At 31.4% G+C, this 57671-nt stretch carries 47 protein-coding genes (1 of these 47 running past the window's edge); 29 read left to right on the top strand and 18 right to left on the bottom strand.

Translation table 11 applies throughout. The features are described from left to right. From C4S77_RS08590 to hemL, 5 genes are all read left to right on the top strand, one after another. Positions 1-998 carry the final stretch of a peptide MFS transporter gene (locus C4S77_RS08590; RefSeq protein ID WP_105247198.1) on the top strand. Its footprint begins 1132 nt before the window's first position, so only the last 998 of its 2130 coding nucleotides appear in the window; its start codon lies off the left edge, out of view; the stop codon is at positions 996-998. Positions 999-1329: 331 nt separating this feature from the next. Further along, positions 1330-1752, top strand: a complete 423-nt coding sequence (locus C4S77_RS08585) for a hypothetical protein (protein WP_105247197.1) — start codon at positions 1330-1332, stop codon at positions 1750-1752. 20 nt (positions 1753-1772) lie between these two features. Next, positions 1773-2681: a 1-aminocyclopropane-1-carboxylate deaminase/D-cysteine desulfhydrase gene (locus C4S77_RS08580; protein ID WP_105247196.1), complete on the top strand. Its 909-nt coding sequence runs from the start codon at positions 1773-1775 to the stop codon at positions 2679-2681. Next, positions 2678-3766: a glucosaminidase domain-containing protein gene (locus tag C4S77_RS08575; RefSeq protein WP_105247195.1), complete on the top strand. Its 1089-nt coding sequence runs from the start codon at positions 2678-2680 to the stop codon at positions 3764-3766. The genes C4S77_RS08580 and C4S77_RS08575 overlap by 4 nt, the downstream gene beginning before the upstream one ends. 1 nt (position 3767) lies before the next feature. Continuing rightward, a complete protein-coding gene (hemL, locus tag C4S77_RS08570) occupies positions 3768-5060 on the top strand; it encodes a glutamate-1-semialdehyde 2,1-aminomutase (protein ID WP_105247194.1) in 1293 nt (430 codons plus the stop codon). 370 nt (positions 5061-5430) lie between these two features. On the opposite strand, the gene C4S77_RS08565 is transcribed toward hemL, so the two are convergent. Further along, positions 5431-5748 carry a DUF4286 family protein gene (locus C4S77_RS08565; protein WP_105247193.1) on the bottom strand — a complete coding sequence of 106 codons (318 nt, stop codon included), beginning with the start codon at positions 5746-5748 and terminating at the stop codon, positions 5431-5433. A 10-nt stretch (positions 5749-5758) separates the two neighbouring features. Then, positions 5759-7195, bottom strand: a complete 1437-nt coding sequence (locus tag C4S77_RS08560; protein ID WP_105247192.1) for a nicotinate-nucleotide adenylyltransferase — start codon at positions 7193-7195, stop codon at positions 5759-5761. A gap of 35 nt (positions 7196-7230) precedes the next feature. Here C4S77_RS08560 and C4S77_RS08555 point away from each other — a divergent pair, with 35 nt between their 5' ends. Next, the gene (locus tag C4S77_RS08555; protein WP_105247191.1) at positions 7231-8004 is read left to right on the top strand and encodes an MBL fold metallo-hydrolase; all 774 of its coding nucleotides are present in this window, start codon (positions 7231-7233) and stop codon (positions 8002-8004) included. Between the two features lie 110 nt (positions 8005-8114). Continuing rightward, a complete protein-coding gene (pta, locus tag C4S77_RS08550) occupies positions 8115-10211 on the top strand; it encodes a phosphate acetyltransferase (RefSeq protein WP_105247190.1) in 2097 nt (698 codons plus the stop codon). A gap of 168 nt (positions 10212-10379) precedes the next feature. Here the strand turns inward: pta and C4S77_RS08545 are convergent, their stop codons facing one another. After that, complete coding sequence (locus C4S77_RS08545) at positions 10380-10865, bottom strand: DUF456 domain-containing protein (RefSeq protein ID WP_105247189.1); 486 nt, start codon at positions 10863-10865, stop codon at positions 10380-10382. Between the two features lie 106 nt (positions 10866-10971). On the opposite strand from C4S77_RS08545, the gene C4S77_RS08540 reads away from it, so the two are divergent. Further along, positions 10972-12222 carry a mechanosensitive ion channel family protein gene (locus C4S77_RS08540; protein ID WP_105247188.1) on the top strand — a complete coding sequence of 417 codons (1251 nt, stop codon included), beginning with the start codon at positions 10972-10974 and terminating at the stop codon, positions 12220-12222. A 14-nt stretch (positions 12223-12236) separates the two neighbouring features. Here the strand turns inward: C4S77_RS08540 and C4S77_RS08535 are convergent, their stop codons facing one another. Continuing rightward, positions 12237-12800 (bottom strand): TetR/AcrR family transcriptional regulator, encoded by a 564-nt coding sequence (locus C4S77_RS08535; protein WP_105247187.1) that lies wholly within the window; start codon positions 12798-12800, stop codon positions 12237-12239. A 180-nt stretch (positions 12801-12980) separates the two neighbouring features. Next, on the bottom strand, positions 12981-15431 hold the full coding sequence (locus C4S77_RS08530) for a TonB-dependent receptor (RefSeq protein ID WP_105247186.1): 2451 nt from the start codon (positions 15429-15431) through the stop codon (positions 12981-12983). Between the two features lie 518 nt (positions 15432-15949). Between C4S77_RS08530 and C4S77_RS08525 the strand changes: the two genes are divergently transcribed. Next, positions 15950-17953, top strand: a complete 2004-nt coding sequence (locus tag C4S77_RS08525) for a ComEC/Rec2 family competence protein (RefSeq protein ID WP_105247185.1) — start codon at positions 15950-15952, stop codon at positions 17951-17953. On the opposite strand, the gene C4S77_RS08520 is transcribed toward C4S77_RS08525, so the two are convergent. The 12 genes from C4S77_RS08520 to metN form a co-directional block, all read right to left on the bottom strand. Then, positions 17940-18440 (bottom strand): thioredoxin family protein, encoded by a 501-nt coding sequence (locus C4S77_RS08520; RefSeq protein ID WP_105247184.1) that lies wholly within the window; start codon positions 18438-18440, stop codon positions 17940-17942. The two genes, C4S77_RS08525 and C4S77_RS08520, sit on opposite strands and share 14 nt — an antisense overlap. 93 nt (positions 18441-18533) lie before the next feature. Beyond that, positions 18534-20675, bottom strand: a complete 2142-nt coding sequence (locus C4S77_RS08515; RefSeq protein ID WP_105247183.1) for a TonB-dependent receptor — start codon at positions 20673-20675, stop codon at positions 18534-18536. A 178-nt stretch (positions 20676-20853) separates the two neighbouring features. Further along, a complete protein-coding gene (locus C4S77_RS08510) occupies positions 20854-21558 on the bottom strand; it encodes a C40 family peptidase (protein ID WP_105247182.1) in 705 nt (234 codons plus the stop codon). A gap of 245 nt (positions 21559-21803) precedes the next feature. Then, positions 21804-22178, bottom strand: a complete 375-nt coding sequence (locus tag C4S77_RS08505) for a DUF3276 family protein (RefSeq protein ID WP_105193596.1) — start codon at positions 22176-22178, stop codon at positions 21804-21806. Positions 22179-22293: 115 nt separating this feature from the next. Next, positions 22294-24051, bottom strand: coding sequence for an ABC transporter ATP-binding protein (locus tag C4S77_RS08500; RefSeq protein WP_105193597.1), 1758 nt, complete (start codon positions 24049-24051; stop codon positions 22294-22296). Positions 24052-24213: 162 nt separating this feature from the next. Further along, complete coding sequence (locus tag C4S77_RS08495) at positions 24214-25218, bottom strand: aspartate-semialdehyde dehydrogenase (protein WP_105247181.1); 1005 nt, start codon at positions 25216-25218, stop codon at positions 24214-24216. Positions 25219-25253: 35 nt separating this feature from the next. Further along, complete coding sequence (locus C4S77_RS08490) at positions 25254-25688, bottom strand: hypothetical protein (RefSeq protein ID WP_105247180.1); 435 nt, start codon at positions 25686-25688, stop codon at positions 25254-25256. A gap of 95 nt (positions 25689-25783) precedes the next feature. Beyond that, positions 25784-27031: a type IX secretion system plug protein gene (locus tag C4S77_RS08485; RefSeq protein ID WP_105247179.1), complete on the bottom strand. Its 1248-nt coding sequence runs from the start codon at positions 27029-27031 to the stop codon at positions 25784-25786. 39 nt (positions 27032-27070) lie between these two features. Next, positions 27071-27736: a monofunctional biosynthetic peptidoglycan transglycosylase gene (gene mtgA / locus C4S77_RS08480; RefSeq protein WP_105247178.1), complete on the bottom strand. Its 666-nt coding sequence runs from the start codon at positions 27734-27736 to the stop codon at positions 27071-27073. 26 nt (positions 27737-27762) lie between these two features. Further along, positions 27763-28566, bottom strand: a complete 804-nt coding sequence (gene metQ, locus C4S77_RS08475; RefSeq protein ID WP_105247177.1) for a MetQ/NlpA family lipoprotein — start codon at positions 28564-28566, stop codon at positions 27763-27765. Between the two features lie 59 nt (positions 28567-28625). Beyond that, positions 28626-29279 (bottom strand): methionine ABC transporter permease MetI, encoded by a 654-nt coding sequence (gene metI, locus C4S77_RS08470; RefSeq protein WP_105247176.1) that lies wholly within the window; start codon positions 29277-29279, stop codon positions 28626-28628. Then, positions 29272-30303, bottom strand: coding sequence for a methionine ABC transporter ATP-binding protein MetN (gene metN, locus C4S77_RS08465; protein ID WP_105247175.1), 1032 nt, complete (start codon positions 30301-30303; stop codon positions 29272-29274). The genes metI and metN overlap by 8 nt, the downstream gene beginning before the upstream one ends. Before the next feature lie 478 nt (positions 30304-30781). On the opposite strand from metN, the gene C4S77_RS08460 reads away from it, so the two are divergent. From C4S77_RS08460 to C4S77_RS08440, 5 genes are all read left to right on the top strand, one after another. Beyond that, positions 30782-33853 carry a T9SS type A sorting domain-containing protein gene (locus tag C4S77_RS08460; RefSeq protein ID WP_105247174.1) on the top strand — a complete coding sequence of 1024 codons (3072 nt, stop codon included), beginning with the start codon at positions 30782-30784 and terminating at the stop codon, positions 33851-33853. Positions 33854-33872: 19 nt separating this feature from the next. Continuing rightward, complete coding sequence (locus C4S77_RS13490; protein ID WP_105247173.1) at positions 33873-43727, top strand: SpvB/TcaC N-terminal domain-containing protein; 9855 nt, start codon at positions 33873-33875, stop codon at positions 43725-43727. 24 nt (positions 43728-43751) lie between these two features. Further along, entirely contained in the window at positions 43752-44228 is a 477-nt protein-coding gene (locus C4S77_RS08450; RefSeq protein ID WP_146106080.1) for a hypothetical protein, read from the top strand. Between the two features lie 221 nt (positions 44229-44449). Further along, positions 44450-45595, top strand: coding sequence for an RHS repeat domain-containing protein (locus tag C4S77_RS08445; RefSeq protein ID WP_260209666.1), 1146 nt, complete (start codon positions 44450-44452; stop codon positions 45593-45595). 5 nt (positions 45596-45600) lie between these two features. Then, positions 45601-45891, top strand: a complete 291-nt coding sequence (locus C4S77_RS08440; RefSeq protein ID WP_146106079.1) for a hypothetical protein — start codon at positions 45601-45603, stop codon at positions 45889-45891. Positions 45892-45903: 12 nt separating this feature from the next. Here the strand turns inward: C4S77_RS08440 and C4S77_RS08435 are convergent, their stop codons facing one another. Then, entirely contained in the window at positions 45904-46428 is a 525-nt protein-coding gene (locus C4S77_RS08435; protein ID WP_105247169.1) for an O-acetyl-ADP-ribose deacetylase, read from the bottom strand. A gap of 358 nt (positions 46429-46786) precedes the next feature. Between C4S77_RS08435 and C4S77_RS13485 the strand changes: the two genes are divergently transcribed. The 15 genes from C4S77_RS13485 to C4S77_RS08365 all read left to right on the top strand — a co-directional run bounded on the left by C4S77_RS13485 (position 46787) and on the right by C4S77_RS08365 (position 57094). Beyond that, positions 46787-47032, top strand: a complete 246-nt coding sequence (locus C4S77_RS13485; RefSeq protein WP_221405112.1) for a hypothetical protein — start codon at positions 46787-46789, stop codon at positions 47030-47032. Further along, on the top strand, positions 46930-47736 hold the full coding sequence (locus tag C4S77_RS13480) for an RHS repeat-associated core domain-containing protein (protein WP_221405111.1): 807 nt from the start codon (positions 46930-46932) through the stop codon (positions 47734-47736). Before C4S77_RS13485 ends, C4S77_RS13480 begins: the two co-directional genes overlap by 103 nt. Before the next feature lie 6 nt (positions 47737-47742). Continuing rightward, on the top strand, positions 47743-48222 hold the full coding sequence (locus C4S77_RS08425) for a hypothetical protein (RefSeq protein ID WP_146106078.1): 480 nt from the start codon (positions 47743-47745) through the stop codon (positions 48220-48222). A gap of 343 nt (positions 48223-48565) precedes the next feature. After that, the gene (locus C4S77_RS08420; protein WP_105247167.1) at positions 48566-49681 is read left to right on the top strand and encodes an RHS repeat-associated core domain-containing protein; all 1116 of its coding nucleotides are present in this window, start codon (positions 48566-48568) and stop codon (positions 49679-49681) included. A 7-nt stretch (positions 49682-49688) separates the two neighbouring features. Then, positions 49689-50129 carry a hypothetical protein gene (locus tag C4S77_RS08415; RefSeq protein WP_146106077.1) on the top strand — a complete coding sequence of 147 codons (441 nt, stop codon included), beginning with the start codon at positions 49689-49691 and terminating at the stop codon, positions 50127-50129. A 615-nt stretch (positions 50130-50744) separates the two neighbouring features. Continuing rightward, on the top strand, positions 50745-51809 hold the full coding sequence (locus tag C4S77_RS08410; RefSeq protein ID WP_105247165.1) for an RHS repeat domain-containing protein: 1065 nt from the start codon (positions 50745-50747) through the stop codon (positions 51807-51809). Further along, entirely contained in the window at positions 51806-52066 is a 261-nt protein-coding gene (locus tag C4S77_RS08405) for a hypothetical protein (protein ID WP_105247164.1), read from the top strand. Before C4S77_RS08410 ends, C4S77_RS08405 begins: the two co-directional genes overlap by 4 nt. Positions 52067-52341: 275 nt before the next feature. Beyond that, positions 52342-52551 carry a hypothetical protein gene (locus tag C4S77_RS08400; protein WP_105247163.1) on the top strand — a complete coding sequence of 70 codons (210 nt, stop codon included), beginning with the start codon at positions 52342-52344 and terminating at the stop codon, positions 52549-52551. Between the two features lie 143 nt (positions 52552-52694). Next, complete coding sequence (locus tag C4S77_RS08395) at positions 52695-53294, top strand: hypothetical protein (RefSeq protein ID WP_105247162.1); 600 nt, start codon at positions 52695-52697, stop codon at positions 53292-53294. Further along, the gene (locus C4S77_RS08390; RefSeq protein ID WP_105247161.1) at positions 53295-53537 is read left to right on the top strand and encodes a TNT domain-containing protein; all 243 of its coding nucleotides are present in this window, start codon (positions 53295-53297) and stop codon (positions 53535-53537) included. A gap of 14 nt (positions 53538-53551) precedes the next feature. Next, positions 53552-53809, top strand: a complete 258-nt coding sequence (locus C4S77_RS08385) for a hypothetical protein (protein WP_105247199.1) — start codon at positions 53552-53554, stop codon at positions 53807-53809. 242 nt (positions 53810-54051) lie between these two features. Next, the gene (locus tag C4S77_RS13380; protein WP_317614918.1) at positions 54052-55158 is read left to right on the top strand and encodes an RHS repeat domain-containing protein; all 1107 of its coding nucleotides are present in this window, start codon (positions 54052-54054) and stop codon (positions 55156-55158) included. A gap of 12 nt (positions 55159-55170) precedes the next feature. Then, positions 55171-55602, top strand: a complete 432-nt coding sequence (locus C4S77_RS08375; RefSeq protein ID WP_146106076.1) for a hypothetical protein — start codon at positions 55171-55173, stop codon at positions 55600-55602. 234 nt (positions 55603-55836) lie between these two features. Next, positions 55837-56697, top strand: coding sequence for an RHS repeat-associated core domain-containing protein (locus C4S77_RS13220; RefSeq protein ID WP_221405110.1), 861 nt, complete (start codon positions 55837-55839; stop codon positions 56695-56697). After that, complete coding sequence (locus C4S77_RS08365; RefSeq protein ID WP_105245922.1) at positions 56687-57094, top strand: hypothetical protein; 408 nt, start codon at positions 56687-56689, stop codon at positions 57092-57094. The genes C4S77_RS13220 and C4S77_RS08365 overlap by 11 nt, the downstream gene beginning before the upstream one ends. Positions 57095-57671 lie beyond the last annotated feature (577 nt).

The raw sequence follows: 57671 nt of genomic DNA, 5'->3' as shown, positions 1-57671 counted from the left end.
TAGTTTCATGGGTTTTGATTTTATTATTTAAACAAACAAGACATAAAATTTTATCCTCTAACATTGTGCTGGCCAGTAGTTTTCTTATTATTTGGGGAATTGTAATATGGATGTTGAATAATGATATTAGTTCTCATGCTTATGAAATAGAATACAAAGTTCTTAAAATACCAAAGATAGATAAAAAAACAAAAAAACAAGAAGTAGATAAAGAAGGAAATCTACTTTTTCAATACATTCCGATAACAGAGTCTTATGTTAATAAACCTTTAGATAAGATAGAATCATTAAAGACAACTATTGCTAGTAAAAATAATTTAAAAATAGGTGATGAAATAGCCATACACGGAGAAATAGGAGTAATGGTCCCTCTAAGTAATGAACAAGAAAAAAAAATAAGAGAAGATTATATTTCATCCAAAAAAGATTCGGGTATTATACATGCTAAAGTTTCTGAGCTTAGAGATAGTAAAATAGAAATAACTACTTCGTGGTTTAGTATTTTAAACTCATTTTTTATAATAGCATTTGCATCATTATTTACCAAATGGTGGGACAGTAAGTATAATCCAAGTGCAGCAGTAAAATACGGATTAGGTCTTATAATTATGGCTATTGGATTTGGAGTGTTAGCCTTTGGTTCTCAAACTATACCCCAAGGAGCTACAGCTGGCATGGTTCGGGTAAGTATAGTTTGGTTAATTTTAGCTTATTTATTTCATACATTAGGAGAATTATGTTTATCCCCAGTAGGACTATCATATGTAAGTAAACTAGTTCCTGGTAGAATGATAGCATTTATGTTTGGGATGTGGTATTTAGCCATAGCTATAGGTAATAAATTAGCAGCTTCTATGGGAGGAATGATTGAAGAAATAGCAAAAAAATCAAATATGACCAATTTTTTTCTCATTTTTACAATTATACCAATAATTGCAGGGATTATTGTCATATTATTAAATCCGTTATTAAAGAAATTGATGCATGGTGTTAAGTGATTTTTTTATATGAAGTATGATCTTTTATAACAACTATATAAATTATACTTAATTTCACTATAAGCCTTATTCATTTTAACAAAAAAAGACTTTAGTTATATTTATGTCTTTTTTTGTAATGTTGTAATTTTGGTTATTTTTAGGTGAGGGGTAATAAATAAGTTAATAAATACTTAAATAAAATAGACTAGTGAAGTAATGTAAGTATGTTCTATTTATTAACTATGCAAAAAATAGTGTTTATAAAAGTATAAATTTTTAGATGAGAGATGGAATCTATTTAAAAAGATTCGAAAATTACTAAAAAAATAGTTCATTAATAGATATAGTTATGGAAAATAAAAAAAATGATTTTAAAAAACATTACTACGCAAGAAAATATTTGTATGTTATTTTCGGAATAATGAATTCAGCTTTTTTATCATATCGGCGTCATTCTTCGAGTGATATCATTTCAATAATGTTTTTATTTGGCAATGTAATGATATTGATTAGTTATAATATGCCTTGTGTAACTATAGGAAATGATTATATTAAAATTATTATTGTTAGATTTATAAAAGTATTGTACATACAATTTAATGAAATAATTAATTACAATTATGATCAAAAGAAAATAGAAATATATTATAAATGTTCGTACTCTGGGGAAGAAAAAAAGGGAATTATCTATACCAATATCTTTGGTGAAAATGAAAAAGAGTCTCTTTTACAGGAATTAAATAAAATATGTAATAAAAAAACAAAAGAATAATATTTAAATTTATTTTATAATTGTCGCAAGTATTTATACAACCATTTCAATTTCCGGATTTAAAAACAGAACAACCTCTTTATATAAAAAGAGAAGATTTAGTACATCCAATTATTTCAGGCAATAAATTTTGGAAATTAAAATATAATTTACAAAAGGCTAAAGAACTTCAAAAAACAACTTTAGTAACATTTGGAGGAGCAATGTCTAATCATATTGTTGCAACAGCAGCAGCAGGAAAAGAAAATAACTTTAAAACCATTGGAATTATTAGAGGAGAAGAAATTCAAAATAAATGGAAAGATAATTTATCCTTACAGGAAGCCTATAGTTTAGGGATGAATTTTTATTTTGTTCCCAGAAAAGAGTACCGCCTGAAAGAACGTTCGAAATATATACAAGAAATATTAAAAACCATACATAACTATTATTTAGTACCAGAAGGAGGAACTAATTTATTAGCTGTGAAAGGAGTTTCGGAATTGTTAACTGAAGAAACGAAAAAATTTGATATAATTACTACCGCTGTAGGTACCGGAGGTACAATATCTGGTTTATCTGTAGGTGCATTACCTCACCAACATATTATTGGTTTTCCGGCTTTAAAAAATGCACAATTTTTAGTTAAAGAAATATTAAAACTTACTGAGAAAGAAAATTTTAACTTAAATTTGGCTTATCATTTTGGAGGTTATGCCAAAATAACCCTTGAACTTATTGAGTTTATTAATGATTTTTATCTTTTAAATCACATTCCTTTAGATCCTGTTTATACCGGCAAAATGATGTTTGGGTTAAGAGAAATGTTAAGGAAAGGTGAAATACCATCTCAAAAGAAGGTTTTAGCCATACACACTGGAGGGCTGCAAGGGATTAAAGAAATGAATAAACTATTGACAAAAAAGAATATTAAAAATATTATTATATGAAAAAAATAGTATTATTTCTAATAGTAATAATTTCTACAAATATAATATACGCACAAGAATCAATAAAAAAAGATGAGTTATATATTCAAACTTATGCCAGATTTGCAGTAGAGGAAATGGAATTATATAAAATTCCTGCTAGTATAACATTGGCACAAGGAATTTTAGAAACGGGTAATGGACAAAGTGATTTAGCCCAGTTTGCAAATAATCATTTCGGAATAAAATGTAAAGATGAATGGATAGGGGAAAGGATGTACCATGATGATGATTTAAAAGGAGAATGCTTTAGAAAATATTCTTCAGTTAGAGAATCTTATAGAGATCATTCATTATTTTTAGCTAATCGTTCATATTACAAGAAATTATTTTATCTAGATGAAAAGGATTATAGAGCTTGGGCTTTCGGTTTAAAACAGGCAGGGTATGCAACCAACTCAAAATATGCCTATATATTAATTAATTTAATTGAAAGATATCATTTAGATCAGTTTGATCAAATATCTTTGAATGAAGTAGATGCTAAACTAGCAGAAATGTTTCCTAATTTCATTAAAAATAGCACGTTTGTTAAATCGGAGCCTCAATCAATCAATTCGTTATCTAAAAATAACAAAGAAAACACAAATTTAGACTCTGAAATTTATATTGCATATAAAGGAGAACCGAAACAAGAAAGTTCATATAAACGTAATAAATCATTAATCGTTAAAGCCAACAATTTTGAATTTCCCAGTACAAGAGTTAAAATTCATCCTAATGGTAATTTAAAGTTTATTGTAATAAAAGAAGGAGACAATTTAGAGGACATATCAAAAGCGTATAATATTTCATTAAAAAATCTTAAATTATATAACGATTTAGCATTTCAAGAAGAATTGAAAATTAATCAAAAAATATTTTTAGAACCCAAAAAAAATGCAGGAACTATCAAAAAATATACCGTTAAAGAAGGAGATAAAATGTATGATGTTGCCCAAAATAACGGAGTTTCACTCATAGAGTTATATAAAAGAAATTTAATGCATCCTGGACAGGAGCCTAAAAAAGGAGATATTATCTTATTAAAAGGAAAAAGAAGTTAACATGCTATATCAGAGAAGTAGTGCTTTATTTAGAGAAGCACAAAAATATATACCGGGAGGAGTAAATTCTCCCGTTCGTGCTTTTAAATCTGTAGGGGGTGTTCCTATTTTCATGAAATCAGCAAAAGGTGCTTACCTACTAGATGTAGACAATAATAAATATATAGATTATATTAATTCATGGGGACCTATGATTTTAGGTCATACTCATCCTATAGTATTAAATGCTGTTACTGAGCAGTTAAAAAATGGATTTTCATTTGGAACCCCTACAGAATTAGAAACAGAAATAGCAAAATTAATTATAGAATCTGTTTCGGGTATAGATAAAATACGAATGGTAAATTCTGGAACAGAGGCTTGTATGTCTGCTATTCGTTTAGCACGAGGGTTTACTGCTAAAAATAAAATTATAAAGTTTGAAGGTTGTTATCATGGACATTCAGATGCTTTTCTAATAAAAGCAGGGAGTGGAGCTGCTACTTTTGGGAATCCTAATAGTCCAGGAGTAACTCAAGGAACAGCACAAGATACCTTATTAGCCGTATATAATGATATAGAATCTGTAAAAGCAGTTTTTGAAAATAATAAAGGAGAAATTGCAGCAGTTATTATTGAACCTATAGCTGGGAATATGGGGTGTATACCCCCTAAAAAAGGTTTTTTAGAAAATTTAAGAAAATTATGTGATGAAAATAAATCATTATTAATTTTTGATGAAGTAATGACAGGCTTTCGTGCAAAATTAGGAGGAGCGCAGGAATTTTTTAATATAACCGCTGATATTATTACATATGGTAAAGTTATTGGAGGAGGAATGCCGGTAGGAGCCTTTGCTGCAAGAAAAGAAATTATGAGTTTTTTGTCTCCTGAGGGTCCTGTATATCAGGCTGGTACATTGTCAGGGAATCCTATAGCGATGAGAGCTGGTCTTACTACACTATCTTTATTGAAAAATGATTTGCAAATTTTTGATAGAATAAATACAACTACTCAATTATTAGCTACAGAATTAAAAAATATATTTAAAGAAGCAGGAATTAAGGTTTGTATTAATCAATGTTCTTCTATGATGACTGTGTTTTTTGGAAGATTAGAAGTTAATAACTTTGAAGAAGCTTCAATGGCAGACCATAATATGTTTAATAAATACTTTCATTACTTATTGAAAAACGGGATTTATTTACCTCCTTCAGGTTATGAAACCTGGTTTATTTCGGATTGTATTAAACAAGCAGAAATTGATAAAACATTAGAAATAAGTAGGAAATTTATCTCATATCTTTACAAATAAACATATCAAATAAAAATTATTCAATATTTGTTATAATATATGAAATTTTTTTTATTTTGATTCCTCACTTTGTTTATTATTTTTTTGTATTTTATTAAAAAATATAAATGAACAATAAGTGTTTAATGGGTTTATTTAGAAAGATTGAGAGGATGCAACTTGTTTCTGAAAAATGTTATTCATAAACTTTGCGACATATAAATAATTATAATTTATGTAGAAAAAATTAGGATGAAATATTTGTAAAATTTAGTAAAGAAGAAAATATTGATTTGAAATATTTAATTATTCATTTTACAATAAAAAATAAAGTAATTATTGAAGAAAGAGGCAAATGTTTGATTTGAAAAATAAACATTAATAAAATAGGTTAGAAATCAAAAGTTTCGATAACTTCTAATTCTGTTTTAAAAGATAAAACCTGAGTTCCAAATTTATTGGAAATTAATTGAACAAGTTTTTTAAAATAAAGTTTATAATATTCTTCCATATTTTTTTTACTATTAGTAAAATATTGAAGAGAATATGTACATCCGGTCTCATCTGAATGAGAAATAACTTTAGAAAAGATAACTTTAGAAAATCTTCTAGATGCGTATACTTCTGGAATTAAAATATCTTTTACCCAAGCCTGCCAGTTTTTTTCTATAAAATATTCTACATGAAAGCTTTCGGAATATATAATCATAGATAAAAAATTATTGATTAGTTGTTAATAGTGTACCCATAGAATAGCCAAACATACCTCTTTCTTTAATCATATCTGCAACTTCTTTTGGTATTTGATCTTCCCATCCAGATTTTCCCATAGCAATTTGAGCTAGAATCTTCTTACCATAAATTTTAAGATAGGAATCATTATAATCTTTAATATCTACAATTCTCTCATTTTTTTTGAAATATTTATATAAATCTTTTAAGCTTTCATTTACTTTTAAATTCTCAGAATTGAGAAGTTTTTCAGTTTCAGGATCAATATATGGATAAAGATAAATTTTCATTTGTTGTTTAAATAATTTACCAAAAGCTTCCATAATTCCACCGCTCAAGTTAGTATAATAATTTTCTTCAAAAATATCCAATAAATTATTTACTCCCATAGAAATACCTATTTTCTCAGTAGAAAATCTACTAAAATAATCTACTAATCGAAAATATTCTGAAAAATTTGAAATTAAAACCGTATATCCTAATTTTCCTAAAACATCTGCTCTATCTAAAAAATCTTGTTCATTTATTTCTCCAGCAGCACGTAAATTAGATAAGGTAATTTCAAATAGAACCTTTGTATTATGATTATTTACATTTTTTTCTTTCTTAAACATTTTAAGTCCTTGATTACACATATCAATATTTACATTAGTTACCGGACGAAAACTTCCTCTTAAAGCAAAAATATTTTTTTTATACAACTCATCAGCAGGAAGAACATTTTTTCCATTAGGCTCAAAAACAACAGCATCTGACATACCATTTTTCACTAATTGCAAACTCATCAAACGATTATCTACATGAGTATACCCCGGACCGCTAAAATTAATCATATCAATTTCTAACTGATCAGTACTTAGTTCATCATAAAGGGAATTAATAATTTTTTTTGGGTCATCGCTATAAAAAAAAGCTCCATAGATTAAATTTACACCTAATATGCCTAAAGTTTCCTGCTGTAATTTAGCGTCATTTTCATGAAAACGTATATGTAGTATTATCTCATTATAACTTTCTGATTCGTGTAGTTGAAAACGAATACCAACCCATCCATGCCCTTTAAAAGTTTTATTGAAATTAATGGTAGTTACGGTGTTGGCATAAGAAAAGAATTTTCTACCCGGGCAATTTGTTCTGTCAATACGATCCTCAATTAAATTAATTTCATGATCAAGCATTTTAATCAATCTTGTCTGAGAAACATATCTATTATCAGGTTCTTTTCCGTAAATAGAATCGCTAAACTCCTTATCATAAGCAGATATTGCTTTAGCTATAGTTTTAGAAGCTGCTCCGGCCCTAAAAAAGTATCGTACAGTTTCCTGACCTGCACCAATCTCAGAAAAAGTTCCATAAATATTCTTATTTAAATTGATTTGAAGTGCTTTTTGTCTGGGAGTTAATACTTGGTTAGGCGAAAGCATATTTTTAAACTTTTGTTCGTAAATTTACAAAAATTATGGTACTACAAAAAAGTAATATAACATTCTTAGGAACAGGAACATCCCAAGGAATTCCGGTTATTGGTTCTAATCATCCCGTTTGTAAATCCACAAATCCTAAAGATAAAAGATTGCGAACTTCTGCAATAGTTAAACACGGGGGATTAGATTTATTAATTGATTGTGGACCTGATTTTAGACAACAAATGTTACGAGAAAATAGATCCAATGTTGATGCTGTGTTATTAACTCATGAACATACAGATCATGTAGGGGGATTAGATGATTTAAGACCTATAAATTTTATAAAAGGAGAAGATATTCCTATATACGGATTATCAAGAGTGTTAGAAGATGTTAAGAGACGTTACTCTTATGCTTTTGCAGAAAATAAATATCCTGGTGTTCCTTCCTTTCAACTATATCCGGTAGAAAATAATTTTGAAATTAATCATATATCTATAAAACCTATTCATATTATACATGGAAAATTACCTATCTTAGGCTATCGTATAGGAGGATTAACATATATAACGGATGCTTCTTTTATTAGAGAAAAAGAAATAGAAAAAATAAAAAATTCTGATATTTTAGTGATTAATGCTCTTCGTTTAAATCCACATCATTCACATTTCAATCTAGCTCAGGCACTGAATATAATTGAAAGATCTAGTCCTAAAAAAGCTTATTTAACTCATATAAGTTTTCATTTAGGATTTCACGATGAAGTACAGAAAATATTGCCGGAAAATGTTTTTCTTGCTTATGATGGATTACAATTAGATTTTTGATTGTGTTGAATATAAGTTAAAAAATATTAAACAAATTATAAAATTAATTTTTGCATCAATATATTTCGATGCTTTTTGTAAGTTTGTAAAGATGCATAAAAAAATGGTAAATGAATAGATCAGTATACATTGCAACTACAAGTCCCGATAGTGGAAAATCTTTAGTTAGTTTAGGAATATTACAAATGGTAATGAGGCAAACTCCGAATGTAGGTTACTATAGGCCCATTATTGATGATGTGGAGGAAGATATTAAAGATAATCATATTGAAACTATGATTTCATATTTCAATTTAAATCAAAATTATGATGATGCCTATGCTTTTACAAAAAGTGAAATAATTGATTTGCAAAATAATAATAAACTGGATGATGCATATGATATTATTATTCAAAAATATAAAGCTCTCGAGGATCGATATGATTTTGTACTAATAGATGGAACTGATTTGTCAGCAGAAAGTACATCTCTGGAATATGATTTAAATGTGGTTATAGCAAAATCATTAAATATACCTGTAATTTTAGTTGTTAAAGATTCATTTAAAAATTCACATGATTTAAGTAAAAATGTAAGTCTTGAAGTAAATAATTTTCTAAAAAGAGATAATAAAATAATAGCGGTAATTATAAATAAAAATATTAATCCGATAGAGGAAGTAATTGAAAAATCTAAAAAAAGAATAAATGACGATTCCGTGTTAATTTCAGTTATTCCAAAAGATATTTCCTTAAGCTTTCCTACTCTTAAAGAATTGTCTGATACTTTAGGGGCTAAATTATTATACGGGAAAGACAATTTGGATCGTCCTATTAAAAAATTTATAATAGGAGCTATGCAGTTGTCTCATTTTATGAATTACGTTGAAGAAGATTGTGTTGCAGTTGTTCCTGCTGATAGATCTGATCTAATAGCAGGAGTTGTACTTTCTAATTTTTCAAGTGGTTATCCTAGAGTTTCCGGATTAATTTTAACAGCTGTTCGCAACTTAGATGCAAATATTATGAAGTTAGTAGAAGGTGCTAATATAAATCTTCCTATTATGGCTGTAGAATCTGGTACTTTTGAGACCGCTTCTACTACCGCAAATATTAAATCTACTATTTATCCTGAAAATATAACTAAAATTAAAAGAAGTATTGATTTATTTGAGCAATATGTAGATATTCCGGAATTAGAAAAAAAAATATCATCTTTTAAAATTGGGGGTATTACTCCTAAAATGTTTCAGTATAACTTGTTAAGAACGGCTAAAAAAGCACAAAAACATATAGTATTGCCGGAAGGTGGAGATGAAAGGATCTTAAGAGCTGCGTCTATGCTTGCAGATGATGAAATTGTTAAACTTACTGTTTTAGGCAAACCCGAAGAAATTAAACAAAAAGTCATTCAATTAGGAATCAATTGGAATGAAAATTTTATATCTGTTTTGGATAATACTGAAAATGATTTGTTAGAAGATTATGCTAATACTCTTTATGAATTAAGGAAAGATAAAGGAATGGAATTAGCTCAGGCTAAAGATTTAATGTTGGATGCTTCCTATTTTGGAACAATGATGGTTTACAAAGGATATGCAGATGGAATGGTTTCTGGAGCCCAAAATACTACAGCTCATACAATAAGACCAGCTTTGCAATTTGTTAAAACAAAACCGGGGATAAAAACAGTTTCTTCTGTTTTCTTTATGTTATTACGCGATCGGGTTTTAGTATATGGAGATTGTGCGGTAGTTCCTAATCCAACATCAGATCAATTAGCAGACATAGCTATTTCTTCAGCACAAACTGCTAAAGCATTTGGGTTAGAGCCAAAAATAGCCATGCTTTCTTATTCATCAGGAAATTCTGGTTCAGGAGAAGAAGTGGATAAAGTAAGAAAAGCTACAAATTTAGTTAAATCTTTACGTCCGGACTTATTGGTGGAAGGACCCATACAATATGATGCTGCTGTTGTGCCCAGTGTAGGAAGCAGTAAAATGCCCGGTTCATTAGTTGCCGGACAAGCAAATGTGCTTATTTTTCCGGATCTTAATACAGGTAATAATACATATAAAGCAGTACAAAGAGAATCAGGAGGACTTGCATTAGGACCGGTTTTACAGGGTTTAAAAAAGCCTATAAATGATTTAAGCAGAGGAGCCAAGATTGAAGATATTTATAATACCGTGGTTATAACTGCAATTCAGGCAGAAAATGACCAATAAAGAAATATTTTCTTTGTTTAAAGTTTGAATATTTTATAACTTTTTTCTAATATAAAATGTAAATATCATTGAAGATATTTACATTTTTTTGTAATATTAAAAATTATGATGAAAATTAGATTTCTAAAATAGAATAATAAATAAATATACTCTGTTTTTCCATAAAGGCTAATAAAATATATAATGAATAAAAATAATAGTTATTAATATTCCACATACTAAAATATTAGTTCCGATGCCCAAGAAAAAACCTATAAATGCCCCTAAAGATGCTTTAAAAGCTTTTTTATAATTTACAGCGTCATTAATTAATTCTCCCAAAAGAGCTCCTAAAAATGGACCTAATATAAATCCAAAGGGTATGAAAAAACCTAAAATTATTCCTAAAGTTGCCCCAATTGCTCCATATTTTGATCCACCAAATTTTTTAGTACTTATAATCGGTATCAAATATTCAGTAATTATAGCTAATAAAGTTAAAATAGCACCAAAGACAATCCACCACCAACTTAAATTATTACCTAAAGGACAGAGTTTATAAATTAATAGTGCCGCAAAAGCTATAGAAGGGCCTGGAATAAATGGCATAACTGAGCCTACAATACTAATAATTATAAGTAGAGAGATAATAACTATCCAAATAGTATATGTCATAAAAGTATATAGATTAACAATCAATAAAGGTAAATATTATTTTTAAATATTTTTCATATAAAATCTTCTATATTTAATACCTTTACCCGTTTAATATTGTTGATATATGGATGGGGCAACTAATCTAAAATTAGAAAATCAAAATACTATAATTGATAATTTACATAATTATATAGCTAATCATTTTCCTGAAAGTACTATATTATTCTCACAGATTTTTATTAAAGTATTGATAGTTCTTAGTATTTTTTTATTGTTGGATTGGTTTCAGAGGAAAGTGCTTCTTAAAATTGTACAAAGAATAATACCTAAAACTAAAAATATATGGATGAATACATTTATGAAGAAAAATGTATTTACAAGTTTTTTTCATTTGCTTCCATTAGGTATTTGTTATTGTTTAGTTCCGGTTATATTTTACCATCATCCTCAAAGTTTTCATATTCTTGATCTGGTATTTAGTATTTTCTTAATTATATTTCTTTCAAAATTTATTATTTGTGTTATAGATTCTTTTACAGAAATAAAAAATCGAGATAAGAGCTATCGTACAGTTGCCGTAAAAACTTTTTCAGAGTTAATTAAAATACTAATTATATTATTTTCAGGATTTATTATTATATCAATTTTATTTAATTTAACCAGTTCTAAAATTTTTACTTTTTTAGGTGCAATTATGGCTGTTATTTTACTGGTATTTAGAGATCCTATTTTGGGTTTAGTTACAGGTATTAATATAGCCGGATCTAAACAAATAAAAGTAGGTGATTGGATATCTATTCCTAAATATGGCACAGAGGGAAGTGTAAAGGAAATTAATTTAGTAACAGCTAAAATTCAAAACTTAGATAAAACCATTTCAACAGTACCTACATATGATCTTATATCAACAGAAGTTAAGAATCATGAACCTATGAAAGTTTCGCATACCCGAAGAATTAAAAGATCGGTTTTATTTGATTTCGATTCAATTAAATTTGTTGACGGAAGTTTAATTAATAAATTAATGAAAATCAGTTTATTAAAAGATTATTTATTGCAAATAAAAGGAAAAAGTAATTTATCTGATTTGAAAAATTCTGAAGGGCATGAAAGTAGACACGGAATAACTAATTTAGGAATATTTAGGCATTATATGAAGATATATTTATTAAAAAATCCTAGGATTTCTACGAAAGACACAATTTTAGTTAGGCACTTAGAACCAACGGTTTATGGATTGCCTTTAGAAATATATTGTTTTGCTAATACCTCAGTTTGGTTAGAATATGAAGAAATTCAAGCTAATATATTTGAGCATTTGATAGCATTGTCTTCAGAATTTGAATTAAAAATAATTTTAACTACAGCTTCTTAATTTTATAGTGTGTTTTATATCTCTTTGAGCCCTTTTTTTGTAGCAATTGACCTAGTAACCAATTCAAAAAAATACTTTTGACAGTTTGCTTTTAAAAATTCATCTTCATTTATATTATATAAAATCATAACTATGTAATCAATAACTAAGTCTATTTGAACTTTTGAGCGGTATAAACCATCTTTAATTCCTGATGCTATATTGTTTTTAATAATATCTTTTATAAAAATATTTTGTGTTTTTAAAAGTTCAGTATAAATATTAGGATAAAATTTTTGAAGTTGAAAAGAAACTTTGTCTTTTTTATTAAAATAAAGGGAATTTTCAAAAATATATGAGAGTTGTGCTATTGGGTTTGAAATATGAGTGATTTTATTTTTAAATTTTTCAATAAATTCATTCATTTGTTCATTAAAAGATTGTTTTATAAGATCTTCTTTGCTGGTAAAATGTTCATATAAAGTTTTTTTAGACATTCCTAACTCGTAACAAATCATGTCCATAGTAATAACTTTTACTCCAATTTGGCTGAATAATTCTAATGATTTAGAAATTATACGTTCTTTTGCAACATCCATGGTCAAAATATTTAATTATAAACGGAGAATATTCTTTACTAAAATAGAAAAAAATCACATAAAATTATGTGTAGAAATATAATAATTTATATTTTTCGTTTTACGATTTAGTAAATTAAATGAGTCTTTTAAATAAAAATAAGGGTAGAAATTATTCTACCCTTATTTTATAATTATATCTTAAAAGTCATAACTAACACCAAAGTTCCAAGTTCTTCCATTACCAAAGTATACTTGATTATTGGTATCTATGCCTTTGAAATTTTTTCCACTAGCATCAGAATCACCATTTCTAAGATTAGTGTTGGAATATGTCATAAATACATCATTTAATGCATTATTTACATTAGCTCTAAAGCGTAATGAAGCGTTTTCAAAATGAAGGGTATATGAGGCTCCTAAATCTAAAGTAAAATAATTGGGAAGCTCAATTAAACTAAATTTTTTATTCGCAGCTATGCGAGTTACATCAAAATTAGAATAAAGTTTTTCATATCGGTTTAAATCAGCATCAAAAGAAAATCCTGCAAAGGGTTTATATACTATTCCTACTCCATAACTAAATTGGGGAGCATTTGCTGTTTTAATTCCGTCTAATAAAATATCTTTTTCATCCAAAATATTAGATAAATTATTTGCATCATAAATTGTTGAATGAGCATTCCCATTATATTCCCACTTTCCTAAAGATAAATGTCCTTTAAAATTCAATACACGGAAGGGTTTGGCAAGGAAATCAACTTCGATACCTTGATGTAATTCATCAATACCGGTACGGTTTTCTAATCTATTAGTTTGTTGATTTGAAATTGTTTCTGTACGGTTATTCCAACTTGTTCTGTAAAGGTTAATGTTTAAATCAAAAAAATTATAGTGAAGTTGATATCCTACTTCTACTCCTACTATTTCCTCATTATCAGCCAAAGTATTTACATCATTTTTGTAGTTTAGGAATAAATTATCCTGAAAAGGTTGCCTGGAATAGTAACCTGCATTTCCAAAAATATTATGATGGTTATTGATTTTAAAGCTTATACCTCCTTTAATATTGTATCCTGTATTGTTTAATGTTTTCGATTTTTGATTTCCCGGAGTATAATTAAATCGGTCTTTTCTTGAGTTATACTGTTCTGAAATAGATCCTTGAATAAAGGTAGATATGAATTTATTTACATATTCAACTTGTCCAAAAGCTCCCAAGTATTGTATGGTTTCATCATAATCATAACTAATTCTTTGGTTTTTATTTGCTTTTCGGAATAGGGCACTCCAAGGGTTAATGCTATAGGTCTTCATAGCAATATTGGATCCATTTACATTATTAGAATTATTATCTACTATACCGGATAATCCTAAAAAGTTATGCGCCTGTTGAAAATGGGTTCCTGTATAGGTTCTTCCATCAATTCCTAAATTAAACTGGAAATTATCATTTATTTTATGATTAAAGTTAGATACCAATCCATACCATTCATGGTTGTTTATAGAAGTTCTTATAATATAATTATTTTTTCCGGAACCCAAACCATCAGTATTATTAATCATATTGTAATCTTCTACTACATTCCAGTTAATAGTACCATTTTCTTGGTTTCTACTTCCGGGAATAGCATTGAGGTTTTGAGGTGAAGATTGATTCTGATTTTCAATATATTTAGATCCAAATCCTCCTGTACCACCGCCTCTACCCCAAGAGGCATATAATACGGTAGATAGGCTACTTTTTTCACTCATTTGCCAATCCCAGTTAAGATTAGCGACTGGTTTTTGATAATAATTGGATCTTAATGATAGTTTTTTTCCGTTTAGTATTCCTTCATTTACATTATATTTATAACCATATCTTTGGTAATCTGCAATTTTGGTATAATAATTTTGATCATGTTTTTGAGGTGCTCCATATATCATAAAGTTAATATTATGTTTCTCATTGGGTTTATATCCGATAGATAAAAAATATGTTTGGCCTTCACCTTTTGTTCCCCGATTATATCCATCTCCCCTCCAGGTAGAGGTTAAAAATGATACTCCCCATTTACCATTCAATCCACTGTTATATTCATATGTTGCCTTCCAATATCCGTCATTTCCAGTTAAAAAACGAGCACTAGAACCTGCTTTTTTTTCTGTAGCTTTTGTTACTATATTTATGGTTCCTCCTACGGAAGATATTGCTAGTTTAGAAGATCCTAAACCTCTTTGTACTTGAACTACATTAGCAATATCCGTCAATCCAGCCCAATTTGACCAATATATATTTCCATCTTCCATCCCATTTACAGGTTGTCCATTAATTAATACAGCAGTATTAGACTGGTCAAATCCTCTAGTAATCATTTTAGAATCTCCAAATGCAGTGGCGTCATTCACATAAATAGAAGGAGTATTTTTCATAATGGCAGGAAATTCAAGATTTCCGCTTTTTTCCTGAATTTCCTTTTTTCTAATAACAGAAACAGCTACAGGAGTTTGTCTGTCTTTGGCTACATCAATAACCCCTTTACCTATGATTATAACATCATTGATTTCTTTAATTTTTGTTGAATCTGTTTCTAGATTTTGTGCATTTGAAAATACAGTTAAATAAATTGCAAATAGGGCAGAGACCCATGTCATTTTTTTGAAGCTCATACAAAATCAGTTTAAATTAGTTTAGTTGTTGCTTGCAAAAATAAACGTATTATTTAATTTGTTAAAATTTAATTAAAAAATTAATCAAATTTTCATACTAATAATTGAATACCATATAAGTATGCAGCATTTGGATTAGGAAAAGTTCTGTTTTTATGATTATATTTGTTCAAGCATAGAGGAATATTAATTTAATTAATATTTTATCTTCGACATTAAAAAAAGGAGAATCGACAATTATGTAAATCATAAAGCAATGAAGAAAATATTGGAGTTAATATTTCGGGAAATTTAAAAAAATCTTACATTGCAAGGGAAATAATGTACTAGATAATTTGGTTTATCATTTTCTTAAAAATCCAAAAAAGAAAAGATTAACTATGAAATTATAAAGAGAAATTATAATTAAAAGAAAGTCGGTTATATTTTTTTTATTATTTGATCTTAAAAATTAATTAAAAAATAATATCCTGATTCTTAATTTGTTTAAGAATCTATATGATATATAAAAAAATTAAATGCATATTGGTAAACATCCATATTCATTTTATTTATTATTTCTTATCTTAGGAATATTTTTATATCCCTATAGTTTTTTTTCATGGAAAATATGGTTTACGATTTTAATTCTGGTATTTCTTCTTTCAATATTTATATTTAATTCTATCCGTTTTAAAATTTTATTCTCTGTTTTATCGTTATTTTGTTGGTTTCTTCTAGGGCTTATTATCGTGGGAATAAATACTAATCAATCCGATAATCATTATAGTCATTTTATAGAAAAAAATAAGAAGCAATATATTTCGGTTGTCATAGATGAACAAAATAATTCAAATGAAAAAAACAGAAAATATACAGCAGAAGTTCATTCAATTTCGTATAAAGGGAAGTTAATTCATACTTCAGGGAAAGTGCTATTGTTATTTAATAAGATAAAAACTGATTCTATTTTAAAAATAGGAGACGAGTATGGAGTGATAGTTAAAATTCAAGATCCTTCAAAAAATTTAAATCCATATCAATTTAATTATAAAAATTATCTACAAAGAAATTATATTTCTAATCTGGGAATAACCTACCAAATAATTTATCAAAAAAAGCATTCTTCTTTATGGTATAAAATTAAAAATATAAATCAACTTCTATGTCTTAAAATTGATTCGTCCTATTTAAATTCAGATTCAAAAGAGTTTTTAAAAGCTTATTTGTTGGGCAATAGGTCGGATATGAAAAAAGATAATATTCAGGCATATTCTAAAGCGGGAATCATGCATTTAATTGCAATTTCAGGCATGCATATTGCTCTAATTTTTGGAATAATTTTCAATGTTTTAACCATATGTTTTTCTAAGAAAAAGAGGGTAATAATTATTATCTTTTCTTTAGCATGTGTATGGTTATTTGGCTGTTTTGTTGGTCTGTCTTCTTCTGTTTCCAGGGCTTGTTTAATGATTACTATTTATTATGTTTCAGATTTATTGAAAAGAAATCCTGGGGTTTATCATAGTTTATCATTATCTGCTATTATTATTTTACTTTATAATCCATATGAAATTTATTCTATAGGTTTTCAATTAAGTTATGTGGCTGTATTTTTTATGTGTTGGCTAAATCCTATTTGCTTAAAACATTTAAAAACTCAAAGTAATACAATAAATAAGTGGGTTATAGAACCTTTATCAATAACAATTGTAGCGCAAATAGGAACCCTTCCTTTGGTTTTATATTATTTTCATCAATTTTCTTTATTATCTATTCCTGCAAATATTTTAATCATACCTTATACTTATGTTATAACTTACTCTTCGATAATAGAATTAGGTGTAGTTTATCTTCCTTATAATTTACAATTTTATTTTAATTGTTTTTATAATTTTTGTACTCAATTATTAATAAAAGGAAGCTATTGGATATCTTCTTCAGATTTTGCTTCATTCAAAGGTGTTTATTTTAATGAAATAGAAATAGGATTTTTATTTCTTGCTTTGGTTTTTACAAAATTTTTCCTACAAAAACCTAAGATTAAAAATATCATTCCTATTTTGATATTTTTATTTTTATTTCAGGTCAATAGATTATGGGAGGAATATAAAATTTCCAAAAAAGAAAACTTTATTGTATTTCATCAAAATAAATATCCATTAATAGGGTTTAGAAAAGGGAAATTTTTATGGGTATTAAAAGATAAGAATGAAGATCTAATAAAAATTAAGCCGGATATAATACAGCCTTATGCAGATGGAGAAGGAATAAAACAATTGAAATATCAAGATATAGATTACAAAAAAATTTATATATGGAAAAATAAGAAAATACAAATTTTAAATAATACTCATAAAGATATATGTGATTCTATTACCTATTTAGTAAGTCCGATTAGTTTAAATACCTATAAAGACATAAGTTCAATAAAAAAAATTATTAAAACAGGTATGAATTTTTATGAATTAGATAATGAAAAACAAATGTCAAATTTAAATGTTTGGAATACACAATATCAGGGAGCTTTTATTGTTCCTTGACCTGATATTTTTCTAATTTAATTTTTAAATCTTGAATAATTTTTAAAAATTCTTCCGCTTGAAAATAGCCATTTATAATGGTTATGGTTTGCCCTTTATTATCAACAAAAGCTATAGAAGGATATATTAAATTTCCTCCCAATATAACATAAGCAAGTGATTGTAAACCACTTCTACCATAATTTACCCACTTATATTCTTTTCCTTTAAAACTGATATTCAGTTTAGATTCAGCATTAAGCTTTACAGGAATAAAATTTTCGTTAATAAATTGTGCGACTTTTTCGTTATGAAAAGTATTTTTATCCATAAGTTTACAAGGTCCACACCAATCTGTAAATACATCAACGAGTAAAAACCTTGAATCTCCATTTAACTGTAGGCTGTCTGCTTTTTGAATACTATTCCACGTTATTAAATCTTTTTCTTGTCCCCATGCTGATAGGGAACTTAAAAATAATAGTATAAATGCTAAACCAAACCTCATATTAAAAATTTAATTAAGCAAAAATATATATTATAATAAGGAAAATCAATTATTTTTTAAGTTATTTTTAAATAATTAAAAAAATTAAGAGTATTATAATTTTATACTAATCCCGATTAAAAAATTAAATCCAGCTTGTGGATAATAATAGGGTATATTATCAGAATAGTAACCATTATTTTCGTATAGGTTATTAAAAATATTATTCAATAATAATTTTAAACTTAAATTTTTTATTTTTAATATTTTAGGGGAATATTCTAGGCTGATATCAGATGTATAATATCCTTTTAATTTTCCATTTGTAGGTTCTTCATTGTTTAGGTATTGGCTGCTTATATATTGATGAGACCATTTTGCAGTTAATTTTTTTAAAGGTATCCATTGAATTGATATGTTCCCTATATAATTTGGAGAAAATGCTATATCAGTATTTCCTAAATTATGAATAACAGATTGAATTTCTTTTTTAAAATTTATATTTTTATTTGTACTTATGGTTGAATTAGCTAAGAAAGTTATTTGACTAGAAAATTTATATTCTGCAGATATTTCTATTCCCATTCTATAACTTTTACCACTATTTTCTCTTATAAAACTACCCACATCATTAATTTTCCCACTTAAAACTAATTGATTTAAATAATACATTCCGTATCCATTAATTGAATAACTGAAATTTGAAAAATTCTGTTGTACTCCTAATTCTATATTATGTAAAAGTTCAGATTTTATATTTTCATTGCTTAATACATCATTTCTATTCGGCTCTTTTTGAGCCATTCCGTAAGTTAGGTATACATTTCCAGTTTTAAATGTATAAGTAACACCTATTTTTGGATTAATAAAATTATAGTTTTTGCTAAAATATAAAGGTCCACCATTTTTATATATACTTTCTCCTCCGGGAACATCATGTCCTGAATAATGTATATTTCTGTATTGAACATCTCCAAAAAGATTACAATAATCAGAAATTTTATAAAGAGCTTTTATATTTCCGCTAATTTCATTTTTTAAAGCCTTATTCCTATAATACTCATGATCTGGTGTGCTTTCAGGAAAATATTCTGCCCATATTACTTTTCCGAAATGTTTTCCATCATAGGTGTTGAATCCTAATCCTATTTCGAGATTCCATTTATCAAATTTACCTATTAAATGATTCGTTATACCATAAAAATTATTTTTTAACCATTGTCTTCTAACTAAATCAGTAGTTGTTATAGTATCTTGGCTTAAAATTATATTTTTTAGTTTATAATTTTTCAATTTAGAATTCTGTTTATATTCCTCATAATATCCTTTTCCTTTAACATAAAATAGTGTTGATTTAAGTTTCCAATTACCATTTATTTTATGCTCTCCATATAAATGATAATTATCTTGCCAATAATTATCTGTTTCATTATTATAATATCGAATAATATTTCCATCAGAATCATAAATGGCACCACAAGAATTAAAAGTTCTTCTTTTTTTCATATTTTCATAATCAATACCATTCCATGCTTGATATGTTTGTTGCTTTCCTCCAAAAACCATAAAACTAATTTTTGTTTGTTGTTTTTCATACATTCCATTTACATAATAGGAAAATAAATCAGAAAAAGCTCTATCTAAGTATCCTTCAGATTTAATAAATGAAATACGAGCATCCATTTTTAATAAATTATTATAAAATTTTCCTGATCCTAAGGCAAAGGTATGTTTATGCGTATTAAATGAACCTACGGATTGATCTGTTTGAAAATATGCACTATCTTCAGGATAGTGTGTTTTTATGTTAATGCTTGCACCGAAAGAACCTGTTCCTTCAGTAGAAGTACCAACGCCTCGTTGTATGGTTATATTAGATATAGATGAGGCTAGATCGGGCATATTAATCCAAAAGGGACCTTGTGATTCAGCATTATTTAATGGTACATCATTTAATGTTACATTGATGCGGGTTTGGTCACTTCCTCGAATTCTTATATTGGTATATCCTATTCCGGAACCAGCATCGGATGAAGAAATTGCAGAAAGACTATTTTTAAGAAGATAAGGAATATCTTGACCCAAATTTTTATTTTCAAGTTGTTTTTGTGTAAATTTTTCCTTACTTATAGGTGCTTTTGCAGAGATAATGATTTCCTGAATATTTTTTTCTAATGAATCTTTTTTTTGTTGTGCTTTACTGTATGCTCCGGAAAGTATAATAATACTTAAAAGTATAAAATCTCTTTTTTTCATATTTTAAAATATTAAAAAAGAGGTTTGTATAATATAAAAGAAAAAAGATTTCAATTTATGAAACCTCTGTGTCTAAGATTTCCCTTGGCAACATTACTTGCCCAGGTTCTTAGGGTATAATCTCAGCTATTTTTACAGCACCCCCTTTTTATTTTTTACAAATCTACTAAATAAAAATTTAAAAAGTGACTTTAACTAATTTTATATCGTCCTGGAGTGGATTAGGTTCTTCTTGTTTTTCCTCCGCATTAAGAATTCGCATGGCTCTTTTAAAACGTTTTTTCCAATATTCTGTTTCTAAAGAAGTTATCGTTACTCCTTGAGATGAAGATGCATGAATAAAGAAAATCTCACCCGTAGGGCTTACACTTTCAACAATGCCAACATGAGAGACTCTGCTTTTTGGAGTATGTGAAAAAAATATTAGATCTCCTTTTTTTAATTCTTCTTTAGCCACTCTTACTCCTACTTCTGATTGAAGGGCTGAGGTTCTAGGTAAAGAGATATTAGAAGCATTAAATACTTGTTGTACGAAAGAAGAACAATCAATACCTCTTCGTGTAGTTCCTCCATATAAATATGGGGTTCCTAAATAAGTTTTAGCTTCGGTAATTAATTTATAAGCTTCTTTAGAAAATGCTTTTTCTGCATAAAAATTGATATTTTCCGAAACGGAATTATCATTTAATAAAGAATTATCTGTAACTAATTTTTTTGTTTCGGTTTTTGTTGTATTTGGTCCTTTAGAGTTATTTGCTAGCAATAATTTACTGGTAGATGGATACTTATAATTATTATTACTGGCTATATAGTTTGATACACAAGAAGTTGTAGTTAAGGAAGTGATCAGTATAAGAAAAAATAATTTTAAAAAAGCTTTCATAAATAAACGTAATATTGTGATTGTTTTACTTTATTACGCGCCAAAATTACTTTCTCTAATACTCTTGGGTATCATATTTTAACTTTTTTCACATATATTTAACATATAAATTTGTAGTGTTAATTAAAAGTTAATTTTTAATGTGTTAGTTTTTTATTTTTTTAATAATAATTTAAATAAAAAAGCAGGTATTTTTTCAATTAAATGATACCTGCTTTTTTTATTTTTAAGGTAAGGTAATAATTTTATATATCTTCAAAATCTACATTTGTAAAATTTGATACCTTTATCGAATCTTTATTTTCTTCTGTTAAAAGATGGAAATCATCTCTATGTCTTTCAGAAATAACTTTTTCACCGGTTTCTTTAATAATAAAGGAAGTTGTTTCTTCTAGAATAGTTTTGAAATTTTTAAAATCTTCTTTGTATAGATAAATTTTAAATTTTTTGAATCCTAAGGCGCCTTCTTCGGAAACATTTTTTTTACTTTCAGTAATAGTTAAATAATAATCTCCGGCCTTTGTTTCTCTTACATCAAAAAAATAAGTTCTTTTTCCAGCCCGTAATATTTTAGAGAATATCTCGTTTTCTTTTTTCTCTAAATTTTCAGAATCATTCATCATAATTTATATTTTAGTTTTTGTTTACTATAAATATTAAAAAATATAACATATATACTTAAAACCAAACAAAAGTATGAAAATAGTTATATAGATACAATTGTTTTTTTATGATTTATAATCGCTTTTGTGTAATTTGTTTTTTATATAGTTCAGAATAATATCCATTTTTGTTAATTAAATCATCGTGAGAACCTTCTTCTTTAATAGCTCCATTTTCTAAAATAATAATTTTATCAGAATTTTTTGTTGAAGAAACTCTGTGTGTAATAATAATGGTAGTTTTTAACTCAATATTTGATTGTATATTAGATAATATTTTTTCTTCTGTTTCTGTATCAACAGCAGATAAACTATCATCAAACATGAAAATAACAGGATCTTTAATAAGAGCTCTAGAAATAGAAATTCTCTGTTTTTGTCCTCCGGATAACGTAACTCCTCTTTCACCTACTTCTGTTTGATATTGGTTTTTAAACTCCATAATGCTGGAATGTATTTCTGCTTGTTTTGCATATTTTTCTATTAAATTTAAAGAAGGATTTTCTATTCCGTATGCTATATTGTTAAAAATAGTGTCTGAAAACAAAAAACTTTCTTGAGGAACATAACCTATTTTATTTCTAAGCAATTCAAGGTTATGTTGCTTTAACGGTTTATTATCTATATATATGGTTCCGCTGTCAGGTTCAATTAAACGTTCAATTAAAAGAGTAATAGTCGATTTTCCGGCTCCTGTTTTTCCCATGAATATAGTAGTTTCACCGGAAAAAATTTCAAACGAAACATTATCTAACGCTTTAATTCCGGTATTAGGATAGGTATAACTTACATTTTCAAAACGAATATTTCCATGTATGGGATAAATGTCAGAGCAATTGTTTGTAATTTCTTCCTGAACTTCTAAAAATGCATTTATTCTTTCCATAGATGCTTCAGCTCTACGGGTTATTGATGTTACCCAACCTAAAGCAGTAAAAGGCCATATCAGTATATTTAGGTAAAGAAAAAAATCTGTTATAGTACCAACATCAATTTTTCCATTAATATATCTTTGTCCCCCCACGTATAAGATAAAAATATTGCTTATTCCTATAATAAGCATCATTAAGGGAGAAAATAAAGCCTCAGTACTGGCTAAAGAAATAGATTTTTGTCTATAATCGTTTGATTTATTAATATATTTTGAAGTAATATATTCTTCTTGTGTAAATGATTTAATTACACGTATTCCTGAAAATGTATCTTGTACGAAAGATGATATGTTAGATTGCTCTGCCTGAACAATTTTAGTTTTTTTATTAATAATTGAGCTTTGTTTATATATAAAATAAGATAGGAACGGAAGGGGAAGAAGAGCATATGCGGTCATAACAGGATCAGAAATTAGCATATAGAATAAAACTATAATTAGCATTATAGCTAGATTTATACTATACATTATTCCTGGACCTAAATATTGTCTAACATTAACTACATCTTCACTAATACGGTTTATTAAGTCTCCTACTTTGGATTTTTTTAGAAAAGTAAATGATAATTTTTGATAATGCTTGTATATATTATTTTTTAATTCAAATTCTATCCTTCTGGAAGCCACAATTATAGTTTGTCTCATATAAAACTTTAATACTCCTGAAATAACAGGAGCTAAAACAATAATTCCTCCATACAAAAGAAGTTGCTTAAGTAATTCATGTTTTTGTAATGAAGAATGTTGCTGTAAGGTTTCGGCAATAATATTGATGGCTTTTCCAACAAATTTTACAGGATAGATAGTAAAAAAATTAGAAAGGATTATAAATATACCCCCTAAAAACAGAAGTTTTTTATGTTTTTTTAAATAAGGATTTAGGGTTTTTAAAGCACTCATGGCTGCAAAGTTATAAAGTTTGTTTAATTAGATTAAAATTTTACAGAAGTAAATGCTTTTTTATATAAAATAAAAATAAGAAGATAGATGAATCGTTAGTTTTTAAAAGAAAATTATTGAGGCATAGAAAGATTTTTTCTTAACCTCAATATTTAATTATTATTATTTATTTTTTAATAAATATTCAGCAATTTGAATGGCATTTAAAGCAGCGCCTTTTCTGATTTGGTCACTGACACTCCAGAAAGTAATGCCTTTAGGGTTAGTCAAATCTTTTCTGATTCTTCCTACAAATACCTCATTTTTCCCTGATAAAAATAAAGGCATAGGATATTTTTTATCAGCAGGATTATCTTCAACAATAATTCCATTAAAATTTTCAAAAGCCTGTCTAATTTGAGCCACACTAAGTTCATCTTCAGTTTCAACCCAAATATTTTCAGAATGTGCTCTCATTACAGGCACTCTTACACAAGAAGCAGAAACTTTAATGTCTGAATGCATAATCTTTCGAGTTTCATTAAACATTTTCATTTCCTCTTTAGTATATCCATTTTCAGTAAAAGAATCAATATGAGGTATAAGGTTTAAAGCTAATTGATAGGCAAATTTTTCTGCTTGAATCTCATTTTTTTCAAGAGCTACATCTTTAATTTGTTGTAATAGTTCTTTCATTGCAGAAGCACCTGCACCCGATGCAGACTGATATGTGGAAACATGCACTCTTTTTATGTGAGATAAATTTTCTATAGGTTTTAAAGAAACAACCATTTGTATTGTGGTACAATTGGGATTTGCAATGATGTTTCTTGGGGCATTTAAAGCATCTTTTGCATTCACTTCTGGTACCACTAGAGGAACATCGTCTTCCATACGAAAAGCTGATGAATTATCTATCATAATAGCTCCATGTTTAGTAATAGTATTCGCAAACTCTATAGAAGTGCTACCTCCAGCTGAAACCAAAGCAATATCTACCCCTTTAAAATCATCATTATGTTGAAGTTCCTTGACAGTATATTTTTTCCCTTTAAAATTATATGTATTACCGGCACTTCTTTTGGATCCGAAAAGAACTAAGTCAGTTAAAGGGAAATTTCTCTGGTCTAATATTTTGAGAAGCTCCTGCCCAACGGCTCCGCTTACTCCAACAATTGCGATTTTCATGGATTTATAATTTAAAAAATGTTTTCTTATAATAATTATGATAGAATAAAGCTATTCCAAAAAGCCTTTGGAATCATGCCAATGACCAATGCTAAAGAAATGGCAGCCATTAGCGTTGTACTAAAGGTTATTTTAGAGGATTTTTTTATTTTAATATTGACGATTGTAAGTAATATAGCAGCAATAATCATAGAAACCGGGTGCTCAACGTATGTTTGTCTTAATTGAGGAATGCCCATCATATCTTTCATGCTTATATTTTGAAAAATAGGAGAGCTAAAATATAGAATTACACCTAACACTATCTGTGTATGGGTGATAATAAGAGAAAATAATGATATTTTTTTGATTTGTTTGGATGTACTTCTTTCTTGTAGATAGTATATAAAAGTAACTACAGTAAGTAAAAGTATGAAAACTAAGGTTGCCATGCCTACATAATGATGAATATTTTTTAAAATCAAATACATTATATATTATCTTTGGGTTAATTAGCAAAATTAACAAACTTATCGAAATAAATCTATACTATTTTGGTTTTATTAGAATTATGAATATATAAGCACTATTGTCTTGCAGCTCTTATTTCTCCATAACCTATTAGTGCGTCATAGGTTCCTCCAAAAGGTTTATAATATAATAAACCTTGATATAAATTTTCTGTTTGCCAAAAGGAACCCGGAATTTCAGAAAGACTTATTTTTCCGTTTTTTTGATCTACAGTGGCAATAGTATAGTTATAATAACCTTGTTTCAGATAAATACTTTTTTCGTATCCTCTAAGTGCTTCATTATAAGACATTTTATTGGTGTCTGATAATTCATAATTATTAAATAAGCCAACAACATAAAGATCTTTACCTTCTAAAGGATTTGCTAAACTAACAAAAAAGTTAATATGGCAATAGTCACCTTCATTACGCGCATCTCTTTCTAAGTTCAGGTCGAATCTTCTGAAATAGTAAGCTCCGTTTATGTCTGGATTGTAGGTATAATCTAAAGGGTAAGAAATAATTGGATAAAGCAAAGCGGAATAAACATTATTTTCCTCAATGATTTTTTCAGTTCCATATCCGGGAACAGAGATATTTTTAGTATCAAAAGAAAAAAACTCATTTCCTCCTTCAAAAGCATTGGTTAATTGCCCAAAAGTAAAAGAATTTCTATTTATAAATTGTGGGGAAATATTACATTGAGAATTATTCCAATTATTATTTTGTATAATGCATAAAGAAATTTGTTGGGAAAGAATAGAATTATTATCATTAGGTAACAATGCCTGTACTGTGACTCTTTGACTTATGTTAGGATTTTTAGAACTGGAGTACCTTTCATAAGAAATACCTATTTCAGCAATATTTTCATAAAATGAAATTTTTCTAGTAAAAATAGGTTTTCTAGCATTATTATAAATTGTAAGTAAATAATTTCCTGAAATTTTTAACTGTAAGTCTTTGTTTGGGAATTCAAGTGTATAATGAGTATAATTTTGACTTGTATTAAAAGAGTTTTTATATTCATATATCTGAGGCATTGAATATCCTATAATATACTCAGAATCAAAAAGATTATCATCCTCCCAGTTACGATCATAATGCTTTACACTGTAGTATATTCTTTCATATCCTTTATTTAATAGGTCAAATGAAAGTATAAACTGACTGCCCATTTTAAAAAAAGGAGTTTCGTCATTAGTTTCCGGGTTAAATAGTTGAATGCTATAAACATCAGGGCTATATACATGTTCAACAGCTTTTTGAGCTAAAGAATAAGGGGATAAAAAAATAAGTAGTATAAATAATTTTTGATACATATAATTTAAATTGAAAATTATGAGAAAGAAAAAACTAATTTAAGGATAAATTAAGGTTCCACCTAAATTTCTCATTTGTTTTAATATCCATATTTTTCTTTTTTGGATATATCTTCCATTAATATTTTTTCCATATTTTCTTGGATTAGGAAGTAATGCGGCAAGAGTTGCAGATTCTGCTTTGGTTAAATTAGACGCAGATTTGCCAAAATAGTGTTGAGAAGCAGCTTCTATACCATAAATTCCATCTCCAAATTCAATAACATTTAAATATACTTCCATGATTCTTTTTTTCCCCCAAACCCATTCTATCAAACAGGTGAAATATGCTTCTAAACCTTTTCTAATATAGTTTTTACCATCCCATAAAAAGACATTTTTAGCTGTTTGCTGAGATATAGTACTAGCCCCCCGTACACGACCTCCTTCCTGTTGATCCTCTAAGACTTTTTGTATTTGTTTAAAATCAAAACCATGATGTTTTATGAAATTTTGATCTTCACTGGAAACTACAGCTAACTGTATAGAATTTGAAATCGAATTTATAGGAATCCATTTTTTTTCTATTTTGCTACCATTGATAAAATATCTTTTTAGCATAAGTTCTGTAAAAGGTACAGGTATCCATTTATAAGTAAAAGTAAGTACAATAGAAAGTAAGAATAAGCCAATTATAATCCTTTTAACCCATTTGAATATTTTCATATTTATACAATCTTGTATTGTTATTTTTACCAGCCTTTAATAGCCCCACCCTTAAATTCTTTATTAGCTGTTTTTATCACCTCTTCTGATTGATAAGCCTGAATAAATTTTTTTACATTTTCTGCATTTTTATTGTCTTCCCTAGTCACGATTATATTTACGTAAGGAGAATCTTTATCTTCTACCATAATTGCATCTTGTAAGGAAAGTCCGGCTTTAGCAGCAAAAGTATTGTTTATAATAGCAACAGATACTTGATTATCATCTAAAACCTTAGGAAGTTGAGGCGCTTCTAGTTCTAAAATATGTAAATTTTTAGGATTTTTAACAATATCAGTTACCTTAGGTACTAAGCTTTTATTATCTTTTAATTGTATTAAATTATATTTTTGTAATAATAGTAAAGCTCTTCCCCCGTTTGTTGCATCATTAGGTATAACAATAGTGCTTCCAGCAGCTAAATCAGTTATAGATTTTATTTTTTTAGAATATCCTGCCAAAGGATAAATAAAGGTATTGGCAACAGCAACAAGTTTATAATTTCTTTGTTTTATCAAATTTTCAAGAAAAGGCTTATGTTGGATAGCATTTGCATCGATATCTCCATCGTTTAAAGCTGTATTAGGGATCACATAATCATTAAATTGAACCAATTCTACCTCTAATCCATATTTTTCTTTAGCTATTTTTTTAGCAGTTTCTGCTACAGTATATTCTGGACCTGTTTCAATTCCAACTTTTATATAATTTGGATTATCTTTTTGTTTGGATTGGCAACAAATTAAAGATAATATGTAAGGAATGCTTAAAAGTAATAATAATCGGTTCATCAAGATTGTATGAATTTTTAAATTTTTAAACTGTAAAATTAAACTATTTAATGTTAATATTATTTATGATTAAATATTTTGGATAAATAATCTCCGGTAATTTGGATAATAAAAACTATAATTACAAGCAATAAGAGTACAATATTCATTACCATGATATCATAACCCACATATCCATACTGATAACCGATTTGACCTAAACCTCCGGCCCCAACAGCCCCGCCCATAGCCGAGTATCCTACTAAAGTAATTAAAGTAATAGAAGCACAATTAATAATAGAAGGTAAGGCTTCGGGTAAAAGTACTTTTTTTATGATTTGAAGATTTGTAGCCCCCATAGATCGGGAAGCCTCAATAAGTCCATTAGGAATTTCTAATAAACTGTTTTCTACCATTCTGGCAATAAATGGAGCAGCCCCTATGCTTAGGGGGACAAGAGCAGCAGTTACGCCAATAGAAGAACCCACAATTACTCGGGTAAAAGGGATCATCCATACAATTAAAATAATAAAAGGAATAGCCCGAAATACATTTACTACAACAGATAAAACAGAGTGCAATATAATGTTTTCTTTAATTTGCCCTTTACGGGTAATGAATAATAAGATTCCTACAGGCATACCTAATAAGAAACCTAAAATTCCTGAAATAAATGTCATCATGATCGTTTCACAAGTTCCTTTAACTAAAAGTTCAAACATAGATTCAGACATATCCCAAAACAATTACATTCATATTCTTATTCATTAAATATTCAATAGCCTGATTTTCGTTTTCCGGAGATCCGATAAACTCAGCAAGCATTATTCCAAATTTTACTCCCCCTACATAATCCATTTGGGCGCTGATAATATTATTATTTATATGGAATTTACGAACAATCTCTGAAAGTATAGGTTCATCTACTGTATTTCCGGTTATATGTAATTTAACAAGAGGATGTTTTCCAGATTCTCTGAAAGGTTTCAATCGGTTTTGATAATCTATAGGAATATCAATTCGAAATGTGGAATCTATGAACCGTTGTGTTAATTCAGATTTTGGATGAGAAAAAATTTCTGCTACATTTCCCTTTTCAATAAGTTTTCCACTATTCATCACAGCAATATTATCGCAAATGTTTTTAACCACATCCATTTCATGAGTAATTAGTAAAATTGTGATATTAAGTTCCTTATTAATATTTTTTAATAAAGAAAGGATAGATTGTGTAGTTGCCGGGTCTAGAGCACTGGTTGCCTCATCAGATAATAACACTTTAGGGTTGTTTGCTAGAGTACGGGCAATAGCTATTCTTTGTTTTTGTCCTCCTGAAAGATTTGCAGGGTATTCATTTTTTTTATCTTTTAGCCCTACCCAATCTAAAAGTTCGTCTACTCTTTTTTCCCTATCTTTTTTGTCAATGTGATTTAATTCTAATGGAAGAGAAATATTTTCTCCTGCAGTTCGAGATGATAATAAATTAAAATGCTGAAAAATCATTCCAATATTTTTTCTGGCAAGAGCAAGTTGCTTCTGAGAAAGCCTCATTAAATTTTCACCATTTACATAAACTTCACCCGAAGTAGGCCTTTCCAAAAGATTAACACAACGTATAAGTGTACTTTTTCCAGCTCCGGATTCACCAATAACTCCAACTATTTTACCTTTCGGGACAGATAAAGTTACATCACATAAAGCATGGGTTACATTTCCTTTCTGATTAAATGTTTTAGTAATTTTTTTTAATTCAACCATTCATTTTAATTTACTAAAATTAATATAAGCTAGATCAGAGAGCAAAAAAAATTCGGATTTATACAATGGTTAGATTCTACCTAAGTACCATATATTGAGTTAAGATTTAAAATTTTTAAACTGTATAATTTTTTTCTTTCCTACTCTTCATCAAGATTAATATTACTTTTCATAAAAAATTATTCATTTTAAGTAAGTATATATAAAAATAATTCAAAAATATTTTCAAATATAAGGTATTTTAATAATATAAATATTTTGTTTTTTTAGATGGGTATTTTATGTTAACATTGTGAGTAATTATTTAACATATAATTATAAATTTTTAAATAATAATTTATAATGGAAATAAAAACACTTAATATATATTTATAAAAAGTAAAATATATAATAATATATACTATAATAATATAATTTGTTTGGAATATAAAATATAAATTTTTAGCTTTGCTATTCATTAAAAAAACTAATTATAACTATGAAAAAGATCTACACCTTGGTGTCTTTATGTAGCTGTTTATTATATTCCCAAGAAAAAATAATAGGTCCAGGCGGAGTGCCCGGAGCGGTTTTATGGATGCAGCCGGTAGCCCATCCCCGTACCGAAGATTGGTATGGATCATATAAATGGAAAGATTATTCCGGAGACTCACTACAAGTAAGATATTACGATTCGCGAGGAGCTGCTTATGGATTAGAGTACATAGTAAATGCTGATTACTTTATTCGCAATTATAACTTTAATCCGGCACTAAGTTTTAACTGGAGTGATTTTAGAGAGGCAAGTAAAGAAATACTCATTAAAGGATCAAATTTAACCACAGCGACGATAATAGGAGCGTTTTCATTAAGGGCCGACCCAATGGACCAACCCAAGAATATGTTTACATTCAACGGAGTCCCGGGGAATAGCTTTATATTAAGTACAGATAAGGTAATCAACAGCAAAGAAAGCCAAAGAGGCATATTAGATTATGGGTCCGAAGAAGGCTATGACTTTATGTACCATAGCGGGAAGAGTCCCGAATCCGATATGAACCAATTTAGAGAAAGAGCCCTTCGTTCCTTTGTCTATTACCGGACCGGTAAACCCCATACCTCTTTGTGGGGAGTAAGAAACCATTCAGTAATATCCTTAGGGCAAAGGTTTTATCCCGACAATGTAAATAACACTTCCACATTTGACCTACCCGGGGGCGACGGAGACTATGCAGAAGCCTATATACCGGAATTATTTATATACGGACGTATATTAACCCCTTTAGAAAGGATAAAAACAGAAAGTTACCTGGCCGTAAAATATGGATTTACCTTGGAACGCTCCTATTTAGATAGTGAAAGTCACCTAATATGGGATATTGACCAAGATAAAAGATACAGCAAAAGGATCACCGGCATGATACGTGATGATAAAAGCGGATTATTCCAAAAAGGCGGGACCACCTCCTATGAAGAAAATCCTAACTTTTCCTATAGTGTAGCAGGCGATTCCTATGAACGCCAAGGCACATCAGTTAATGCAAGCCGTTATGGTCTTCCCAACAGGAATAAATTGTTGGTAATAGAGAGGCTTTCAGCCAATCAAAGCATGAAAGACAAAGATTATGCCTTATGGGGTGATGATAATAAAGGAATAGAGACCCAAACAGATGAACGTTATTTAGGACTTAAGCTTATGAAGCGCAGCTGGTTGCTGAATACCAATATGGGGGGGAGGCAACCAGTTCCGGAGCAGATGAAATGGAGAATAGAGAACCTGGATTACGAACAAAAAGGATATAAAATAAGTGTAACGAAACCCGGAGGAAGTGCGGGCACAGGGACATTAGTCAGTGAAAGTCCGTTGCCGGGTTATGAAGGGCAGATTTATTTTGAAGTAGGACAAGGGAGTGGGCCGCTGCTTGTTAAATTCGGGACCCCGAGTATTCCTGAAATAAATAATGCTAATGATTATGGAATATATATAAATGAAAGAGGAGAGGTATATCCTATTATAAAAGGTTATCCGCAGTGGGGAAATCGCTGGATGCTTAAAGCCTTCGCCGGAACACAAATGCGCATTACCAAGACCAAAGAATCAATTATAATCAGTGCCAACGGTTGGGCACAACCCCAAAGTGGACAGGCAATACCCCATATTTTTATCGATAAAGAAGATATAGATAAAGATTTTTATGTAAGCATCGGCGCCTATAATTATAATCAAGACATCCGTATAAATAACCTTCGCGCCGAGGGCTTTATAGATACGGGCAACAGAATAGAGCTCTCCTATGGCAAAGGAAGGGCCGAAGAATTTGCGAATTATTCCCAACCCACAGGGTCCCTTAGCTATATGTTAATAGACCGTTCCGGGACAGGCAAATTTAACCCGGAAAATACAGAAATATACCCTGTAGACGAAAATGATAAGGATCGAACAAAAATTATATTCAACAATATCTTTTTCGATACAGATAATAATGGCAAAGATGCTTTTACCTTTGCTTACAGAGAAAGCAATCTGATAGCTAAAATAGAAAAAGAAAACCCGAGTTGTGACGGCTTAGGAGTCACACAAAAAGACGGAAAAATAACCCTAAAAATAGAAAGAGGCGACGAAGGCTTTCAGTATCAGCTTTATAATATAGAGACCACACAAATAGAAAAAGAAGGCACCTTCTTTGGCAAAGAAAAATATGAGATTACAGGCATCCCATCAGGGAATTACACATTGAAGCTAAAAGAAATAGGAGGTTTTAACCTGGTACCTACAACAGAGAATATAGAATCCAAGGGGAACAGTCAGTTTTATGTAAACTCCTCAACTTCCTATGGTTTTTTAGAAACCCATTATAAATCCGAAGCTCAAAATTACCAAATGGGCTTTACCCCACCGGTACCCGGTTTGCCGGATATATATGTAAGAAACGGAATTGAAATTACTCAGGGAAAAATATATAAGATCACCGATAACATAAAAAAAACTACCCCAATAGCAGGGATTCAGCTTAGTGCCGGAGATTTCATTCAGGTACAGAATACAGCCCCCGGGGTAGTAGAATATAAAGTAAACGGAACAACCATCGCTACCGATAAATTTTCCGACAATGTTATGCAATTTTACACCTTTAAACTCAATGACCCGGTAGAAGGGATTTATAACATAAAACACCATAAGCCACACCCATGGCATTTACAAGGAGTACAAAGGCAGGATTTATCAGAATCTACCATAGAAACCCCCATAACATTAGAAACCAATTGCAAGGCAACCATAGCCCCTATTATACCTAACCCACAAGTAGAAGAAGATAAAGCCAATAATTTAGTATTATATTATAAAGACTTTACCAATAAATCATCCATTACAGCTAAAATACAACTAAAAGAATCCTCAACGTTGACTTTAGCAGTATTTGATTTTTCAGGAAACCTGATGTATAGTAAAGATATTTCAGAAAGCAGAACCGAGCATCAGATAGAATTAGATACCCTACCAAAAGGAGTTTATATCGTAAAAGTATTTACTTCAGAAGGAGAATTTACCAAGAAAATAAGCATAAACTAACTAGAAATTCAGTCATACCATGATGAAATTAAGCCAGAAACGAGCAAAAGGAATCGCCTATTTCCTACTTATAACAATGGTTTTTCAGAGCTTTGCCCCTTATCTGTCCAAAGCACGGGGAGTAAAAAGAAAAACTGTGCGCATTCCCATAATACAAAAAGGAAAAAAAGCCCGTTCCGCAGAATTTTCCGGACAGGAAGCAGAGCTAAAAAATTTAGAAACATCCGCCACACAAGAATCAGCAAAAAAAACACTTTCAAATAGAAAGATACAATCCCCGGCAACACTCTATTATTACAAATCCGGGCAGGATGAAGGAGAAATAGGCAAAGTAGCCCACAAAAACTTTGATAATCCCGAAGACAATATGTTCCAGGTCTACCTGGAAAAAGCCCCCGAGAAAAATCAAAGAGTATACTTAACCTATGAACTTTACGGAGTATCGGACCAAAGCGGGGTTTCCCGGAGCATTAACGATTTACCCTCCCAAGGAGGTTATCTCGTACAATCCAATGCCCGATGGACGCTCCAGAAAGAAGAGCTGCGATATGATGAAATTAAAAAAGGAGAAAACTATATATTATTTACAGTTCCCGAAAAAGCAGAATACGGATATAAAATAAAGAACCTAGCCATAGAAATAGATCCCACCCCAATCGCCTCACGAGAAGTAGTAGCCGAATCTTATGCCTATGCAGGGAACGACACCTATGTAAAAGGCTTTACAACACAAAAATCCCTTCACCAAATAGAAATTAACGGGAATCAAGTTTGCGTAAATAACGGAAGGTTTGAAATCATACTACCCGGAGTAGTTTCGGAAGTAGAAATAAGCACGGGACAAAATAAAAATAAAATATTAACCCGTATCATTTCAGGCAAACCGGATTACCACCATACCCTGTCAGCAGCCCCTTTAGAAACCCAGAAAACCTTTAAAAAACAGAATAGCCAAAACCACCTTTCCTTATCAGGCGCAGAAATAGAAGTACAAGGAGAGAAATTGCTCACAGATAAAAATATAATAATCCGAGGATTAAGGTCAGTAGATTTACCCCCTTTAGACATGGGATTACAAAATGTAACCTCAGGCTCCGAAGGATACAAATTTTTACCACACGGAGAGCATTTTAAAGAAGGAGCAACCGTAAAGATAGCCTATGACCGGACCAAGATACCCAACGGCTATACCGAAAAAGATATACAAACCTACTATTTTGACATAAATAGCCGCCACTGGGTAGCATTAGAACGAGATAGTGTAGACACCCAAAAACAAATAATAATATCCCATACTACCCATTTTACAGATATGATAAATGGAGTGGTACAGGCGCCGGAGTCGCCCGAGACCCAAGGATTTACCCCAACCACGATGAGTGACATTAAGGTAGCCGACCCTTTGGCAAAAGTAAACGTACTTTCTCCCCCCCAATCGAACAACAAAGGAACAGCCGGCCTGTCATACAACTTTGAGATGCCACCGGCACGAAACGGAATGGTCCCATCATTAGGCATACAATACAATAGTGATGCCTCCGACGGTTGGTTGGGAGAAGGTTGGGATTTAAACATACCCGGAATCACCTTAGATACCCGTTGGGGAGTTCCCCGATATGATAAAACCCGGGAAACCGAAACTTACCTTTTAGAGGGAGTTCAGTTATTAACCCGGGGAGCCGACGGAAAGCCCCTATTAGCACACCGTGGAGAAAAAGAAGTCCGAGTGCAGGACCGTCTTTTTTACCAACGAAAAGAAGGCAGTTTCACCCGCATAATAAGAAAAGGGAACACCCCGGGGAGTTATACCTGGGAAGTGACAGACCGCAAAGGGACCCGTTATATCTATGGAGGGAATAACGGGGTACTTAAAGGGAACTTCACCAATGCCAATGGAGAACAACAAGAAGTAATAGCCGAATGGAAACTTTCACGAGTAGAAGAACTTCATGGCGATTACATAGAGTATATATACGAACAGGTGGATGAACCCGTAAGAGGCGGAATCACCTCAAAGGCCTTATACCTGAAAGAAGTCCATGCCGGAAACCGAGGAGAATCGCCCCATACCGTAGTAAAATTCGACAAAACCCAACAAAAACAAAAACAAAAAAGTAATGCCCGATATGGTTTTCTAGCTTCCCAAAACCAACTTTTAACCCGTGTAGAAGTAAATTTTGAAGGAAAAAAACTAAGAGAATATGACCTACAATATAAATCAGGAGCTTTTTATACAGACCTTTTAGACCAGGTAACCCATAAAGACGATAAAGGGGAAGAATTTACTTCCAACCGTTTTGATTATTATGACGATGTAAAATCACAAGAAGGATATGTCCCATTTAAAGAAGAGGAAGAATCTTGGGCAAGTCAAGGAGTAAGACTAAACCAAAGTAACACCACTTCCTATGGAGGTTCATTTTATACAGGATTAGGATACTTTAACGGAGATACAGTTTTCAACAGTGGTACTGCGGGAGGAAGTTATAGCTATTCAACCAGCGTTACAGAAGGAAAGTCCACATTTATAGATATAAACGGAGACGGGTTGCCGGATAAAGTATACCAGGAAAAAGGAATGCTTTATTATGAGCCATGTCTATTACCCCCTTTCAAAGGAGATAATTTTGGTAAACCTATAGCCATAAAAGGAGTAAACCAATTTTCTAAAACCAAGTCTAACACTTCCAACGGAGGCGGTTCAGCTAGGGCGGGATATGGAATAGCTTCGGCAACAGTAGGAAAAAGCACCGGGAGTACCAATACAACAACTACTGTTTATTTTACAGACGTAAACCATGATGGACTTATAGATATAGTATCCCATGGGAAAGTATATTTTAACCATATAACCTGGGATAAAGAAGGAAATCCGGTTCCTAGTTTTACCCTGCAAAGTTCACTTACCCCAAGCCCTATTATGGGAGGAGGCTTTGTAGACAGTTCAGATACCCAGGTAGATCCTAAAGAACAAGAAGATCTCATTTACAACTCTCCGCTTTACGATATAGTAAAAGTATGGGAAGCCCCCTTTGACGGGAAAATAAAAATAGAAGGAGACGTGCAGCTTCTATCACCACAAGGAGATTATGATCTCGAAGAATACGAAAAATCGGATGGAGTAAGAGTAGCCATACAATTTAAAGGGACCGAAAGATGGAATAAAAGTATAAACAAAGGAGATTTTTCATCTTACCCAACCCATGTAACCCTGCCGGAGACTATAAACCAAGGAGATAAAATTTATTTTAGAGTACAGTCCGGAAATCAAGAAATGTCTAATGGCAGTTTTGACCAGGTAAATTGGGATCCTGTAATAACCTATATAGAATCAGAAAATATCAAAACCGCACTCGATATTGAGAATCCGGATGGTCAGAAAGTATACATTTTCCCATCAAAAGAAGCCAACATAGCCTCTCAAAGTACAGTAACTCGCGTACCGGAATTTAAAAAAGTAATAATATCAGGAGTTTTAGAAAAGCCGATTACCTCAGATAATGTAACAGTTAAAGTGATTCAGGCGAATGATGATCGCTCACAAGAAATACAGATTTACGAAAAAACCTTTGCTTGGAATGAAACCTACGCAGGGAATTTAGAAATAAAAGTCCCAGAAGGCTCAACCTTCACCAACTTTTATTTTTCTCTTACTTCGCCTACTAATGTGAATTGGAAAGAAGTAAACTGGAAACCCCAAATAAAAGTAGATGAAGATGATGATTTTTTACCGGCGACTGTTAATTACAGTATTTACCGACAAATACAACAAGGTAGCTATTATCCGGTAAATTTTGATCAAGAAGCAGATGATGTAAAACAATCCATAAGACTTACCATTACTTCGGATATAATCCCTGAAAATCCATCAGAAGTTGACGAATTTAGTGGAGATATACATATTTCCGTCAAGAAAAAAACCGGCTTATTAACAAAATATGCAATAACCCTATACAAAGGAATAATCACCACTCCAACGGCTGATGTAATAGAATTGTACTCCTCTCTTTCCGCCACAGAAAATATATGGATAGAAGGATATACACAAGATAAAGGAATCATCAAAAACCTGAAAGCCTTACAATTTACAATTCAGCCGGAAGAAGGTCTTCCAGTCCAAATCAGAGGAAACGTATTTACCCCGGAGCAAGAAAGAGGATTCGGTCCCATGTATAGAGGCTGGGGACAATTTATATACAATGCCAATGCCGGACGGTATTCCCAACCTATGAAAGAAAAAGAATTGGTCCTTCCGGAAAATGAAAATACGCAGTTGGATCCAAGGACCATGATATTTATCCCTATAGGATTAGATACAGAAACCAAAAGTTATTGGGCCGGAGCAGACAGATACGTGTATAACAAAGGCACCATAATGAGTGCTTCCCGTTTAGGAGAAAAAGAAGTACGGCTGACTAACCCTTTAGAAGGAATGAGCAGTAAACCATCTAAAGAAGGAGGATGTTTACAAGGATCAACAGCAGTGGGAGTAAATCTTACCAGCAAATCTAAAAATACCACTAAACAGGTGGGAGCATCTGTAGGAGTTTCGCTTAATTATAGTGATTCCGAAGGTTCAGATGAAACCCAAATATCATTTTCCGATATGAACGGGGACGGTTATCCGGATATCATCACCCCCCATAAAATCCAATACACCAATACCCGGGGAGGATTTGACGGAGAAATAGCCGATGCCGGTAAAGGCTATAAAGGGAACCACTACAGTACCAGTACCAGTAAAGCTTATGCTTTTGGTGCCAACCCCATTACAGCCGTTTCCATATTAACCAAAAAAGGTGATGGGGAAAAAAAGAACTCAGCAAATGCAAAAGCATCAGAAGTAGGGATCAGTTCAGTAGATTTATCATTTAGCGCACCTAAAATCAGTGAAAAAGTAGAACATACCCTTATGGATATCAATGGAGACGGACTTCCTGACAAAATATATAAAAATGGAAAAGTACGCCTAAACTTAGGCTATGGCTTTACATCAGAGATAGATTGGGATATAGACGAAATACAGAAAGGTAAATCCGAAATCATAAGTGGAGGAGTAGAACTAGGCTTAGAAGCATTTAGAAAAGCAAAAAGTCAAGATGTAGCTTCCTCAAGTTTTTCCGGAGGAATTAATGTAAATACAGTCACCAATACTTCAAAATTCAGCTTTATAGATGTAAACAATGACGGGTTGGTAGATAAAGTACGAATGAGTGATGGGCAAGCCTGGGTTTCCCTAAATAAAGGAGCCTCCTTTGCCCCGGAAATAGAATGGAAGCAAATGAGCCGTATTTCCAAGTCTTCCTCAGTAAGTATATCTACGAATGTTTCCTATAACATAAATATTACGATTCCGTTGCCATTTTCAATTCCATTGAAATTAACGCTGAACCCGGGAGTCAGCTCTACCACTTCCACCGCAGTAACGTCTTTTGAAATAAAAGATGTAGATGCAGATGGGTATCCCGATATGGTTTGGACAAGCAATACAGGAAGTATAAAAGTAAAAAGGTCGGCTATAGGAAAAACCAATAAACTCAAAACGGTATCCAATTCCCTAGGCGGAAAATTCACCCTGGATTATACTCATACCGTGGCCACCTATGACCATCCCGGAGGGAAATGGGTATTATCCTCAGTAGAGACCGAAGACGGCATAAAAGATGACGGTTCCAATACCCGAGTAGAATATGTATATACCCAAGGGAAACAAGACAGGCACGAGCGAGAATTCTTAGGATTCGGCAAAGTAGAGATCCACAGCATCGATACCGAAAAAAACAATGAAATCTACCGAAGCACAATACAAGAATATGACGTAAGCGATTACTACCATGCCGGCAATCTGCTCAAGAGCACCTTGCAGGACGGATCCGGGAATAAATACACAGAAACATTACATAAATATTACGAATATGAAGTAAAACAAAAAGGAGTAGCCGATTATGAAATAACTAGCACCCCCTTATGTTCCGATAACCAATCGTCCTATACCCCGCTTAAGTATATCCAAAATATAGTATACGAAGGAGGAGATAGGGGAATGATAATAAATGAATCTTTCTATGAATATGGTATAAAAGGGCTTTCATCTAATTTAGGAGAAGTTATTCGTTACAAATATAGTGACAAAGGAAATTTAGGAGAAAACGGAACCGGCGAGAGTAATTACATTACCGAAATTTATTATGGTGGGAATCCAGCCAAGCATATATATGGATTAGCGAGAAGCATTGGTATTGTTGATGATAATGAAATAGATATATATAGGTTTACAGACATATCATATGATTATAATTATGCCAATCATATAACCCAAATAATAAAAATTGATCAAAAAAGATTGCCTATAATAACTAAATATACTTATGATATTTACGGGAATATTACGCAAAAAACCTTACCGGGAAACATCAAAAACGAACAGATGTGGTATAAGTACCGATATGATTCAAAATACCATATGTATTTAGAACGCATAGACGATGCCTACGGGTATACCAGTCTGTTAGAAAATTATGACTACCGATACGGCATACCGTTAAGCACGAAAGACATCAACGGGTACTTTATGGAAACTACCTTGGATAATTTAGGAAGAATCCTAACGATAACCGGACCTAACGAATTGGAGCTCAATGTGCCCTATACCATTAAATATGAATATCAGCCTACGGCAGAATTAGATGAGAACGGCGAAATAAAACGTCCGGCCTATGCCGTAACCCGACATTACGATCCGCAACATCCGGGAGACGATATAGAAACGGTAAGCTTTGTAGACGGCTTCGGTGAAGCCCTACAAGTGAAAAAAGAAGGAATAATTACCGAAACCGATGCACAAGGAAGCCATCCGAAGACCAAAGAAGTCTGGATAGTAAGCGGTAGAAACAAATATGACCCGTTTGGAAGAGTAATTGAAAGTTACTATCCCGTAACCGAAGACCCGTCCAACAAACTCATATTCAACCGCACCTTTGATACCGTAGCCCCAACCCGCACGCGTTATGATGTCTTAGACCGAATGAAGGAAACCACCCTTCCGGATGAAACCCAGAGTACCGCAGCCTATACCCTGAACCCTTCGGATCATACCCGGGTAACCACTACCACCGATGCCTTAGGAGGAAAACAGTCCACCTATACCAACGGATCCGGATCAACAGTAAAAACCGAACAATTATCCGGTCCATCAGGAACTATAACCACCCGTTTCACCTATGACGGCATCCAACAGTTGACCGAGGTAATCGATACCGAAGGACAGAAGACCACTTCTAAATATGATATGTTGGGAAATAGGATACAAATTACCCATCCTTCTGCCGGAACCGTAACCTTAGACTATGATGACCTAGGAAATGTAATTAGCCGCCAGACCTCAAACTTAGCCCCAACCAATGAATTTATATACTATAAATACGAATATACACGGCTAAAGAAAATTACCTATCCGGAACATCCCGAAAACAATGTAACCTATTACTACGGGAATAAGAATGCCAAAGAAAACCGTGTCGGCAGGCTTATGCTGCAAGAAGATGCCACCGGAGCCCAAGAATTTAAATACGGAACCCTGGGAGAAGTAACCGAAGTACGCCGCACCGTGGTCATTCCGAACCAGGCCATAGCCACCTATGTAACCAAGATGCGCTATGACAGCTGGAACCGAATAGAACAGATCATCTATCCGGATGAAGAAAAAGTAAGCTATAGCTACAATACTGCCGGGCTATTGACCGGAGTAAAAGGCAGCAAGTCCTACAGTTACAACTATGTAAACCAGATAGGTTATGATAAATTCGAGCAAAGGAACTACCTGAAATACTGCAACGGTACCGAAACCACCTATACCTATGATCCACAACGCCGCAGGCTGACGGACTTACAAGTATGGACTCCTGCAGGCAACCGAACCCAGATAATGGATAACCGTTATACCTACGATGCCGTAAGCAATGTATTAAGTGTAGCCAACCAGGCCCCACTACCGGGAAATTCATCCAATAATCCGGGAGGACAAATGAAGCATGAGTATACCTATGACAGCCTATACCGCTTATCCTCAGCCGGAGGTACCTATACCGGAGCAGACGGGAAAACCGCCGGATACCAACTCACCATGGAGTATGATAACCTTCATAACATAGTAAGCAAAAAACAAGACCTGACCCAAAAGAACATTATGTTTGACGGAGGGTTGAGTGCAGGGTATGAGCTGAAATATAAGTATGATTCCCAAAAAAAGAATCAAATCACCTCACTGGCAGATCAGAATTACCGTAACGAAGAAGAAAAAATCCAAGAAAAGCGAGAACAAAAACAAGACTGGCAGTACGACCCTAACGGGAACCTTATTTACGTAAATACCAGCCAGAAAAAGAAAGACGGCACCATAACCGATAAAACCGGAGAAAGGAAACTGCTTTGGGATGAAGAAAACCGCCTACGTGCCCTTGATGACAACGGATATGTAAGCAACTATTGGTATGATGCAGCAGGAGAAAGAGTGATAAAAACCAGCGGAGAGAGTGAACAGATGTATGTAAACGCACTATTTGCCGGAGGGAACACCCAAACCGGACGATTCACCGCCTATATCAATCCGTATTTAGTAGTGAGCCCTAACGGGAAATACACCAAACATTACTACATAGGAAGCCAACGAATAGTAAGTAAACTCGGCGATATAGAAAGCTTCGGGGCCGATCCTCGCAGAATAGAATATGCCGGCGATGACCTACGAGGAGTAAAAATAAACTGGAAAGAAAAATACGAACGTAGCCTGCAGGATATAAAAGACAACTATGCGTATTTTGAAGTGCCTTACCATGGAAAAGACCATAATGATTATGTAAACGGAGCAGGCTTCTGCTGTGAAGGCAAAGATAAAAAACTCCAAGCCTATGGAGGGGGAATCGGCAAAGGGAATGAAGAATATGAAAAGATGCAGTATTATTATCATGCAGATCATTTGGGAAGTAGCAGTTATATTACTAACTTAGACGCACAAATAGTACAGCATGTAGAATATGTACCATTTGGGGAGGTGTTTATTGAGGAAAGGAACCAGAGTTGGAATACCCCTTATTTGTTTAATGGCAAGGAACTGGATGAAGAAACGGGGTTATACTATTACGGAGCTAGGTATTACAATCCGAGGGAATCCGTGTGGTTGTCAACGGATCCGTTGAGTGGTTACAATCCGGTGATGGAAGTTGAGCATTATATCGATGGAGAGCACAACGGGGGAGTATTTAACTCATTTAACCATAATACCTATGGGTATTGTTATCAGAATCCGGTGCTTTTAGTAGATCCTACTGGAAAACAGGCGATTGTAGAGAGTGTTAAGGGAGGAGTAACGAATGTAACCTGGAAAGTAAAAGTTAATAATTACGAAGGAAGTGCAGACCAGTTGGCATTAAAATTAAATGAAGTCTCTAAAATATTATCTCAAAATAATGGATTGAATATAAATATAGTTCAGGATAATAATGCTATTTATACTTTAGAGTTTGGAAGAGCATCAATTCCTGTATATGGTAAAAATGGTAAAATTGAAGGTTTAATATTAGGTCAAACCCATTTGAATAGATCATCAGACGGTACTGCATATGTTAAGGATGATGTATATACAATAGCACATGAAATGGGACATTCTGCAGGATTGGCTCATATATGGGATGGTCAAAAAGATAAAAATGGTAATTTGATAATAGAGAATACACCTGAGAATATAAATAATCTAATGAACTCTGATGAAAATGTTCCATCAAATCGAAAAACAGGAGGATTAGAATTAAATCAGAAACAGACAGATCGGATGAGGACTAATATAGAGTTCCAGCAACAGTTTTTATCGGAAAATTAGAAGAACATAAAAACCAGTAAAAGAATGAGAATATTTTTAAATTTCAGCATAGTGTCATTTATCTTAGTTTTTATTTTGAGTTGTAAAACCAGTAAGATTGCAATAAGTTACTATATAACAACCAAAGAGGATTTAATGAAAAGAGATTCAATGTATGTTGAAAAGATAGAGGAATATGCAGCTGAATATCTCCCCGATTCATTAAAAAAAGAGAAGGTTAAGTATATTATTTTGCATGGAGAATCCTTTAGAGGGCGTTATATAGTTATCAATAAAAAAGATACTATAGATAAGTTTTATAAAAACAAAGAGGAACTTTGTATATTTTCTAAGTATTATAAGATTCCTTCTGATACAAAAAAAGTAGAAATAGAAGATGTAGGAGGCAGAGGAGTGTTAAAGTTAAAGATTCCTAAAAAATATGATTATATAGAGGTTTCTGGATTTAATGAGTGGGAGATAGTTTATTTGGATTATCCCTCAATAAGGACCTGTTTATAGATGAAAAAAAACTCTTGCATTGCAAGGGGCTCATTTAGGAATCTTATTCAAGAAATCAAAAAGTTTCAACTCATCAACAAGAATAAGGGAACGTAGGGGTTCAGTGATATTGTAAATATCCCATTGGTTGTGTTCTTGGAGTTCGGGATCTTCCAGAAAGAGAATAAGAGAAGATTTATAGAATTTACTCCCTAAATAAAGACCACTATGTATATTTTGAAGTGCCTTACCATGGAAAAGACCATAATGATTATGTAAACGGAGCAGGCTTCTGCTGTGAAGGAAAGGATAAAAAACACCAAGCCTATGGAGGCGGAATCGGCAAAGGGAATGAAGAATATGAAAAGAAGCAGTATTATGATCATGCAGATCATTTGGGAAGTAGCAGTTATATTACTAACTTAGACGCGCAAATAGTACAGCATGTAGAATATGTACCATTTGGGGAGGTGTTTATTGAGAAAAGGAACCAGAGTTGGAATATTCCTTATTTGTTTAATGGCAAGGAACTGGATGAGGAAACGGGGTTATACTACTACGGAGCTAGGTACTACAACCCGAGGGAGAGCGTGTTCTTAAGCGTAGATCCAATGCTTGAACAAACAGGAACTCCGTATCAGTATACCTACCAAAATCCAATTAATTATACCGATCCTACGGGGATGAAAGGAGAAAGTGTTGATGACTGGATAAAAAACAAACATGGTAAATATTTAGATGATAAAAATGCAACTAGTCAAGAAACTACTAGGGCTGGTTGGACATATGTAGGAAAAGAATTACCAAAAAATGTAGATTCAAAAGGGCAGGATATTTTAGAGGAGGATAGAAGTGGGCGTTTAGTTCATAAGAATACAGATAATTGGATAGGTAGACTTTCAAATAAGTATTTAAATACAAATTTTCCAGAGAAAAAGGTTTATGATCAGGTTGAGGAGAATTTTACTAACGAATTAGTAACTACTTCAGCAGGATCGTTAGCAGGAGGAGTTATATTGAAAGTAGGAGGTAAGGTTGTAGGAGGTGTTATTGGAAATACTAGTAAAGTAGGAATGACAACTGTAGGACGGTGGATGTCTAAAGCTGAATATGAAATAATGGTAAAAACAGGTAAAATGGTTGAAGGGGCAGGAGGCCAAACATTTGTAGCTACAGGAGGGCAAAATGCTTTTACTTCGGCAGCTAAAGGGTCTGTATATGCAGAGTTTCAAGTACCAACAAATAGTTTACTACAAGGAGGTAAAGAGGGTTGGTTTAAAGTTATTGGACCTAATGCAGGAAAAGCAATGCAAGGAGCTTTACAGAAACAAGGAGGGCAGTTATTACCAAAAGTAAAAAACCTTACTCCTATTTTAAAAACTAAATGATTTATATGAATGATATAATAAACATAGAATGGTTTAAAAAAGAGGTATTACCAAAATTAAATGGATATGAGTTTGAATATAAATTTTTTGAAAGAGGTGATTTTGGATCTTTATATCAAATTGAATTTAATTCCGAGAAAATAGGAGGTAATATTGATTTTTGGGAATTAGATTGGCTAGGGATTTTTGTTTGGGACAATAAAAAAAAAGAACAACTTTTAAATGTTCTTTTAGAGCCTAATCAAAAGGAAGAAAAAGAAAAAGTTTTTAAGCAATTAGAAGAAATATTAATATGATAAACAACCCGCTTAAAGCGGGTTGTTTTGTTTTAATAATTTTGTGTAGATATTATAATTTTCTTTATCTAAACAAACAAAAATCACTTTCTCTATTTTATCTGTTGTAGTAAGAAAATTCAAAACAGTTTGAATAGCAATTTCAGCAGCTTTTTCTTTTGGGAATTTATAAATTCCAGTGCTAATGTTAGGAAAGGAAATTGAAAGAATCTGATTATCAGATGCAAGTTTTAAGCTATTTTTATAAGCGGATGATAATAAACTCTCTTCGTTATGTTTTCCATTATTCCATACAGGACCAACAGTATGTATTACAAATTTAGCAGGAAGTTTTCCAGCTGATGTTATAACTGCTTCACCAACTTTACAACCTCCTTGTTTATTTCTAATTTTTTGACATTCTTGAAGAATTTCTTTACCTCCAGCTTTATGTATTGCCCCATCAACACCACCACCTCCAAGTAAAGAAGTATTAGCCGCGTTAACTATAGCGTCAACAGGAATTTTGGTGATATCATTTAATAATAGTTCTATCATTTTTTATAGAATAAATTTAATAATTTTATTTGAATGAATATTTTTTACTCTTCTCTATTGAGTAAATCCAATAATTCCAATTCATCTTTGGGGATGAATGAGCGGAAGAGCTGCAGGATATTGTAAATGTTCCATTGAGTGTGTTCTTGGAATTCCTTATGCTACAAAGAAAGGATAAGCGAAGAATTACAGAGGATACTCCCTAAATAGAGCCCACTATGCGTATTTTGAAGTACCTTACCATGGAAAAGACCATAATGATTATGTAAACGGAGCAGGCTTCTGCTGTGAGGGGAAGGATAAAAAACTCCAAACCTATGGAGGGGGAATCGGCAAAGGGAATGAAGAATATGAAAAGATGCAGTATTATTATCATGCGGATCATTTGGGAAGTAGCAGTTATATTACTAACTTAGACGCACAAATAGTACAACATGTAGCATATGTACCGTTTGGAGAGGTGTTTATTGAGGAAAGGACCAGAGTTGGAATACCCCTTATTTGTTTAATGGCAAGGAACTGGATGAGGAAACAGGGTTATACTATTATGGAGCTAGGTACTATAATCCGAGGGAGTCTGTTTGGTTATCAACGGATCCGTTGAGTGGTTACAATCCGGTGATGGAAGTTGAGCATTATATCGATGGAGAGCACAACGGGGGAGTATTTAACTCATTTAACCATAATACCTATGGGTATTGTTATCAGAATCCGGTTCTTTTAGTAGATCCTAATGGAAAACAGGCGATTGTAGAGAGTGTTAAGGGGGGAGTAACGAATGTAACCTGGAAAGTAAAAGTAAATAATTACGAAGGAAGTGCAGACCAGTTGGCATTAAAATTAAATGAAGTCTCTAAAATATTATCTCAAAATAAAGGATTGAATATAAATATAGTTCAGGATAATAATGCTATTTATACTTTAGAGTTTGGAAGAGCATCAATTCCTGTATATGGTAAAAATGGTAAAATTGAAGGTTTAATATTAGGTCAAACCCATTTGAATAGATCCTCAGACGGTACTTCATATGTTAAGGATGATGTATCTGTTATAGCGCATGAAATGGGACATTCTGCAGGATTGGCTCATATATGGGATGGTCAAAAAGATAAAAATGGTAATTTGATAATAGAGAATACACCTGAGAATATAAATAATCTAATGAACTCTGGCGAGAATGAAATAAGAAAATTTCAAAAGACTGGAGGATTAGAATTAAATCAGAAACAGACAGATCGGATGAGGACTAATATAGAGTTCCAGCAACAGTTTTTATCGGAAAAATTCGAAGAGTATAATCAAAACTAATAAATTATGATAAGAAATATAATTTGTAGTTTATTTTTTATTACTATATATCTGCTTACAATAGGCTGTTATTCTAGTAAGATTCCTGTTTCGTATTATACACATACAAAGGAATATTTTATGAAAAAAGATTCTACATATATAGCAACAATAGAAGAATATTTTAAACATCTTCTTCCAGATTCTCTAAAAAAAGAAAAAATTAAATATGTGATTATCCATGGGGAATCATTTAGAGGGCGATATGTAGTTGTAAATAAAAAAGATACAATAGATGTATTTTATAAGAATAAAGAAGAACATTGCTTGCTTTCTTGGTATTATAAAGTACCTTCCAATACAAAAAAGATAGAAATAGAAGATGTGAGGGGGAGAGGAATATTACGTTTAAATATACCTAAAAAGTATGATTATATAGAAATAGCAGGTTCTCTATATTGGCAGATTGTTTATTCAGATTATCCTATAATTACAACATGCTATTAAAATATATCCTTATAATCCGTGGTGCATTTAGAGAAAGAATAAAAATCATTGAATATTAGTAAAATAATATTTTCAATACTAATAATTACATTCAAAATAACCACCAATATCTTAAAAATTTAATATTAGGATAAAAAATAATTCTGAGGTAAAAACATAGATATTTGATATTGATAAGATTAAATTTTAATTTCTAAATGCACCACAGGTTCTTATACTTTATTAGTAGTTAGAATAAGAATAATAAAGCCCCGCAATAAGCGGTTTTTTTTATTTAACTAATTTCTTCGTCTATGCAGAGCAATCTGAGGAGTTCAATAGCGTTGTAAATATCTCAGTTGTTATGTTCAAGGCTTATTTTGAAGTGCTTTACCATGGAAAAGACCATAATGATTATGTAAACGGAGCAGTTTTTTGTTGTGCAGGCAAAGGTAAAAAACTCCAAACCTATGGAGGAGGAATCGGCAAAGTGAATGAAGAATATGAAAAGATGCAGTATTATAATCATGCAGATCATTTGGGAAGTAGCAGTTATATTACTAACTTAGACGCACAAATAGTACAGCATGTAGAATATGTATCGTTTGGGGAGGTGTTTATTGAGGAAAGGAACCAGAGTTGGAATAACCCTTACCTGTTTAATGGCAAGGAACTGGATGAGGAAACGGGGTTATACTATTACGGAGCTAGATATTACAACAAGAGGGAGTCTGTTTGGTTGTCAACGGATCCATTGAGTGGTTATAATCCAATATTAGAGGATGAGCATTATATTGATGGAGAACATAATGAAGGAGTTTACAACTCATTTAACTTAAATACCTATGGATATTGTTATCAGAATCCGGTGCTTTTAGTTGATCCTAATGGAAAACAGGTAGTAGCTGTGTTTAATAAATCAACAAATCTTTTAGCAATAATTCCAGATAAGAGTAAGATTAATCCTAAATTAAGCTATAAGTTTGTTTCAGCAAAAGAATATAGCAAGTTAACAGGGAAAGATAAAAAGCAGTATAATTATGGTATTCTAATAAAAAATGTATTTACAGGTGGGTTAGCCGAAAATGGAGAGGTAACAAGAGATCCTAATAGACCTCAACAGAGAGCTATTCCAAATGGCACATATGATATTTTAGATAATAATGCAGATACAAAACATAAAGATTGGTTTAGGTTAGATAAACAAGATCATAATAGATATAATGATAGAGATGATACCAATGGACGAGATGGATTTAGGTTGCATTTAGGTGTTGAGAGTTGGGGGTGTGTTACTGCAGATATTTCAGTTGAGGATAGAAAAGAAGAATGGAGTATTATAAAAGGAGCTATCGAAGGAACTACTACAACTACAGTACCAGAGAAAAGAGGTAGGCAAAAATGGAATCCTTTTTCTAAGTTAACGAATTATGGAACTCTTACTGTTAAAGGAGATGATAAAGTTCCAGAAAAAAAGTAATTAAATTATGATAAAATTTAAAATTATTTGTTTATTGGTTTTAATTTGTATTCAAATATCATCATGTAGTAATAAATGTAGTGTAGAGGGATTGGAGGTTAGTGAATTACTAAGTACAGTTTCAAAAGAAAAATATCAACTTAATTATTGTAGTTTATTAAAGAGAGCTCTTTCCGGGGATAATATTTCTATAAAAAAAATATCATTATTAAATTTTGATGATGCTGTAGGTTATGATCATGGTTCTATATTAGTAGATTTGATAGAAAGAATAGGAGAGGATACATATTTAGATTCGATAAAAAACATTAATAATAATGATAAAAATAAAGTAAAGGGATATTTGGATATTGGTTTAATGTATTCTAATAAAAATAAGGAAGAATTTAGTAGAAAGTATTTAAAAGATGTCTTCCCTAAAGTATATGATTTTTTGTGTTTAAAATAATTTTATATAGGAATGATTCGATATTGGAAAAACTTATATTAAGAGAAATAAAAACTCTAATTTATTAAAGTTAAGTGATTCAATGATATTATAACCTAATAGCACATATATAGGGTTTTGATTAGAAATTATGATGTAGGAATTAGTGCTGGAATTATATACAGATTCTTTAAGTCGAGTATATGATGCGTCTAATAAGTATAGAAGTGATTGTAAGTAATAGTATTTTTGTTTAGTATTAAATGAATACCATAATAGTTAACCTATAAAAAAAAACTGCATTTCGCGGTTTTTTTCTTTTTAAGGCTCTTTGTTTTAATTAAATCCAACATCTCCAGTTCATCCTTAGGGATATAAGGGAAAGCAGAAATTCAATGATATTGTAAATATACCATTGAGTGTGTTCTTGTAATTTCTTATGCTACAAAGAGAGGATAAGGGAAGATTTACAGAGGTTACTAACTAAATAAAAACAACCATGATTTTGAAGTACCTTACCATGGAAAAGACCATAATGATTATGTAAACGGAGCAGGTTTCTGCTGTGAAGGAAAGGATAAAAAACTCCAAGCCTATGGAGGGGAAATCGGCAAAGGGAATGAAGAATATGAAAAGATGCAGTATTATTATCATGCGGATCATTTGGGAAGTAGCAGTTATATTACTAACTTAGACGCGCAAATAGTACAGCATGTAGAATATGTACCATTTGGGGAGGTGTTTATTGAGGAAAGGAACCAGAGTTGGAATACCCCTTACCTATTTAATGGCAAGGAACTGGATGAGGAAACGGGGTTATACTATTACGGGGCTAGGTATTATAATCCGAGGGAGTCTGTTTGGTTGTCTACCGATCCACTAGCTGAAAAGTACCCGAATGTATCACTGTATGCATATACATTCCAGAACCCGGTTAAGTTTATAGATCCTACGGGGATGGAGCCTGATGGATGGGGAAGAAAAGGTAATCAATGGATCTATGATGAAAATATTACCCAAGAAAATTATAAGGAATTAGGTTATGATGATTATTCAGATGGTGTAACTAATAATACATATACATCAGTTAACAATACTCAAGTTACATTAAATTCAAATGGAACATGGAATGAAAGAGGTTTGACAAGTAGTGGTGAGTTTTATGGAGGAGATGGAAGTGGAAGTTTTATGGACTGGGCTCATAGAATTGTGTATGAAACAGATCAATACAACCCGATAGCTTTAGTATGGGATGGAATACAAGGATATATAACAGGAGCAGATAGATTTGGGAATGAGTTAAATACAGCTGGATCTACATTCAAAATAGCAATAGCTATTCCTATAGGAAAAGCTGGTGGTCTACTTTATAGAGCAGAACAAGGTGTCGTTAATGTAACAAGTAAGAATGTTGTTAAAGAAGCTATTAAAACTGCAAATGGTATTGAAGTTACAGGTTTTACTAAACATGGTTTAAATAGAGCACTACAAAGGGGGTGTAAAACTGATGCTATTTTAGATGCAATAAAAAATCCTTTAAAAATAGGAAATGTTTCTACTGATCAAATGGGGCGTCAAAGTCAGCGTTTTATTGGGAGATATGGAGAAGTTGTTATTAATCCGCAAACAGGAAAAATTATATCTGCTAATCCAACATCTTCAAAAAAAGCAGCTAAACTTTTAAAACAATTAGAAAAATGATTATAAAATTAAGTAAAAATCAGTTTGATTATCTACATTATAGTCTTGCTGAAGAGAATGAAGCATTAATATTAAAGCTAAATCAAGTTAGCAAAGAAAATAGGTTTTTTATTTTGGAAGTTGATGAAGAAACAGCTGATGAAATACGTGATTGGGCAGCTAATGAGTTACAAATAAAAGGGTTTGATATAAATTATGAATTAACTCCTGAGGGCAAAATATTAGAGGATTTAATAGATTTATTTTATGTAGGATAATGGAGAGTTATATATTATATAAATTATTTTTTATATAAATCATTTGGTAATAACAAATACAACATTTAAAGTAATAAACAAAAAAAACTTGCATTGCAAGGGTTTTTTTGTTTCACACTATCTCATCATCGAGGTAAAACAATCTAAGGAGTTCAATGGTATTGAATAAGTCCCATTGTTGTGTTTTTAGAGTTCGGATTGTTCCAAAAATAGAAAATAAGAGAAGATTTACAAAGGTTACTCCCTAAATAAAAGACAACTATGCGTATTTTGAAGTGCCTTACCATGGAAAAGACCATAATGATTATGTAAACGGAGCAGGCTTCTGCTGTGAAGGAAAGGATAAAAAACACCAAGCCTATGGAGGCGGAATCGGCAAAGGGAATGAAGAATATGAAAAGAAGCAGTATTATGATCATGCAGATCATTTGGGAAGTAGCAGTTATATTACTAACTTAGACGCACAAATAGTACAGCATGTATAATATGTACCGTTTGGGGAGGTGTTAATTGAGGAAAGGAACCAGAGTTGGAATACCCCTTACCTGTTTAATGGCAAGGAACTGGATGAGGAAACGGGGCGAGATACTATAATCCGAGGGAGTCTATCTTTTTAAGTGTAGATCCAATGTTTGAAAAAACAGGAACTCCGTATCAATATACCTATCAAAATCCTATCAGATATACCGATCCTACGGGGATGGAGGGAGAAGGTGCTGATGATTGGATTAAGAAAGGTAATAAAATATTTTTTGATCCATCAGCTAATTCTGAAAATTATAAAGATAAATATGGTAAAGACGCTATATTAGTAGATAAGCATAATATTTATGATGAAAGAGGCTATATAAGTGAATCATATGATTTTCATTCAGATGGTACATATACATATAGTACCGGAGTATTTTCCTCTAATCATAGCGTTTATGATGTAGAGACACATTCCATTTCGAGAAGTACAATAATAGAAGGATTAAAGTGTACATCCTGTCCTACAATAGATACACCAAAGAGTACTTACTTTGATAGATGGGATCAACATGTAGCAATGGGTGTAGTTCAAGGAGGGTCAAAAATGTTGGTAGGGTATGGTATTGGAAAAGCGCTATCCTTAGGAAAATCTTTATTTAAGGCAAGGTCAGCTACAACAGCATTAACTGAATTTTGGCCTAAAAATGGAGGAGCTTTAGGAAATTGGGAAACAGAATATTTGATGCCAGGGATGTAAATAGATAGATTTGGTAGTGGTTTTGGAAAATATTTCTCCCCAAAAGGAACGCCTATGAATATGAGAGCTTTACCTCCTGGGAATTTAGGAGATTATAATGCTTTTAGAGTGGTAAAACCATTTGAAGTACAATCATCGACAATAGCACCCGCATTTGGACAGACAGGTTTGGGTAAACAATTTTTATCTCCAGTAAATATGAATACATTATTAAAAAGGGGAATTATAGTCCCTATCCCATAAAGTTAATGAATAATATGAATAGGAAAGAATTAGAACATAAGTTGAAAGATTTAGATATAAATCCTAATCAATATTCTTTATTTGGTGAGTTGATTCCAGATTCTATAATTTTATATGAGAATTATGGAAATTGGGAAGTTTTTTATTTGGATGAACGAGGAGCAAGAAATGATGAAAAAATATTTAAACAAGAGAAAGAAGCTTGTTTATATATTTATAGACTTTTCAAGGAATCTAAAAAAATCCAAATTAAATTTAATTTAAGAAGTTAATATTACATACCTTTTCTAAAAAGTTAGTTAAAGTTTAAAATAGACACAAAAAAGCCCTCGCATTTGCGAGGTTTTTTTATTTTATTCGAGTTCCTCGTCCAAGCATAGTAGTCTGAGAAGTTCAATGGTGTTGAATAAGTCCCATTGGTTGTGTTCTTGGAGTTCGGGATGTTTCAGAGAGAGAATAAGAGAAGATTTATAGAATTTACTCCCTAAATAAAGCCCACTATGCGTATTTTGAAGTGCCTTACCATGGAAAAGACCATAATGATTATGTAAACGGAGCAGGTTTCTGCTGTGAAGGAAAGGATAAAAAACTACAAACCTATGGAGGCGGAATCGGCAAAGGGAATGAAGAATATGAAAAGATGCAGTATTATTATCATGCAGATCATTTGGGAAGTAGCAGTTATATTACTAACTTAGACGCGCAAATAGTACAGCATGTAGAATATGTACCGTTTGGGGAGGTGTTTATTGAGGAAAGGAACCAGAGTTGGAATACCCCTTATTTGTTTAATGGCAAGGAACTGGATGAGGAAACGGGGTTATACTATTACGGGGCTAGGTATTACAACCCGAGGGAGTCCGTGTGGTTATCAACGGATCCGTTGAGTGGTTACAATCCGGTGATGGAAGTTGAGCATTATATCGATGGAGAGCACAACGGGGGAGTATTTAACTCATTTAACTTAAATACCTATGGGTATTGTTATCAGAATCCGATTCTTTATGTAGATACGAATGGGAAGCAAAGTAAGTTTTTAAGATATTTAGAATATTTTAATGAACCATGTACAGCATTACGTATAATTAAAACATATAGAAAGGATATTGTTAGAACGGCTCAAAAATATAATATTTCACCACAGGCTATAGCTAGTATAATTTTTCAGGTAAAAACAGCCGGTATAAGGGGTGCTATTTTAAATGTAGCAGCAAAAAATATTAAAGCCGATAAAACTACCTCTTTAGGGCTAGGACAGATTCAGGTTCAAAAAGCTATTGAATTAGATAATAAATTTTATCCAAGAGTAAATTTAGATATTAATAATCAAAATCATATTAATATTATAATGGATGTGTTAGAAGATCCAAAATCTAATATAGAATATATAGCGATGAATATCGTTGATATGCAAGAATATGTAGGGAGAGACCTATCTATACAAGAAATTACTTTTGGACATAATGAGGGGAAAGAAGCATTAAAAAAGAAATTAGATAAAGGAGAGGATACGAAAAATAGAGTTTCTGGTCGTTCTTTAAATTATCAAAAAGCTATTAAAGATGCTTTGGATGGAAAAACATTTATTGACATTAGAAAGGAGGATGAAAATAGAAACTAAATAATATTATTAATGAAGCAATATAGAAAAATGTTATTAATATCAAGAATAATTACCCTAAGGATAGTTATTATATTTCAAGTATTTTGTTGTTATAAATTTTTAAATTATACTAAAGGATTCCTGTACTTTAATGATGATGGTAGTTATGATTATACAGATAAATTGCAAAGTTCAGGAGGAGAAGATGAAGTATCAATATATTGTTTAGGATTTTTTTATATTTTATATTTTATTCTTAGTCTTTTTTTTACTAAGAAAAAAGCACAAATAAGGTTATTAATATTTACAGTAATAATGCATATTCTTTCCTTGGGATTAATTCAAATGGGATCAATTTATGGAACGATTACTCAAGATAAAAATTTATGGTTATTATTTATTATGATAAATCCTATTTTGATGTTTTTAATATTATTATTAAATAATAATGAAACAAAATAACTTAATAACAATAAGATAAAAAGCCCTGCACTTAGCGGGGTTTTTTATTTAAATAAATCCCTCATCATGAATAAGGAAGTAGCAGATATATTACTAACTTAGACGCGCAAATAGTACAACATGTAGAATATGTACCGTTTGGGGAGGTGTTTATTGAGGAAAGAAACCAGAGTTGGAATATTCCTTATTTGTTTAATGGTAAGGAACTGGATGAGGAAACGGGGTTATACTATTATGGAGCTAGGTAATTATAACCCGAGGGAGTCTGTTTGGTTATCAACGGATCCGTTGAGTGGTTACAATCCGGTGATGGAAGTTGAGCATTATATCGATGGAGAGCACAACGGGGGAGTATTTAACTCATTTAACCATAATACCTATGGGTATTGTTATCAGAATCCTATTAGATATGTAGATCCAAATGGTAAGCAGGCAGATGTTACAATAAGTAAAGCAGATAAATCAATTACAATTACTCAAAAATTTATTTTTTATGGTTCTGAGGCTAGTTCAGCATTATCTGCTAAAATAGCTAATGAAATTAGTTATCAGTATAATAATTATGGAGGAACAGTAGCATATGGAGGAACTAAAGGATGGAAGGTTAATTTTAATATATCTTATGAAACTAAAACTTTAGCAGAAGCGCAAGAATTAGCCAAAGGAAATACTGATAGAAAACTTAATTTTATACGAATCGAAAAAGATAAAAATAGATTAGGTCGTTCATTTATGAGGCAACTAGGTAGTAATACTGGACATTGGTTAGTTTCAGACGGATTGGGAGAATCATCAACAGCTCCACATGAAAATGCACATGGGTTAGGATTGGAACATGAGAGTGATCAAAGGGGGAGGGGTATTCCAAATATTATGGCTGCCAGAGGTACTTTAGTTAATTCTGAGTATCAATATGATCCAAAAGCTAAGTCAGGAGCTAAGGGGGGAACTGTGAATCCTATTTATAGAAGAGTTCGTAATGGAGATATACAGAAAATTATTAATAATATAAAAACAGATTCTAATGGAAACAATTATATTGGAAGTCCAAAAATTGATAATACCCTTTTGGATAAGACTGGTCATGATTTGTAGTATTTTAATATCTTGTAATCAGAAAAAAGTAAATTTATTAACGGATTCAAATAATGTAGATAAAGTTCAATTGATAAGAAATGAAAATGATTCTTTAATATTAAAATGGAAATCAGATAGTCTTGGGTGCAAACATTTAAGAACTATTGAAATGGGGAACCAAATTTTTGATAAGTATATTAATGAAGGAAAGTTAAATGATACTGTTGATGTAAAATTAATTTTTGGAAATCCCAATAAAAGAACATTATTAGATGATGGAAAAATAGATTTCACTTATTATATTCAAATGTGTTGTGATAATAATGTGTATTTAGAAGAATGTGATTATTCCCTTGTAAGCATAATATTTGATGGTAGAAATAATAAAGTAGTTTTTAGTCCAGCTGTAATGTAGTATGAAATAACAAAAACACCTTGCAATTCACAAGGGTTTTTTCATTTTTACCATTGGAGGTTAACCATCAGAAGGTTAATTAATCTGAGGTTGTAAAAACATCCCATATTTTTGCTTATCCACTAAAGAGTTTTCATTAAGCGCCAGTGCCAGCAGTGCATTTTCTGTAGAACTATAAAGCGCTTCAGAGAAAAAAAGAACTCCTTTTTGTCCTCAAAAGCAATTTTTACATTAAAAGATTTAGGATTTTTGTTTTTGTTAGAGAGATCGAATTTTTGATTTTTCGTTTGCATAAAAAAGTGTTTAAGTTGGTAAAAAAGGCAGGTCGCTACAAACGAATCCTACAGAGTAGAAAAGTCTTGGGACTTTCACCCATGTGCCTGCCCTATTAAGACTAATAATTACTTTCATAAATGATTTATTAAAATGTGTTGACAACCAAAGATAGCAAATAATCATTTATCAAGACAAAAAACTCTCCCAGACATATTAGGAGAGTTTTTTATATAGAAAGCTTCGGGGCCGATCCTCGCAGAATAGAATATGCCGGCGATGACCTACGAGGAGTAAAAATAAA

This window comes from Apibacter adventoris (genome assembly GCF_002964975.1).
GTDB lineage: Bacteria > Bacteroidota > Bacteroidia > Flavobacteriales > Weeksellaceae > Apibacter > Apibacter adventoris.
The sequence above is the reverse complement of the archived record's forward strand: the minus strand, read 5'-3'. Positions and strand labels throughout refer to the sequence as shown.

Excerpts from the sequence above, each read along its gene's own strand:
- C4S77_RS08585 (WP_105247197.1), top strand. The coding sequence starts at position 1,330 with ATGGAAAATAAAAAAAATGATTTTAAAAAACATTACTACGCAAGAAAA.
- C4S77_RS08575 (WP_105247195.1), top strand. The coding sequence starts at position 2,678 with ATGAAAAAAATAGTATTATTTCTAATAGTAATAATTTCTACAAATATA.
- hemL (WP_105247194.1), top strand. The coding sequence starts at position 3,768 with ATGCTATATCAGAGAAGTAGTGCTTTATTTAGAGAAGCACAAAAATAT.
- C4S77_RS08565 (WP_105247193.1), bottom strand. The coding sequence starts at position 5,748 with ATGATTATATATTCCGAAAGCTTTCATGTAGAATATTTTATAGAAAAA.
- C4S77_RS08560 (WP_105247192.1), bottom strand. The coding sequence starts at position 7,195 with ATGCTTTCGCCTAACCAAGTATTAACTCCCAGACAAAAAGCACTTCAA.
- C4S77_RS08555 (WP_105247191.1), top strand. The coding sequence starts at position 7,231 with ATGGTACTACAAAAAAGTAATATAACATTCTTAGGAACAGGAACATCC.
- pta (WP_105247190.1), top strand. The coding sequence starts at position 8,115 with ATGAATAGATCAGTATACATTGCAACTACAAGTCCCGATAGTGGAAAA.
- C4S77_RS08545 (WP_105247189.1), bottom strand. The coding sequence starts at position 10,865 with ATGACATATACTATTTGGATAGTTATTATCTCTCTACTTATAATTATT.
- C4S77_RS08540 (WP_105247188.1), top strand. The coding sequence starts at position 10,972 with ATGGATGGGGCAACTAATCTAAAATTAGAAAATCAAAATACTATAATT.
- C4S77_RS08535 (WP_105247187.1), bottom strand. The coding sequence starts at position 12,800 with ATGGATGTTGCAAAAGAACGTATAATTTCTAAATCATTAGAATTATTC.
- C4S77_RS08530 (WP_105247186.1), bottom strand. The coding sequence starts at position 15,431 with ATGAGCTTCAAAAAAATGACATGGGTCTCTGCCCTATTTGCAATTTAT.
- C4S77_RS08525 (WP_105247185.1), top strand. The coding sequence starts at position 15,950 with ATGCATATTGGTAAACATCCATATTCATTTTATTTATTATTTCTTATC.
- C4S77_RS08520 (WP_105247184.1), bottom strand. The coding sequence starts at position 18,440 with ATGAGGTTTGGTTTAGCATTTATACTATTATTTTTAAGTTCCCTATCA.
- C4S77_RS08515 (WP_105247183.1), bottom strand. The coding sequence starts at position 20,675 with ATGAAAAAAAGAGATTTTATACTTTTAAGTATTATTATACTTTCCGGA.
- C4S77_RS08510 (WP_105247182.1), bottom strand. The coding sequence starts at position 21,558 with ATGAAAGCTTTTTTAAAATTATTTTTTCTTATACTGATCACTTCCTTA.
- C4S77_RS08505 (WP_105193596.1), bottom strand. The coding sequence starts at position 22,178 with ATGAATGATTCTGAAAATTTAGAGAAAAAAGAAAACGAGATATTCTCT.
- C4S77_RS08500 (WP_105193597.1), bottom strand. The coding sequence starts at position 24,051 with ATGAGTGCTTTAAAAACCCTAAATCCTTATTTAAAAAAACATAAAAAA.
- C4S77_RS08495 (WP_105247181.1), bottom strand. The coding sequence starts at position 25,218 with ATGAAAATCGCAATTGTTGGAGTAAGCGGAGCCGTTGGGCAGGAGCTT.
- C4S77_RS08490 (WP_105247180.1), bottom strand. The coding sequence starts at position 25,688 with ATGTATTTGATTTTAAAAAATATTCATCATTATGTAGGCATGGCAACC.
- C4S77_RS08485 (WP_105247179.1), bottom strand. The coding sequence starts at position 27,031 with ATGTATCAAAAATTATTTATACTACTTATTTTTTTATCCCCTTATTCT.
- mtgA (WP_105247178.1), bottom strand. The coding sequence starts at position 27,736 with ATGAAAATATTCAAATGGGTTAAAAGGATTATAATTGGCTTATTCTTA.
- metQ (WP_105247177.1), bottom strand. The coding sequence starts at position 28,566 with ATGAACCGATTATTATTACTTTTAAGCATTCCTTACATATTATCTTTA.
- metI (WP_105247176.1), bottom strand. The coding sequence starts at position 29,279 with ATGTCTGAATCTATGTTTGAACTTTTAGTTAAAGGAACTTGTGAAACG.
- metN (WP_105247175.1), bottom strand. The coding sequence starts at position 30,303 with ATGGTTGAATTAAAAAAAATTACTAAAACATTTAATCAGAAAGGAAAT.
- C4S77_RS08460 (WP_105247174.1), top strand. The coding sequence starts at position 30,782 with ATGAAAAAGATCTACACCTTGGTGTCTTTATGTAGCTGTTTATTATAT.
- C4S77_RS13490 (WP_105247173.1), top strand. The coding sequence starts at position 33,873 with ATGATGAAATTAAGCCAGAAACGAGCAAAAGGAATCGCCTATTTCCTA.
- C4S77_RS08450 (WP_146106080.1), top strand. The coding sequence starts at position 43,752 with ATGAGAATATTTTTAAATTTCAGCATAGTGTCATTTATCTTAGTTTTT.
- C4S77_RS08440 (WP_146106079.1), top strand. The coding sequence starts at position 45,601 with ATGAATGATATAATAAACATAGAATGGTTTAAAAAAGAGGTATTACCA.
- C4S77_RS08435 (WP_105247169.1), bottom strand. The coding sequence starts at position 46,428 with ATGATAGAACTATTATTAAATGATATCACCAAAATTCCTGTTGACGCT.
- C4S77_RS13485 (WP_221405112.1), top strand. The coding sequence starts at position 46,787 with ATGCAGTATTATTATCATGCGGATCATTTGGGAAGTAGCAGTTATATT.
- C4S77_RS08425 (WP_146106078.1), top strand. The coding sequence starts at position 47,743 with ATGATAAGAAATATAATTTGTAGTTTATTTTTTATTACTATATATCTG.
- C4S77_RS08420 (WP_105247167.1), top strand. The coding sequence starts at position 48,566 with ATGTTCAAGGCTTATTTTGAAGTGCTTTACCATGGAAAAGACCATAAT.
- C4S77_RS08415 (WP_146106077.1), top strand. The coding sequence starts at position 49,689 with ATGATAAAATTTAAAATTATTTGTTTATTGGTTTTAATTTGTATTCAA.
- C4S77_RS08410 (WP_105247165.1), top strand. The coding sequence starts at position 50,745 with ATGCAGTATTATTATCATGCGGATCATTTGGGAAGTAGCAGTTATATT.
- C4S77_RS08405 (WP_105247164.1), top strand. The coding sequence starts at position 51,806 with ATGATTATAAAATTAAGTAAAAATCAGTTTGATTATCTACATTATAGT.
- C4S77_RS08395 (WP_105247162.1), top strand. The coding sequence starts at position 52,695 with ATGTTTGAAAAAACAGGAACTCCGTATCAATATACCTATCAAAATCCT.
- C4S77_RS08385 (WP_105247199.1), top strand. The coding sequence starts at position 53,552 with ATGAATAGGAAAGAATTAGAACATAAGTTGAAAGATTTAGATATAAAT.
- C4S77_RS08375 (WP_146106076.1), top strand. The coding sequence starts at position 55,171 with ATGAAGCAATATAGAAAAATGTTATTAATATCAAGAATAATTACCCTA.
- C4S77_RS13220 (WP_221405110.1), top strand. The coding sequence starts at position 55,837 with ATGGAGCTAGGTAATTATAACCCGAGGGAGTCTGTTTGGTTATCAACG.
- C4S77_RS08365 (WP_105245922.1), top strand. The coding sequence starts at position 56,687 with ATGATTTGTAGTATTTTAATATCTTGTAATCAGAAAAAAGTAAATTTA.